Raw genomic sequence first — 57,671 nt, 5'->3', positions numbered from 1 at the left:
CGTCGCGACGCCAACCGGCTCGACCGCTTACGCGCTGTCCTCGCAAGGACCGATCCTGCATCCGCAGTTGCAAGGCTTCGTGCTCGTGCCGATCGCGCCGCACGCGTTGTCGAATCGGCCGATCGTACTGCCGGACGACTCGAAGGTCAGCATCCAGATCGTTTCCGGGCGCGAAGTGAACGTCAATTTCGACATGCAGTCGTTCACCTCGCTGGCGCTCGGCGACACGATCGAAGTGCGCCGCTCGCGCCACACGGTGCCGATGCTGCATCCGGTCGGCTACAGCTATTACGCGACGCTGCGCAAGAAGCTGCACTGGCACGAGTACCCGTCGCACGAAGAAGACTCCAAGCCCTGAGCGGCGCAGCCATGCCCGAGCACGCCTGCCGCCGCGGTTGACACCTGAACCTCAAGCTCACCACACGACTTCCATGCTTCGCCATCTCTCGATACGCGACTTCGTCATCGTCGCCGCGCTCGACCTCGAATTCGACAGCGGCTTTACCGTTTTCTCGGGCGAAACCGGCGCCGGCAAGTCGATTCTGATCGACGCACTCGCGCTCGCGCTCGGCGCCCGCGCCGATGCGAGCGTGGTGCGCACCGGCGAGAGCCGCGCCGACATCACCGCCGAGTTCGAGACGCACGCGCAGGTCGACGCATGGCTCGACGCGCAGGCGCTCGGCGCGGCCGACGACGGCCAGCACGGCGGCACGGTCATGCTGCGGCGCGTGGTCGACGTGAGCGGCCGCTCGCGCGCGTTCATCAACGGCACGGCGGCAACGCTCGCGCAACTGCGCGAGGTCGGCGAAATGCTTGTCGATATTCACGGCCAGCACGCGCACCAGTTGCTGATGCGCCCGGACGCGCAACGCGAGCTGTTCGACACGCACGCGGGCCTCTCCGACACCGCAGCCGTGGTCACGCGCGCATGGCGCACGTGGCGCGAGAAGGCTCAGGCAGTCGAGCACGCACAGACCCGCGACCGCGAACTGCAACTCGAGCGCGAGCGTCTCGCATGGCAGCTCGCCGAACTCGACAAGCTCGCGCCCCAGCCCGGCGAATGGGAAGAGGTCAACGCCGAGCATAAGCGGCTGTCGCATTCGGCCAATCTGATCGACGGCGTGCAGGGCGCGCTCGGCGCGCTGTCCGAATCGGACGAGGCGATGATCGCGCACCTCGGCTCGATCGTCTCGAAGATGCGCGATCTCGCGGAGATCGACCCGGCTCTGAACGACGTGCTGGCCGCGCTCGAACCGGCTGAAATCCAGTTGCAGGAAGCGGCCTATTCGCTGAGTCATTACGCGCAGAAGCTCGAACTCGATCCCGACCGGCTCGCGCGGGTCGAAAAGCGCCTCGATGCGCTGCACTCGGCCGCGCGCAAATTCCGCCTGCAAGCGGAAACGCTGCCGGAAGAACACGAGGCGCGTCGGGCGCAACTGGCCGCGCTCGACGCGGCCGCCGACCTCGAAGGCCTGCGCGCCGCCGAGGCGCAGGCGAAGGAAGCGTTCCTCGCCGAGGCCAAAAAACTCTCGAAGGCGCGCGCCAAGGCGGGCAAGGCGCTCGGCGAAGCGGTCACGACCGGCATGCAGGAACTGTCGATGAAAGGCGGCAGCTTCGAAGTCGCGCTCGTGCCGCTGCCGGAAGGCGGCGCGCATGGACTCGAGCAGATCGAATTCCGCGTGGCCGGGCATGCCGGCGTGCCGCTGCGGCCACTCGCGAAGGTCGCCTCGGGCGGTGAACTCGCGCGTATCAGCCTCGCGCTCGCGGTCATCGCGAGCGCGGCGAGCCCGACGCCCACGCTGATCTTCGACGAAGTGGACACCGGCATCGGCGGCGGTGTCGCCGAAGTGGTCGGGCGGTTGCTGCATCAACTCGGTGAGGCGCGCCAGGTGCTGTGCGTGACTCACCTGCCGCAGGTCGCCGCGCGCGGCGATCATCATTTCCAGGTCGCGAAGACGGGCAACGGCCAGGGCGGCACAGTGAGCAGCGTGACTTCGCTTGACAAGGCGAGCCGCATCGAGGAAGTCGCGCGGATGCTCGGCGGTCTTGAAATCACGGCGACCACGCGCAAGCACGCGAAGGAAATGCTGGCGGCTTAGGTCGCGGTTTAAGTCGTGGCTCGAGCAGCCTTAAGCAGGCTCAGGCAGAATCAGGCAGCCCCAGGCAAGTTGGCGCGGACAGCCCCCGCATCCTGGCCCCCGCGCCTCACCTCATCACCCGAACACCCTCTTCCACAGCGCCAGCACCGCCTCACGCTCGGTGCTCACCCGCGCCGGATCGACCCGCGCCTTCTCCATCCCGTCGAGCCGCAGCGTGTGCTGCAGCTTGCGGTACGTGCGATACGCCGCGCCGACCGTCTCCGCTTCCGCCTCGCTCATCAGCCCGAAACGCGACACTTCGCGCAGCAACGCGATGTTGCCGGTGTTGCGGATCAGCTCGGGGTCGCTCGCCGCGTGCAACAGCACCCAGTACTGCACCGTGAATTCGATATCGACCATGCCGCCGCGATCGTGCTTGAGGTCGAACAGCTCCGGCGTATGGTTCGGATGCCCCGCCCCGACGCGCTCGCGCATCTCGACGATCTCCTTCGCGAGCGGCGCCGCCTCGCGTGGCGTGGTCAGCACCTGTTCGCGGATCGCCTCGAACTTCGCGCCGATCCCGGCGTCGCCCGCGCAGTAACGCGCGCGCGTCAGCGCCTGGTGCTCCCAGACCCACGCGGTGTTCGCCGCGTCGCCCTCGCGCAACTGGTAGCGGCGAAACGCGTCGAGATCGGTGACCAGCAGGCCCGACTCGCCGTTCGGCCGCAACCGCAGGTCGATGTCGAACAGCGTGCCGGCGCCCGTGGCGGTCGTGAGCCAGGTAATCAGACGGCGCGTGTAGGTCGCGTAGATGTCGGCGGCGGCATCGTCGGGGTCGTCGTAGAGGAAGATCAGGTCGAGGTCGGACGCGTAGCCCAACTCCTTGCCGCCGAGCTTGCCGTACGCGATCACCGCGAAACGCGGCTCGTCGCGATGCCGTTTCGCCAACTGCTTCCAGACGGCTTCGAGCGTGACGTCGAGTACCGCGTCGGCCAGCTCGGAGAGCCGGTCGCTCACGTGCTCGACGGAGAGCTTGCCGGCCAGATCGATCAGCAGAATGCGGAACACTTCGGCCTGGTGCGCGTGGCGCAGCAGGTCCATCTGCTGCTCCACGCCGTCGGCGGCCGCGAGCCGCCGGCGCAGCGTGCGCTTGAACTCGGCCCAGTCGAACGGGCTGTTGATCGCCTCGCCGTCGAGCAGTTCGTCGAGCAGTTGCGGATGGCGGATCAGGTAGCCCGCCGCCCAGCGCGAACCGCCGAGCACCGACAGCACCTGGTGCAGCGCCTGCGGATACTCGGTCAGCAGCGCAAGGTACGCGCCGCGCCGGCTCACGGCTTCGAGCAGATCGAAAAAGCGCGCGACGGTGTCGCCGCGCCGGGCGGGCGGCTCCAGCGTGCGCGCCGCTTCGAGCGCACGCTGCGCGACGATGTCGAAGCGCTGGCGGCTGCGCTCGTTCAAGCCCGCGTAGCGCGACGAGCGCCACACCCCGCGCAGCCGCGCGAGCAGATCGCCGGGCTCGGCCACGCCGAGTTCGACGAGGCGCGCGCGCAGCGCTTCGTCGGCGCTGTCGTCGGCGAGCGCGCTGCTCCAGACCCACGCAGCCGCGCCGTCTTCCGGTGCGCCGCAGCCGTCGCGGCCGCTCACCTTGTCGGCGAAAATCTGGTCGAACTGCCGCTCGACGAATTCGCGATGCGCGTCGAGTTTCGTCATCAGCGCCGCGTAGTCGTCGCAACCCATCGAGCCCGCAAGCGCCGCGCGCTCCTCGGGATCGACCGGCATCGCGTGGGTCTGCGCGTCGTTGCGGTATTGCAGACGGTGTTCGAGTTCGCGCAGAAACCGGTACGCCTGCGACAGCTTCACACACACCGACGGGTCCATCAGCCCATGCGTAGCCGCGTGGCGCAGCACGGCGAGCGTCGGCCGCACGCGAAAACCCGCGTCCTGGCCGCCGCGAATGAGCTGGAACACCTGCGCGCTGAATTCGATTTCGCGGATGCCGCCGCGCCCGAGCTTGATGTCGTCGGCCTTGTCGGGCCGCATCGAGGCGCGGCGCTGCGCCTCCTGGCGAATCTGCAGGTGCAGCGCGCGAATCGCGCTGATCACGCCGAAGTCGAGATAGCGCCGGTAGACGAACGGCGTGACGATCGCATCGAGCTGCTTCTGCAGCCGCCGCGCCGCGGCGCTCCCGCCTTCCGACACGAGCCGGCCCTTGATCCACGCATAGCGCTCCCACTCGCGGCCCTGCACGTAGAAATACTCCTCGAGCATGCCGAGGCTGCACACGAGCGGCCCCGAATCGCCGTTCGGCCGCAGACGCATGTCGACGCGAAACACGTAGCCGTCGGCGGTCACTTCGGCGAGCGCGCCGATCAGCCGCTTGCCGAGGCGCGTGAAGAACTCCTGCGTCGCGAGCGGCGAGCGCTGGCCGCCGGCGGTCTCGCCGTCGTCCTCATAAACGAAGATCAGGTCGATGTCCGACGACACGTTCAGCTCGCGCCCGCCGAGCTTGCCCATGCCGACCACGCCGAGCGCGAGCCGCTCGCCCTGCGGGCCGCGCGGCTCGCCGTAGAGCGCTTCGAGGTCGGCGGTGAGCACCGCGAGCGCGCGCTGGATCGTCGTTTCCGCGAGATCGGTCATCGCGCCGGTCACCTCGGCGATATCGGCCTCGCCGGCCAGATCGCGCTCCATCACCGCGCAGAACACCTCGGTGCGCAACTGGCGCAGCGCCTTCTTGAGCGCCTCCTCGTTGCACGGCGCGCCGGCCGGGCCGGCCGCCTCGGCGCACAACACGTCGAGCCGGGCGTCGATGCGCTCGCGCGTGAGCGGCGCGGCGGCGAGCGCGCTCACCTGCGCGACGAGTTGCGGACGGGCCGCAACGGCGCGCGCGGCATAGTGTGAATAGCTGGAACTCAGGAGAGTGGCGTCGGTCATCAAAAATCTGGCTCGCTCGTTGCTTGACTGGTGTTGTCTGGTGTTGTTCTGATGCACGGCAGCACCCGCCGGGGCAGCGGATGCGAAGCGCGCCGGAGCGCCTTGCCAGGCAGGCCGGCGGAGGCTGCAAGTCGGTACGTGGACAGGGTTTGCAGGAGGTCCGCCGACGCATTTCCGTGTGTTACATTTCGTCGTTAATTCGCAAAACTACCATACGCCCAGCCGCCGCAGCATGTCCGAGCGAAACGAATCCGCCGCCCCGCACGAAACAGCGCAGGTCCGGCATGTGAGCGGAAGCGACCACATCGTGTTGCGCCGGACTTTGCGCGTGGTTCTCGCGCTCGCGCTCGTCCTCTATTTCATCGCGACGGGGCTGTTCCTCAGCTTGCGCTACGTGGTGCTGCCGCGTATCGACATGTTCCGCCCGCGCATCGAAGCGGCGGTCTCCGAGAAGCTGCGCACGCCATTCACGATCGGCCGGCTGGCGCCGCACTGGAGCGGCTTTCAGCCGGGCCTCGATGTTACGAACCTTGTCATCCGCGATCACGACGGCAACGCCGCGCTGACGATTCCGCACGCCACCGCTACGGTCTCGTGGCGCTCGCTCTGGCAGTTTCATCCGGCGCTTTCGAGCCTGATCGTCGATAAGCCGGACGTGCTGGTTTCGCGCAGCGAAGACGGCGTGATATCGGTCGCGGGCGTGCCGGTGCCGACCCGCCACAGCGGCAACGACACACTCTCCACGTGGCTCCTGCGCCAGCAGGCGATCGTCGTGCGCGGCGGCGTGCTGCGCTGGCGCGACGCCACGCACAAGGCGCCGGAACTCGCGCTGCGCGACATTCGCATCGCGATCCTCAACGACGGCTACGACCACCGCATGGCGCTGCAGGCGCCGCCCGACGGCCAGGTGCTGAAGGGCCCGCTCGATTTCCGCACGCACTTCCGGCACGCGCCGCTCTCCGCGATCGGCAAGCCGATCAACTGGACCGGCGAGGTGTACGTGTCGACGGGCCCGGTCGATCTGCCGACGCTCGCGCGCTACGTCACATTCCCGATCGAGACGTTCGCCGGGCGCATCGACAACGCAATCTGGATCGACTTCGCCGAAGGCCGCATGACCTCGGCGGGCGGCCGCCTGCGCGGCACCGACATCGCGCTGCGCGTGCGCCCGACGCAGCCGAAGCTGCTCGTGCCGGTCGCGCATTTCCTTTGGCGCGTCGAGGCGGCCCAGGGCGATTACAAGCTGCAGCTCTCGGACCTGAGCGCCGAGCTCGGCCAGCCGCCGCTCGAGGACGGCACGCCGCTCACGCGCATCCTCGATTTCCAGACGCTCGACGGCCGCTACCGGCTCGCATCGCAACAGCACGGGCAACTGCTGGGCGTGAGCGGCGATCGCGTCGATCTCGGCATCCTCGCCGAATTCAGCCGTGCGCTGCCGCTGCCGCGGCGCTTCCTCAACATGCTCGTGCGCATCAATCCACGCGGGCTCGTCTCGAACTACGTGATCGAAGTGGAGCGCGGCAAGCCGGAATCCGGCGAGGTGGGCAGCGACCGTCGGCCGGAGGGCGCGGAGCCGATCGAGCGCTATCGCTTCAAGGGCGATCTGCAGGGCATCAGCTTCGCCGCCCAGGAGCCGCCGCCTGGACTCTCGCCGCGCGGCCACCCGCGCGCGGGGATACCGGGCATCGAAAACCTCTGGGGCAACGTCGACGCCAACGAAAAAGGCGGCCACGCGCTCCTCGACACCTCGAACGTGGCGATCACGCTGCCGGGCGTGTTCGACGATCCGCGCCTGAAGCTCGACCGTCTGCACGGCCGCGCCGACTGGACCATGGGCACGAAGGCGGCCGGCGACACCCACCCGGCCTTCAGCATCAAGCTCGCCGATTTCGCCGTCTCGAACGCCGACGTCGCGGCCACCGCCACCGCGAACTACAGCAACCCGGGCCACGGCCGCGGCTCGCTCGACCTGAAAGCCGACTTCGAGCGCGCGCAGGTGACGCGCATTGCCCGCTATCTGCCGACCAGCATCAGCGAAAAGCTGCGCATCTATCTGGGCCACGGACTGCAGGCGGGCGTCTCGCGCGGCGGCACGATCGAAGTGCATGGCGACCTGACCAAGTTCCCCTATTCGCGCGACCCCGACGCGGGCCTCTTCCATATCGTCGCGCCGTTCACGGGCGGCAAGTTCGATCCGACGCCGTATCCGCCGCGCAATATGCGCAACGGCACGCCAAACGTTTGGCCGCCGCTCGACGGCATCGACGGCGTGTTCGAGCTGAAGCAGAACGTGCTGCGCTTCGACATCGATCGCGGGCGTTACCGGCGCGTCGCGCTGACCGGCGTGAACGGCAGGATCGACGATCTCGGCACGAAAAGCTCGAACCTCGTCATCCAGGGCAATGGGCGCGGCCCGCTTGCCGACATGCTCGACTACGTGAACGGCAGCTCGCTCGGCATCATGGCGCGGCACCAGACCGAGAAAATCCGCGCCGACGGTTCCGCGTCGCTCGCGCTCAAGCTGACGATCCCGCGCACGCCGAAGCCGCATATCGGCGTGGAAGGCGCGCTGGGCTTCCTGAACAACCGCCTGAGCGTCGACAACGTGCCGCCGCTGTCGCAACTGAACGGCCGGGTGCGCTTCACGGAGCACACGGCCCAGGTCGAGCGGCTCTCCGGGCAGTTCCTCGGCGGCGACATGCATGCGAACGGCGGCTTGCGCCAGAACGGCACGTACGCGCTCGCGCTCAACGGCCATATCGCCGTCGATGCCGCACGCGGCCTCAATCTGCATGGCCCGGCCGCGCAGGTGTTCACGCGCATGAGCGGCAGCGCGCCTTATGCGCTGAATGTCAGCGGCGCCAAGGGACGTTTGCCCGAAGTGAGCGCGAATTCCGATCTGACCGGTCTCGCGCTCGACTTCCCGGCGCCCTTCAACAAGCCGCTCGGCACGCCGATGCCGCTGCACTTCGCCGTGAATCCGTCGACCGCACCGGGCGAAGCCGGCCTCGAGCGCGCCGACCTCACGTTCGGGCCGGTCGCGGCCGCGTATCTGCTGCGCTATCAGCCGAAAGTGCAGCCCAACACGCCTCCAACTGTCGTGCGCGGCGCGATCGGCGTGAACCGGCCAGCGGATCTGCCGTCCGAAGGAGTGGTCGCCGCGGTCGACGTGAAGGAGTTCGACGCCGACGCGTGGCGCGCGCTCGCCACGCAGTTGCGCAACAACGGCAACGCCAGCGCGCCCACGGCGAGCGCCAACGCAGGCACTGCGGCTGCCGCGCCAGCCGCGGCGTCTGCCGCCACCCCGCCGGCCGCGCCGAACCCCGCGCTCACGCAGTTCCTGCCGAGCCGCTTCGCGCTGCACATCGACACGCTGACCCTGCTCAAGCGCCACTGGGACAACGTGATCGTCGGCGCGTCGCACACGGACCGCACCTGGCAGGCCAACATCGCGTCGAGCCAGGTGTCGGGCCACGTGTCGTGGCTGCCGGGCGTGACCCGCGACTCGCCCGGCTCGCTGCAGGCGCGCTTTGCGCGCCTCGTGATTCCGTCGGTCGCGGACAAGGACCTGCTCGGCCCGGCGATGTCGGCGCCCGCGCAGAACATGCCGTCGGTCGATCTCGTCGTGGACGAACTGATCGTGCACGACCGCAACATCGGCCGGCTGGCGGTCAACGCGCACAACTTCGAGGAAAACGGCGTGCCGGTCTGGCAGCTCGACAAGTTCGACGTCACCAACCCCGCCGCAACGCTGAGCGCCACCGGAAACTGGCGCACGTCGACGGAATTCGGCAATTCCGCCGACGAAACCAAGCCGCGCCGCGCCATGTTCGATTTCAAGCTCGACGTGAAGGACGCGGGCGCGCTGCTCGAACGCTTCGGCCTGCCGAAGACGCTCAAGGGCGGCAGCGGCTCGCTTGCAGGCGAGGCGATGTGGCAAGGCGGCCCGGCCACGATCGATTATTCGACGCTCAACGGCAAACTCGCGCTCGATCTGCGCCACGGCCAGATCCTCAAGGTCGATCCGGGCGTCGCGACGCTGCTCGGCGTGCTGAGCCTGCAAAGCCTTGCGCGCATCGCCACGCTCGACTTTCGCGACGTGATCGGCGAAGGGCTGCCGTTCTCGAGCGTGACCGGCACCGCGCAGATTCACAACGGCATCGCCCGCACGGACGACTTCAGGATGGTGACCGCGCCGGCGCGCGCCGAGATGGCGGGCTCGGTCGATATCGCGCAAAAGACCCAGGACCTGCATCTGCACGTCGTGCCAACCGTCAGCGCTGGCGCCGGGGTGATCGCCGCGACGATCGTCAATCCGCTGTTCGGCCTCGGCGCGCTGGTGGCCGACATCGCGCTCTCGCATTCCGTGTCGCACGTGTTCGCGCGCGACTACGCGATCAGCGGCTCGTGGGCGAAACCGCACGTCGAGCGGGTGACGACCGAACGGGGTAAGATGGACGCTCCGGCTTCGACCGTGGAAGCGCACTAAGCAGCGTTCGAGCCAGCCCTGAACGACGCTCACGGCGCCCGCGCCTCACGCCGCCGCCCTGCCGGGAGCCTTTCTACACGCTCATGAGCGAAACACACGTCTCTTCATCTCCGCCCGCCGCGGCATCCAGCGGCTCCTTCGCCAGCCCTTTCCGGGTCGCCGCGCTGCAGATGGTGAGCACGCCGGAGCGCGAACGCAATCTCGCCGAAGCGCAACGCCTGATCGACGAAGCCGCCGCCGACGGCGCGCAGCTCGTGCTGCTGCCCGAATACTTCTGCTTCATGGGTTTCAAGGACACGGACAAGCTGGCCGTGCGCGAGCCCTATAAAGACGGCCCGATCCAGCGTTTTCTCGCCGACGCCGCGCGCCGCCACAAGATCTGGGTGATCGGCGGCACGCTGCCGCTGATCGCGCCGGAAGCCTCGCGCGTGCTGAACACGACGCTCGTGTTCGACCCGCACGGCAACGAAGCCGCGCGCTACGACAAGATTCACCTCTTCAACTTCGAGAAAGGCGAAGAATCGTTCGACGAGGCCCGCACGATCCGCCCCGGCACCGAGGTGCGCGGCTTCGAGGCGCCGTTCGGCCGGGTAGGCCTGTCGGTCTGCTACGATCTGCGCTTTCCCGAGCTGTACCGGCGCATGGGTGACTGCGCGCTGATCGTCGTGCCGTCCGCGTTCACCTACACGACCGGCCGCGCGCACTGGGAGCTGCTGCTGCGCACCCGCGCGATCGAAAACCAGTGCTACGTGCTCGCCGCCGCGCAAGGCGGCAAACATGAAAACGGCCGCCGCACGTGGGGCCACAGCATGCTGATCGACCCGTGGGGCGAGATCGTCGCGGTGCGCGACGAAGGCGCCGGCGTGGTCGCGGGCAACATCGAACGCGCGCGCATCGACGAAGTGCGGCAGAGCCTGCCGGCATGGCGTCATCGCGTGCTGGCCTGAAACCGGCATTGAAACTGCGGCGCCCGCCACGCATATAGTGGCCGAGGCGCTACCCGACCCATTCGTATCGAGCAGAACATACTTCGCATGAATATCATCGAACCCGGTATCCGTAATCTCGCCGCCGCCAAGGACATCCTCCTTACGCCTTACGGCCTCGACGAGTCGCTGCTCACGCGCACGCTCGCCGAAATCTTCACGCACCGCGTCGACTACGCGGACCTGTACTTCCAGGCCACCCGCAGCGAAGCGTGGAGCCTCGAGGAAGGCATCGTGAAGTCGGGCAGCTTCAGCATCGATCAGGGCGTCGGCGTGCGCGCCGTGTCGGGCGACCGCACCGCGTTCGCCTACTCGGACGACCTCTCGCCCGAAGCGATCCGCCAGGCGGCCATCGCCACGCGCGCGATCGCCAAGGCCGGCGGCGGCAAGCAGAAGATCAAGGTCGCTTCGTCGCTGACCGGCATCGCCGGGCGCGATCTGTACCTGCCGTCCGACCCGCTCCATTCGCTCGACGCCACCGCGAAGGTCAAGCTGCTCGAGCGCATCGAGCAGATGGCGCGCGGGCGCGATCCGCGTATCCAGCAGGTGATGGCGGGCCTTGCCGGCGAATACGACGTGGTGCTCGTCGCGCGCAGCGACGGCGGCTTCGCGGCTGACATCCGGCCGCTCGTGCGCGTGTCGGTCACGGTGATCGCCGAGCAGAACGGCCGCCGCGAAATCGGCAGCGGCGGCGGCGGCGGCCGCTTCGACTACGGCTATTTCACCGACGAAGTGCTGTCGCGCTACGTCGACGACGCGGTGCACGCGGCGCTCGTCAACCTCGACGCGCGTCCGGCGCCGGCCGGCGCGATGACCGTCGTGCTCGGCCCAGGCTGGCCCGGCGTGCTGCTGCACGAAGCGATCGGCCACGGGCTCGAAGGCGACTTCAACCGCAAGGGTTCGTCGGCATTCGCGGGACGCATCGGCGAGCAGGTCGCGGCCAAGGGCGTGACGGTGGTCGACGACGGCACGCTGCCGAACCGCCGCGGCTCGCTCAATATCGACGACGAAGGCAACCCGACCCAGTGCACGACGCTGATCGAGGACGGCATCCTGAAGGGCTACATCCAGGACACGCTCAACGCGCGTCTCATGAATATGCCGGTCACGGGCAACGCGCGCCGCGAATCGTACGCCGCGCTGCCGATGCCGCGCATGACCAACACCTATATGCTCAACGGCGACAAGGATCCGCAGGAAATTCTCGCGTCCGTGAAGAACGGCCTGTATGCGGTGAACTTCGGCGGCGGCCAGGTCGACATCACGAACGGCAAGTTCGTGTTCTCGGCCTCGGAGGCGTACATGATCGAAAACGGCAAGATCACGTACCCGGTCAAGGGCGCAACGCTGATCGGCAGCGGCCCGGAATCGCTCAAGTACGTCACGATGATCGGCAACGACATGAAGCTCGATTCGGGCGTCGGCGTATGCGGCAAGGAAGGTCAGAGCGTGCCGGTGGGCGTCGGCCAACCGACGCTGCGCATCGAACGGATGACCGTGGGCGGCACGGCCTGATTCGGCGGAACATGCACGCTTCATGCACAAAAAGCGTGAAGCGTGCGGATTTTCCGCGTTTTTGCGCGCCCCGGCTTGTCAGCCGAGCCCGTACCGGGTTATAAAGTCAGTCACCCTTTTTTGACCAGCGACACATTCCATTTCGCCATGTCCGCCAAGTTTTACTTTTACTTTTTTTGGTATCTCAGACCGCTGGCGGATCGAGAGGGGTGTTAGTGCACGCAGGACACCGAGAATTCCCGAAAAACCGCCAGCCAGCCTGGCGGTTTTTTTTCGCCTCACGCTTTTGAGACCCTCGTTTTCCAAACGAACTTTGACACTTTGTCGTTGAACACTTTTTGATTGCCGTCCGCTCTGGCATCGCTGTTTCATCGAGCCGCCGTTGCCAGCGCGAACACGCTAGAACCGATTCAGGAGAATCCCATGCCCCCGCACAATACCGACGATGTCCGCATCCGCGAATTGAAAGAACTCACGCCGCCCGCTCACCTGATCCGCGAATTCCCGTGCGACGAGACAGTGTCCAACGTGATCTACGACTCGCGCAACGCGATGCATCGCATTCTCCACGGCATGGATGACCGCCTGATCGTCGTGATCGGACCGTGCTCGATTCACGATCCGAAGGCCGCAATCGAATACGCTGGACGTCTGATCGGGCAGCGCAAGCGCTTTGCCGGCGAACTCGAAATCGTGATGCGCGTGTACTTCGAAAAACCGCGTACGACGGTGGGCTGGAAGGGTCTCATCAACGACCCGCACATGGACAACAGCTTCAAGATCAACGACGGTCTGCGCACCGCGCGCGAGTTGCTGTTGCACATCAACGAACTCGGCCTGCCGGCAGGCACCGAATACCTCGACATGATCAGCCCGCAATACATCGCCGACCTGATCTCGTGGGGCGCGATCGGCGCGCGCACCACCGAGTCGCAGGTGCACCGCGAACTCGCTTCGGGGCTGTCGTGCCCGGTCGGCTTCAAGAACGGCACGGACGGCAACGTGAAGATCGCCGTCGACGCGATCAAGGCCGCCTCGCAGCCGCACCATTTTCTGTCGGTCACGAAGGGCGGTCATTCGGCCATCGTGTCGACCGCAGGCAATGAGGATTGCCACGTGATCCTGCGCGGCGGCAAGACGCCGAACTACGATGCGGACAGCGTCAATGCGGCCTGCGCGGACATCGGCAAGGCTGGGCTCGCCGCGCGTCTGATGATCGATGCGAGCCATGCGAACAGTTCGAAGAAGCACGAGAACCAGATTCCGGTGTGCGCGGACATCGGCCGCCAGATTGCCACGGGCGACGAGCGGATCGTCGGCGTGATGGTGGAATCGCACCTCGTGGCGGGCCGCCAGGATCTGCAGGAAGGCTGCGCGCTCACGTACGGCCAGAGCATTACCGACGCGTGCATCGGCTGGGACGAAAGCGTCGCCGTGCTCGAAGGTCTCGCAGAAGCGGTCAAGCAGCGCCGCGTGGCGCGCGGCAGCGGCAACTGAATGCCTGTTTTGTCGCTGCTTCGGCAGCTCGTTAGTAATCCGTAGAAAACCCGGTTCGGCTTCGAACCGGGTTTTTTCTTGGCCGAACGGCCGAATGGTGCTCCCCACACCGCCTCTGTACCGTAACAGCTCGTTGCCCGATTGTCTGCGCGTGAGGTGCACTCAACTCACGCGCACTCAAGCGGACTTGACCGGGCTGGATGGTACGTATAATATTTTATACACGAAGGCGGTTATGGGGCAGGAAAAACAAATTCGCTGGTTAGGCTCGAGCTTTCGCGATTTGCTCGGCTTTCCTGCAGAAGCACGTCGTCGCGCGGGGTTTCAGCTCCACAAGATTCAGGCAGGACTCGACCCCGATGACTGGAAAGCGTTCGACTCGATCGGTGCGGGAACGCGCGAAATCCGCATCAAGAGCGAAGACGGCATTTTTCGCGTGATGTATGTGACCAAGTTTGTCGAGGCGATCTACGTGCTGCATTGTTTTCAGAAGAAAACGCAAAAGCTCGGAGCGCGAGACAAAAAAATTGCCGAGATGCGCTACCGCGCCATCGTTAACGATAGGAAAACTTAGCAAATGACGACCGATACCAGAATTCGTCACGTAACCCAGCCCGGCGCCAATCTGTTTCTCGAACTCGGCTTTTCCGCGAAGGAAGCGAAGCGCCTGCACGCGGCCTCGCAAAAGCAGATCAACGACACGCGGCTGCTCAAGGAGCAGCTCATGACCGAGCTATCCGGCTGGATCGAACAGCATCATCTAAAGCAGGCCGAAGCCGCGGAAATTCTAATGGTGTCGCGCCCGCGTGTCTCCGACGTGGTCAACAAGAAAACCACCAAGTTCACGATCGACACGCTGGTCGAAATGATGAGCCGGATCGGCAAGCCGGTTACGCTGGCTATCGGCTAACGTGAGGCGCGGTGCGTGATGCTATGCGCGTGATCGCGCCAACATTCAACCCACGCCGCGATCGTGCTGCCACAGCACGTCGGTCCCGCCATCCGCCCGATTGAGCACGCGCGCCAGCACGAACAGCAGATCCGACAGCCGGTTCACGTATTGACGCGGGGCAGCGTTGATCTCCTCGTGCTCGCCGAGCGCCACGATCGCGCGTTCGGCGCGGCGGCATACGGTGCGGCATACATGCGCGAGCGCAGCGGCGCGCGACCCGCCGGGCAGAATGAATTCCTTCAGCGGCGGCAATGCGGCGTTGTAGCCGGCGAGCCAGCCGTCGAGCTGGGCGAGATGCCGGTCGGTAATCATCGTGTGGCCGGGAATGCACAGTTCGCCGCCCAGATCGAACAGGTCATGCTGGATTGCGACTAGCGCTGCGCGTACGTCGTCGGGCAGGCTCTCGCACAGCAGCACGCCAAGATGCGAATTGAGTTCGTCGACGTCGCCAATCGCGGCGATGCGCGCGCTGTCCTTGCGCACGCGACGGCCGTCGCCGAGACCCGTGGTGCCGTCGTCCCCGGTGCGAGTGGCGATCTTGCTCAGGCGGTTGCCCATGATGATGTCTCCCCTACGTTCAGTGGCAATGCACGCGATTAAAGCGCGATCGGTGTGCAAACAACGCGCAAGCAACACGTGAATAGAAACGGATCAAACGGGCAAGGCCAGTCGGCCACCATGAATTGCCCGCCATGTTTATCCATATTGCACGCATCGCGAAATCGCCGCCATTATAGGGGCGGAAGCCGGTCCGGCGCCTGCCCGCGGGCGATCGGCGTAAAATGAAATGTGTGCTGCAAAGAGCTGCGTCCCCCAAGATATCAGCAATCACCTTTCATGAGATCGGAACAAGTGCTGAAGCGCCAATTCCAGTCGACCGCAATAAATTGCATGGGACCAGAGTAAGTGCTTTGCATGGGACCGTAGTAGGCGCTGAAGCGCCAACTACGGATCGACAGCTAAAGCGCTAACTCTGGTCGACCGTGGTAAGCCACATGGGACCAGAGTAAGCGCTAAAGCGCTAACTCTGGTCGACACAGGAGATATGCGTGAACCATCCCGTACCGCCGGCCCCGCTGCGCCGGCCGTTTCCCGCCGAATTGCTGAACGATCTCAAAGCCGCGTTCGACGAACGCGTCTCGGTTGCCGAAGCCGTGCGCGCGCACCATGGCCGCGACGAGTCGCCCTTCGATCCCCAACTGCCTGACGCCGTCGTCTTCGCACGCACGACCGAGGACGTGCAGACCATCGTCAAACTGTGCGGGCAGTACGACGTGCCGATCATTCCGTACGGCAACGGCTCGTCGCTCGAAGGGCATCTGCTTGCGGTGCAGGGCGGCGTGTCGATCGATCTGTCGGAAATGAACCGCGTGTTGTCGATCAACGCCGAAGACCTCACCGTCACCGTCGAGCCCGGCATCTCACGCAAGCAGTTGAACGAAGCGCTGCGCGACACGGGCCTGTTCTTCCCGATCGACCCCGGCGCGGACGCGAGCATCGGCGGCATGTCGGCCACGCGCGCCTCGGGCACCAACGCCGTGCGCTACGGCACGATGCGCGAGAATGTGCTCGGCCTGACGGTCGTGCTCGCCGATGGCCGCGTAATCAAAACCGGCACGCGCGCGCGCAAGTCGTCGGCGGGATACGATCTCACGCGTCTTTTCGTCGGCTCGGAAGGCACGCTCGGCGTGATTACCGAAATCACGTTGCGTCTTTATCCGCAGCCGGAAGCGGTATCGGCCGCGGTGTGCGCGTTTCCGTCGATGGGCGACGCGGTGCGCGCGGTCATCGAGACGATCCAGATCGGCGTGCCGATTGCGCGCGTCGAGTTCGTCGATTCGCTCGCGATCCGCTCGATCAACCGCCATTCGAATCTGACACTGCGCGAAGCGCCCACACTCTTTTTCGAATTCCACGGCACCGAGGCCGGCGTCAAGGAGCAGGCCGAACTCGTGCAGGAAATCGCCGCTCAAAACTCCGGCGAAGGCTTCGAATGGGCGACGCGCCCTGAAGACCGCAGCCGTCTGTGGAACGCGCGTCACAACGCCTATTTCGCGATGCTGCAACTGAAGCCCGGCTCGCGCGCCGTCACCACCGACGTCTGCGTGCCGATCTCGCGCCTCGCCGAATGCGTAGTCGAAACCGAAGACGACCTGAAGGCCTCGCCGCTGCCCTGCCCGATCGTCGGCCACGTCGGCGACGGCAACTTCCACGTCGCGATCCTGATCGACCCGGACAAGCCCGAAGAACTCGAGGAAGCCGAGCGGCTGAACCATCGCATCGTGCAGCGCGCGCTGCGCATGGACGGCACCTGCACCGGCGAGCACGGCGTCGGCCTGCACAAGATGGGCTTCCTGCTCGAAGAACACGGCGACGTCGCGGTGGATACGATGCGCTCGATCAAGCACGCGCTCGATCCGCGCAATCTGATGAACCCGGGCAAAATTTTCGCTTGGGCGGCCTGACGACGGAAGTCGGACAGGCCGGGCGCGGCGGCGGCTCGAACACGGGGCGACGGCCGCGCCGGCCTCGAAGCGAAGTGGCTTGAAACGGGGTAGCCTGACGCCAGGCCGCCTGAAGCGAGACCGTCTGAAACAGCCAGGCTCGAACCACGAGCCGGACCAGCGAAAGCAGAGGAGACAAGTCACATGAACGCACCCGCTGAACTGTCGGCCGAAGTACTCGCCCAGCGCCAGCGCGAAGTCGTGCAGGCGCTGATGGCCGTGTTGCCGACTCATTGTCTGCTGTATCGCGAAGAAGACACCGTCGCGTACGAATGCGACGGCCTCGCCGCTTACCGGCGTCTGCCGCTCGCGGTCGCATTGCCGGAGACCGAATCGCAGGTGCAGCGCATCGTGCAGATCTGCCACCGCCTCGAAGTGCCGATCGTGCCGCGCGGTGCGGGCACGGGGCTGTCCGGCGGGGCGATGCCGATCCGGCACGGCGTGGTGGTGTCGCTCGCGCGCTTCAGGAAGATCATCGAGATCGACTCGTATGCGCGCACCGCCACCTTGCAGCCGGGCGTGCGCAATCTGGCGATCTCCGAGGCCGCGGCGCCTTATGGCCTCTACTACGCGCCGGATCCGTCCTCGCAGATCGCGTGCACGATCGGCGGCAATGTGTCCGAGAATTCGGGCGGCGTGCATTGCCTCAAGTACGGCCTCACCGTGCATAACGTGCTGCGCGTGCGCGCGGTCACGATGGAAGGCGAAATCGTCGAATTCGGCTCGCTCGCGCCGGACGCGCCCGGGCTCGATCTGCTCGCGGTGATGATCGGCAGCGAGGGCATGTTCGCGATCGTCACCGAAGTCACGGTCAAGCTGATCCCGAAGCCGCAAACGGCGCAGGTCATCATGGCGAGTTTCGACGACGTCGTAAAAGGCGGCGACGCGGTTGCCGGCATCATCGCGGCGGGCATCATCCCAGCCGGTCTCGAGATGATGGACAAGCCGGCCACGCGCGCGGTCGAGGAATTCGTCAACGCGGGCTACGACCTCGACGCGGCGGCGATCCTGCTGTGCGAATCGGACGGCACACCCGACGAAGTCGCGAGTGAAATCGTGCGCATGACGGCGGTGTTGCGCGAACACGGCGCGACCCGCATCCAGATTTCGCGCACGGAAGCGGAGCGGTTGCGCTTCTGGTCCGGGCGCAAGAACGCGTTTCCGGCCGCCGGCCGCATTTCGCCGGACTACTACTGCATGGACGGCACCGTGCCGCGCCGCAGTATCGGGCCGCTGCTCGCGCGCATCGAGGAGATGGAGAAGAAGTACGGGCTGCGCTGCATCAACGTGTTCCATGCCGGAGACGGCAACATGCACCCGCTGATCCTCTTCAACGGCAACGATCAGGACGAGTGGCACCGCGCCGAGGAGTTCGGTTGCGACATCCTCGAAGCCTGCGTGGAACTCGGCGGCACGGTGACGGGCGAACATGGCGTCGGCATCGAGAAGATCAATTCGATGTGCGTGCAGTTCTCGCCCGAGGAGCGCGACGCGTTTCACGCGGTCAAGCGCGCCTTCGACGCGCCCGGCCTGCTGAACCCCGACAAAGGCATTCCCACGCGGGCGCGCTGTGCCGAATACGGCAAGATGCACGTGCGCGGCGGGCTACTGCCCCACCCCGATCTGCCGCGCTTCTAGCGTCCGCCGTAGCGTGCGCTGCTCCCATCGCGCATAAAGCGCGCCCCGCGCAAGGCGCAAGCAGCGGGCAAGCGTCGTTGCACGCCGCTTGCCCGGGTATTCTGCGGCCTTTCCCGCCGGCGCGCCGATACGGGTGCGCTCCGGGTTGCCAGCACGCCCCCGCCCGGTACAATCAATCGAAACACAACGAGCAGGACACCATGGAAGAGGACGACATCGTCGCCGTTTGGTCCGAACGCGTGCGTTCGGCCAGCGCAGAAGGACGCGCGTTGCGCGTCCGTGGCGGCGGCACCAAGGACTGGTATGGTCAGACGCTGGAAGGTGAGATCCTCGACACGCGCGCTTATCGCGGCATCATTGCGTACGATCCGGCCGAACTCGTGATCACCGCGCGCGCAGGCACCCCCCTGCTGGAAATCGAAGCCGCGCTCGCCGAGCACGAACAGATGCTGGCGTTCGAGCCGCCGCACTTCGGGCCGCAGGCCACCTTCGGCGGCTGCATCGCCGCTGGCATTTCCGGGCCGCGCCGTCCGGCCGTCGGCGCGGCGCGCGACTTCGTGCTCGGCGCCGTCATCATGAACGGCCAGGGCCAGGTGCTGCACTTCGGCGGCCAGGTGGTGAAGAACGTCGCGGGCTATGACGTCTCGCGTCTGCTGGCGGGCTCGCTCGGCACGCTCGGGCTGATTCTCGAACTGTCGGTCAAGGTGCTGCCGCTGCCGCAGGTCGAAGCCACGCTGAAGTTCGACATGAACGGCACCGACGCGGTCCGCAAGCTCAACGAATGGGCCGGCCGGCCGCTGCCGATCACCGCGAGCGCGTGGCGCAACGGCACGCTCGCCGTGCGGCTCGCGGGCGCGGAAGCCGCGGTCAAGGCCGCGCGCTCGGCGCTCGGCGGTGAAGTCGTCGATGCGGTGGAGGCCGAGCGCTTCTGGGCCGGCCTGCGCGAGCAAACCGATTCGTTCTTCTCGGCCATTCCGCCGAAAGCCGCGCTCTGGCGTCTCGCGCTGCCGTCGATCACCGAGCCGCTGCAACTGCCCGGCGCGCAACTGATGGAATGGGGCGGAGGTCAGCGCTGGTGGATCACCGACACCGACGCGCAAACGGTGCGCATCAGCGCGAAGCAGGCCGGCGGCCACGCGACGATCTTCCGCTGCGGCCACGGCTACGACCGCAGCGCCGGCGTGTTCACGCCACTACCCGCGCCGTTGATGAAAATCCATCGCGGCCTCAAACACGCTTTCGACCCGGCCCGCATCTTCAATCGCGGCCGTCTCTACTCCGACTTCTGAGCGACGCGATGCAAACCAACCTCGCGGACTTCATTCGCAATACGCCCGATGGCAACGAAGCCGACGCCATCCTGCGCAAATGCGTGCACTGCGGTTTCTGCACGGCGACCTGCCCGACCTATCAACTGCTCGGCGACGAGCTCGACGGGCCGCGCGGGCGCATCTATCTGATCAAGCAGATGGTCGAAGGCGCGCCGGTCACGCGCAGCACCCAGGTTCACCTCGACCGCTGCCTCACGTGCCGCAACTGCGAATCGACCTGTCCGTCCGGCGTGCAATACGGACGGCTCGTCGAAATCGGCCGCAAGCTCACAGAAGAGAAAGTCACGCGCCCGCTCAATCAGCGGCTGCTGCGCCGCCTGCTCGCGAGCGTCGTGCCGAACAGCGCGATCTTCACGCCCGCCATGCGGCTCGGCCAGCACGTGCGCGGCATTCTGCCGAAGAAACTGCGCGACAAGGTGCCCGCGCGGCAGCGCCCGCTCGCATGGCCGAGCGCGAAACACGAGCGCAAGATGCTGATGCTCGCGGGCTGCGTGCAACCGTCGATGATGCCGAACGTCAACATCGCGACCGCGCGCGTGTTCGACGCGCTCGGAATCGAAACCGTGGTCGCGCCCGAGGCCGGCTGCTGCGGCGCGATCCGGCAGCACCTCGGCTACAACGACGAAGCGCTCGACGACCTGCGCGCCAACATCGACGCATGGTGGCCGTACGTCGAACAGGGCGCCGAGGCAATCGTGATGAATGCGTCCGGCTGCGGCGCGATGGTCAAGGAATACGCCCATCTGCTGCGCCACGATCCGGAGTATGCGGAGAAGGCGCGCCGCATCGTCGAGCTGACGCGCGACCTCGCCGAGATCCTGCCCGAGTTCGAGGAACAGCTCGTCGCGGTCACGCGGCGCCGCTCGGTGCACACGGTGGCGTTTCATCCGCCCTGCACGCTGCAGCACGGGCAGCAGATACGCGGCAAGGTCGAGCAACTGCTCACCGCGCTCGGCGTCGAAGTGCGCCTGCCCGCCGATAGCCATCTCTGCTGCGGCTCGGCCGGCACCTATTCGCTGACGCAGCCGCGCCTCTCGTACGCGCTGCGCGATCAGAAACTCCAGCGGCTGCAGGCGCAGGAGCCGCAGGTGATCGTGTCGGCGAACGTCGGCTGCATTGCGCATCTGCAAAGCGGCACGTCGACGCCGGTCGCGCATTGGATCGAGCTGGTCGAGCATATGCTGTCCGTATAATCGGAGCATCGTCTTCGCTGAACACCGGTTCCGTCCCATGTCCGATCCGCTTCATCACCAGGCCGATAAGCCGGCCGACAACCCGGCCCACAACCCGGTTCGCCCTCCCGCAGACCACGTCGCGCACAACCTCGCAGCGGTGCGGCAGCGCATCGCCGCGGCCGCGCAAACGGCCGGGCGCGACGCGCATGCCGTGACGCTGCTCGCGGTCTCCAAAACGTTTCCCGCCGACGCCGTGCGCGCCGCCCATGCGGCCGGCCAGCGTGCGTTCGGTGAGAACTACGTGCAGGAAGCGCTCGACAAGATCGCGACGCTCGCCGATCTGCGCGCGTCGCTCGAATGGCATTTCATCGGCCCGCTGCAATCGAACAAGACGCGCCCCGTCGCCGAGCATTTCGACTGGGTGCATTCGGTCGACCGGCTGAAGATCGCGCAGCGGCTGTCGGAGCAGCGCCCCGACCATCTGCCGCCGCTCAACGTGTGTCTGCAGGTCAACGTCAGCGGCGAGGCGTCGAAAAGCGGCGTCACACTCGCCGAGGCGGCGCAGATCGCGCAGCAGATCGCCGCGCTGCCGAGGCTGAAACTGCGCGGGCTCATGTCGATTCCCGAACCGGCCGGCGACCTCGATGCGCAACGCGCGCCGCATCGCGAGTTGCGCGAGCTGTTCGAGCAGTTGCGCCACGCCGGGCTCGCGCTCGACACGCTCTCGATGGGCATGTCGGCCGACCTCGAAGCAGCCGTGCTCGAGGGCGCGACGATCGTGCGCATCGGCACCGCGATTTTCGGCGTGCGTGATTATTCTCACTGAGCTTTTCCCTGGACCCAGGCGAACCTGCGCGGGTCCGTCATCGCATCCCGGCATCTCTCCCTTAACTTCACCCGGACCATCATGAAAATTGCGTTTATCGGCGGCGGAAACATGGCCGCAGCGTTGATCGGCGGCCTCATCAAGCGGGGTGTCGCGCCCGCGAACCTGTACGCGATCGATCCGAACGAGGACGTGCGCAAGCGCAACGAGCAACAGTTCGGCGTCCGTACCGGCGCGAGCGCGGACGGCGCGCTCGCGGAGTACGACGCGGTCGTCCTCGCGGTGAAGCCGCAAATCCTCAAGAGCGTGGGCGAAGCGCTCGCGCCGCATCTGCGCGCGTCGCAACTCGCGATCAGCATCGTCGCCGGCATTCGCATCGCCGACCTGTCGCGCTGGCTCAACGGCCACAGCCGCATCGTGCGCGTGATGCCGAATACGCCGGCGCTGATCGGCATGGGCGTGACGGGCCTCGTCGCCACGAGCAGCGTCGATGAAGCGGGCCGAGCGCTCGCGTCGCAGGTGCTCGGTGCGGTCGGCGAAACCGTCTGGTTCGACGACGAAGCGAAGATCGACGCGGTAACCGCGATCTCGGGCAGCGGACCCGCTTACGTCTTCTATTTCATCGAAGCGCTGCAGGAGGCCGCGCGCCAACTCGGCATGGACGAAGCGCAGGGCCGCGCACTCGCGGTCGCGACCTTCACCGGCGCGGCGCAACTCGCGGCCAATTCCGACGAGCCGCCGGGCGTGCTGCGCGAGCGTGTGACGTCGAAAGGCGGCACGACTGCGGCAGCGCTGGCGTCGTTCGACGCGAGCGGCATCAAGGATGCGATCGTGCGCGGTGTGCTTGCCGCCGATGCGCGCGCGAAAGAAATGGGCGACGAATTCGGCAAGCAGTAGACAGCAGCAGGCTTGGCTGCGCGCGCGAAAATCAGAACGAAGCCGCTGCGTAATGCGCGGCAATCCCCGCAAACAGCGCGCCGCCGAGCCAGTTGTTATGGCGGAACGCGGCAAAGCACGGCATACGCTCGCGATTGCGGATCAGCGTGTAGTGGTAGATCGCGCAGCCCGCCGCGCCCGCCCAGCCAAGCCAGTACAGCACGCCGAAACCGAGCGCCACGCCGATGCCGACGTAGATCCCGAGCGTCGCCGCATAGCACAGCATGATCGCGGCCACGTCGAAACGGCCGAATGTGAGCGCCGACGTGCGGATGCCGATCTTGATGTCGTCGTCGCGATCGACCATCGCGTATTCCGTGTCGTATGCGACCGACCAGAAGATGTTCGCGAGCAGCATCGCCCACGCGAGCAGCGGAACGTGATCCTGCGTCGCGGCGAACGCCATCGGAATGCCAAAGCCGAACGCAATGCCGAGGTAGGCCTGCGGAATCGCGAAGAAACGCTTCGTGAACGGATACGTCCCGGCGACGAACAGCGCCACCACCGACAACTGCCTCGTCAGCGCATTCAACGGCAGGATCAGCAAAAACGCGAGCAGCGACAAACCGGCGGCGAGCGCCACCGCTTCCCATGCGTTGATCTTGCCCGACGTGAGCGGGCGGTTTTCGGTGCGCTTCACGTAGCGGTCGAAATCGCGGTCCGCGTAATCGTTGATCGCGCAGCCGGCCGAGCGCATCAGCACCGTGCCGAGCGTGAAGATCACGAGCAGCTGCCACGACGGACGGCCGCCGGATGCGATCCACAGTGCGTTGAGCGTCGGCCACAGCAACAGCAGGCTGCCGATCGGCTTGTCCATGCGCACGAGGCGCAGATACAGGGGGAGTCGGGCGAACATGGGACGGATTCGGTGAAGTGCGAACACGGTGCCGCTATTTTACGGGATGCGCGTCGCGGGCCATGTTCGTGCGCTGCGTGCATAAGAGACGCACACATTCGAACGGCGCCGCGGCTTTGCGGAAAAAGAAAAGCCTCCCTTTCTGAAAGGAGGCTTTGTTCTTTCGCGATGCGGGCGTGGGCGTCGCCCAAAGCAGCATCATGTATTGCCTGAACGCAACCTGAAACGCTGCCTGAGACGCGCAACCTGCATGCAAACGAAGGAAGCGGCAACCAGGTGCGAGCCGCGGCTTAAGCCAGCAGCGAGCGCAGCATCCACGCAGTCTTTTCGTGCGTCTGCATGCGTTGCGTGAGCAGGTCGGCGGTCGGCTCGTCGTTCGCGGCTTCCGTCGCCGGGAAAATCGCGCGCGCGGTGCGCACCACGGCTTCCTGACCTTCGACGAGCTGGCGGATCATGTCTTCCGCGGCCGGCACGCCGTCCGCTTCGGGAATCGACGACAGCTTCGCGAAATCCTTGTAGCTGCCCGGCGCATGGACACCCAGCGCGCGAATGCGTTCGGCGATCGCATCGACGGCGAGCGCCAGTTCGCTATATTGCGTTTCGAACATCAGATGCAGCGTGTTGAACATCGGACCCGTGACGTTCCAGTGAAAGTTGTGGGTCTTCAGGTACAACGTATAGGTGTCGGCGAGCAGACGCGACAGCCCTTCCGCAATCTTCTTGCGATCCTTGTCGTTAATCCCGATGTTGACGTGCTGTACTGCGGCGACTTGTTTCTTGGCCATGATGACTCCTTTTAAGAGTGATACGAACCGGTAGGCAAATGACGGTATGCAGGAACAGATATAAAACGTTCGAGAGTGTAGCGTGAAATTCCGCTGGATCAGCGCGTGACATGCCTGCAGCCTTGCTCTGGCGCAGTTCTGAAGGCACGGTACCGCTGATTTGCCGTTACGCCGCCACTACTTTGCCGCCACGCTGCCGCCGCGTTGACCGGCATGCGCGATGCCGGCCAGCGCAACGCGCTTACCCTCAACCGAACGCATGCTGCAGCGCCTGCGCGACGATCACTGCGAAGCCGCCCACGACGATCGCGAAGCCGATCGCCCGGCGCATCGCCAGGCGGTACCGCCGTTGCGTATCGCGTGCGGCGGCCGAGCGACCGGTGGTTGCCATCATCATCTGAATCATGATCGTGCTCCCGGTTCGTATCGTTACTGGCGAAGCGCCGTTGCGCCCCGCCCGTCTATTGCCTTGCTGCTGTTTTGCTACCTGCTGCTCATGGCCTGTTTATGGCCTGTTTATGGCCTGCGCATCGATGCTATCGACCAGATCGCGCTACGCGCTTTCGCGGTCTGCGACGATCATCTTCGCGGCTTCAGCACCGGTGATGCGTGCATTCGGATATGCGTACGCCAGCAATGACCCGGCGCGCTAGGCGGCCAGAACCCGGTCGACCAGCAAGGCCACCGCAATGGTGCGAATGCTCGACGCGGCGACGGTCGTGGCCGGCGCCACGCTGGGAACTTGAATAGGCTGCGAATCCGCTTGCATGATGTTTTCCTCCTGGCTTGTCTCGAACCCCGAGCGTCAGGTCCGAGGGCTGAGCCTTACGAAATAAGGGGATCGGGTGATCCGTGGAGGAAACTATATCAAAAACTATCAACGAATATAGTTTGATTAATTTAATCTATTCAATAGGGCTTGCATGCTTTTCTGAAACACGGGCGCCGGGAGGTCGGCGCCCGTGCAGATGCGGCGCCGTCAGCTGACGGCAGCCTGCAGATCGAGCTTCGTGACGCCCGGCAGATCGCAGGCGGCAACCGCTTCGCAGATGGCGTCGATCGCGGGCATGCGCGTGAAGCTCTTGCGCCACGCGAGCACGACACGCCGGTCAGGCACGGGTTCGTCGAACGCGACGTAGCTGAGCAGGCCCGCGTCGATGCCGGCCGCATGTGGCTTGACCTCGTGCACCGACATACGCGGCAGCACGGTGATGCCGACGCCGCTCGCGACCATATGTCGAATCGTCTCGAGCGACGAGCCCTCGAAGGTCTTCTGGATGCCGTCCGCGTTCTGCGAAAAACGCATCAGCTCCGGACACACGCCGAGCACGTGATCGCGGAAGCAGTGACCGCTGCCGAGCAGCAGCATGGTTTCCTGCTTCAGGTCGTCGGGGTCGATCTTCGGACGGTTTTCCCATGCGTGACCGGACGGCAGCGCGACGACGAACGGCTCGTCATAGAGTGAGCGCAGCATCAGGCCCGTTTCGGGAAACGGCAGCGCCATGATGGCAACGTCGATTTCGCCCTGCTTGAGCAGCTCGATCAGCTTGAGCGTGTAGTTCTCCTGCAGCATCAGCGGCATCTGCGGGACGCGCTGGATCATCTGCTTGACGAGCGTGGGCAGCAGATACGGCCCGATCGTATAGATCACGCCAAGCCGCAACGGGCCGATCAGCGGGTCTTTGCCCTGCTTGGCGATTTCCTTGATCGCGAGCGTCTGTTCGAGCACGCGCTGGGCCTGCGTGACGATCTGTTCGCCGATCGGCGTGACGCTGACCTCGCTCGTGCCGCGCTCGAAAATCTGCACGTTCAGCTCGTCCTCGAGCTTCTTGATGGCGACGGACAACGTGGGCTGGCTGACGAAACACGCTTCGGCGGCCCGGCCGAAGTGCCGCTCGCGGGCTACCGCCACGATGTATTTCAATTCGGTGAGCGTCATTCGGGGATCAATCAGTACGATGGATTCGATAGGTTCTAGTTATACACCCTATGGGGTCGGTTCGCCAGCCTTTCCGGCTTTTCAGCGGACCTGCGCCAGTGTTTTGGCACACGGCGCATGAATAGCGCCTGAACGCGTCCCTGAACGCGCGCGTCATGCGCATCGTCAAGCCGAACCCGCATGCGCCAGCAGGCCCGCCTGCGCACCCGCCATCACGCCTTCAGATATTGCTCGCGCGCCCCGAGCCAGCGCGCGAGATGCTGCAAAACCACGTCGGGATACTTGTCGAGCAACAGCGCCGCCGCCTCGCGCGCCGGCTCGATCAGCCACTGATCGTTTTGCAGGTCGGCGAAGCGCAGCATCGCCGCGCCCGACTGCCGCGCGCCCAGAAACTCGCCCGGCCCGCGAATCTCGAGGTCGCGCCGCGCGATCTCGAAGCCGTCGGTGGTCTCGCGCATCGTTTGCAGACGCGCGCGCGCGGTCATCGACAGCGGTCCCGTGTAGAGCAGCACGCAGACCGACGCGGCGGTGCCTCGCCCCACCCGTCCGCGCAACTGATGCAGCTGCGCGAGGCCGAATCGCTCCGCATGCTCGATCACCATCAACGACGCGTTCGGCACGTCGACGCCCACTTCGATCACCGTCGTCGCGACCAATAGCTGAATCTCGCCGCGCGAGAACGCGTCCATCACGGCAGCCTTCTCGGCGGGCGCGAGACGCCCGTGCACGAGCCCGACCTTCAGTTCAGGCAACGCGGCCACGAGCGTTTCGTAGGTCTCGACCGCGGTCTGCAGTTGCAAGGTCTCGCTTTCCTCGATCAGCGGACACACCCAGTAGACCTGGCGCCCCGTCAGCGCCGCCTCGCGCACGCGGCCGATCACCTCTTCGCGGCGCGCGTCGGAGACGAGCTTCGTCAGGATCGGCGTGCGGCCGGGCGGCAGTTCGTCGATCGTCGAGACGTCGAGGTCGGCGTAGTAGGTCATTGCGAGCGTACGCGGAATCGGCGTCGCGGACATCATGAGCTGATGCGGCTGGAAATCGTGTGCGCCATCGGCCGCGTTTTGCGCCTTGGCGCGCAGCGCGAGCCGCTGCGCGACACCGAAGCGGTGCTGTTCGTCGACGATCACGAGCCCGAGCCGCGCGAACTCCACCGCGTCCTGAATGATCGCGTGCGTGCCGATCACGAGCTGCGCGGTGCCGAGCGCGGCGGCTTCGATCGCGGCGCGCTTCTCCTTCGTCTTCAGACTGCCCGCGAGCCACGCGACGCTCACGCCGAGCGGCTCCAGCCAGCCGCGCAGTTTGCGCGCGTGCTGCTCGGCGAGGATTTCGGTGGGCGCCATCAGCGCGGCCTGGTAGCCGGCGTCGATCGCCTGCGCGGCGGCGAGCGCCGCGACGATCGTTTTGCCGCTGCCGACGTCGCCTTGCAAGAGCCGCTGCATCGGATGCGGCTGGGTCAGATCGAGCGCGATCTCGCCACCGACGCGCTCCTGCGCGGCCGTCAGCGAAAACGGCAGCGCCTTCAGAAGCCGCGCGACCAGCGCTGCTTCGTCGCCGAGCTTGCGGCGCGGCATGGCCGGTGCGGCGCGCGTGCGGCGCTCGTCGTGGGCGCGCTTGAGCGACATCTGCTGCGCGAGCAGTTCCTCGAACTTGATGCGCACCCAGGCCGGATGCGTGCCGTCGATCAGCGCGGTTTCGTCGGACTGCGCGCCCGGATGATGCAGCGTGCGCACCGCGTCCATCAGCGCCGGCACGCCGAGCGGCTCGAGAAACGCGCGCGCGACCGCCGCGGGCAGCAGCTCCGGCAGCGAGGTGCGCGCGAGCGCGTTGTCGATCGCCTTGCGCAGATACGCCTGCGACACGCCCGCGGTGCTCGGATAAACCGGCGTCAGCGCCTGCGGCAGCGGCGTATCCGCGTCGACGACGCGCACGGCCGGATGCACCATCTCCATGCCGAAGAAGCCGCCGCGCACGTCGCCGCGCACGCGCAGCCGGGCGCCGGGCGCCATCTGCTTGACCTGCGAGCCGTAGAAATTCAGAAAGCGCAGCACGAGTTCGTCGCCGGCGTCGTCGCGCAGCTTCACGAGGAGCTGCCGGCGCGGCCGGTACGCGATCTCGTTGTCGAACACCACGCCTTCGGTTTGCGCGATGCCGCCGGGCAGCAGGTGTCCGATCGGCGTGAGCGAGGTTTCGTCCTCATAGCGCATCGGCAGATGCAGCACGAGGTCGATGTCGCGTGTGAGGCCGAGTTTGGCGAGTTTGTCGGCGGGTTTGACCGGCGCTTTGGCGGTGGGTTTGGCCCCGCCGCCGCTGTCTTCGCCACGCGGCTCGGCATGGCGGCCCGCCGCCATCACGCTGCCGTCCGCACCACCCGATCCGCCTTGCGCCACGCCGCTTTCCGCCGCTTCGCCCCGCGCGCCGCCGCGCCGCGGTTCGGTGCCCGCTTCGCGGGTGGCTAGGGACAATCGGCGGTCGGACAAAGGCATGGGCTGCTTCGCAAGTACAATATCGGCTGCTGTCGAAAGAAAAGGCCGCGCCGCGCGTTAGCGCATACAGGCTGCGGCACAGGGCGCGCGCGGGCCGTGCGGGCGTCCCGCCATCATAGCGGCCCGGCTCCCGCCGCGGCTCAATTCAGTCTCAATTCGCTTCCAGTCGTTCGCATGTTTACGCTTTCCGATTTCGATTTCGATCTGCCACCCGAGCTGATCGCGCAAGTCGCGCTGCCCGAGCGCAGCGCGAGCCGTCTGCTCGACGTGGACGGCACAGGCCGCCCCGACGGCGCCGCGAGTCTGACCGACCGCCACTTCACCGAGCTGCCCGAGTGCATCGCGCCGGGCGATCTGCTCGTCTTCAACGATACCAAAGTCCTGAAGGCGCGCTTCTTCGGCGTGAAGGCGAGCGGCGGCAGGATCGAAGTGCTCGTGGAGCGCCTCACCGGCGAGCGCACCGCGCTCGCGCAAATCCGCGCGAGCAAAAGCCCGCAGCCAGGCACCACGATCCGTCTCGCGGACGCGTTCGAGGTCACGGTCGGCGAGCGCGTCGATCCGTTCTACACGCTGCATTTCCCCGCCGATTGCCTCACGCTGATCGAACGATACGGCCGCCTGCCGCTGCCGCCGTACATCGAGCACGATCCCGACGCAACCGACGAAACCCGCTATCAGACGGTGTTCGCGCAAAACCCCGGCGCGGTCGCCGCGCCCACTGCCGGCCTGCATTTCGACGACGCGCTGCTCGCGAAACTCGACGCGCGCGGCGTCGCGCGCGCGACGCTCACGCTGCATGTCGGCGCGGGCACGTTCCAGCCGGTGCGGGTCGAGAAGATCGCCGAGCACAAGATGCACAGCGAGTGGTATCACCTGCCGCAAGCGCTCGCCGACAAAATCGCCGCGACGAAGGCGCGCGGCAACCGCGTGATCGCGGTGGGCACGACCTCGATGCGCGCGCTCGAAGCCGCCGCGCGCGACGCCGACGCGGCCGGCCGGCCGCTCGCCGCGGCCAGCGCGGAAACCGACATCTTCATCACGCCGGGTTACCGGTTCCGCGTGGTCGACCGGCTGGTGACGAATTTCCATCTGCCGAAGTCGACGTTGCTGATGCTGGTGTCGGCGTTCGCGGGCGTCGAGACGATTCGCGCGGCATATCGTCACGCGATCGAAGAGCGTTACCGCTTTTTCAGCTACGGCGACGCGATGCTGCTGACGCGCCGCAACGTTTGAGCCGCTGGCAGCGCCCGCGGCCTTATGCCGTCGAGCCGCTTGCGCCGCCGGCTACGCTGTTTCGACGTTTTTGCAGTACCCAGTACCTTGAGCCGCCGCGAAATTTTCCGGCGGTCTTTCGACATTTGCGCCGGACTGTTTTCCGGTAGCCCAGGAGTGATCCCAATGACCCTCGGTCATCCCTCGCAACAGCCTGCCCACGAGCGCCCGGAGAACGGCCTCAAGTTCGAACTGCTCGGCACCGACGGCCTCGCGCGCCGCGGCCGCGTCACGCTGAACCACGGCGTGGTGGAAACGCCGATCTTCATGCCGGTCGGCACCTACGGCACCGTGAAGGCGGTCCAGCCGCGCGAGCTCGACGAGATGCACGCGCAGATCATCCTCGGCAACACGTTCCACCTGTGGCTGCGCCCGGGGCTCGAAACGATCGAGGCGCACGGCGGCCTGCACGGCTTCATGGGCTGGAAGAAGCCGATCCTGACCGACTCGGGCGGCTTCCAGGTGTTCTCGCTCGGCGATCTGCGCAAGATCACCGAGGACGGCGTCACATTCGCCTCGCCGATCAACGGCGACCGGCTGTTCCTGTCGCCGGAAGTGTCGATGCAGATCCAGAAGGTGCTGAACTCGGACATCGTCATGCAGTTCGACGAATGCACGCCGTACGCGACCGACAACATTCCGACCTCGCACAAGGAAGCGGCCGAATCGATGCGCATGTCGATGCGCTGGGCGCAGCGCTCGATCGATGAATTCCAGCGCCTCGGCAATCCGAATGCTCTCTTCGGCATCGTCCAGGGCGGCATGTTCGAGGATCTGCGCGACGAGTCGCTCGCCGGCCTCGCGGAGAAGAACTTCCACGGCCTCGCGATCGGCGGGCTGTCGGTCGGCGAGCCGAAGGAAGACATGATGCGCGTCCTGAACCACATCGGTCCGAAGCTGCCGGCCAACAAGCCGCACTACCTGATGGGCGTCGGCACGCCGGAAGACCTCGTGGCCGGGGTCGCGGCCGGCGTCGACATGTTCGACTGCGTGATGCCGACGCGCAACGCGCGCAACGGCTGGCTCTTCACGCGTTTCGGCGACATCAAGATCCGCAACGCCACCCACAGGAACTCGCTGCGCCCGCTCGACGAGCAATGCGGCTGCTACACCTGCCGCAATTTCACGCGCGGCTACCTGCATCACCTGCACCGCGTCGGCGAAATCCTCGGCGCGCAGTTGAACACGATCCACAACCTGCACTACTACCTCGAACTGATGCAGGAAATGCGCGACGCGATCGACGCGAAGCTGTTCGACGCCTTCCGCAAGGGCTTTCACGAGGACCGCGCGCGCGGCGTCGAACCGTCGTCCTGACGGCGCGGCGCGCGGATTCCACAGAAGAATCCGTGCGGCCGCCCACCGGAGCGCGCAGAAAACTTACAATCAACTTTCGCCGGCCGGAAACGGATTCAATGTGGGATTCATTGCGCGGACTCGACGCACGCACTGAAAGCGCGGCTTTAAACGGTTGATCGCAAAGCCAATTCGCCGCGCCGGCGCGCCTGCGGCCGGTGGTAGAATAATCGGCTGATTTTTTTGTCGTTTGACTGATAACGGAGAGACCAACGTGTCGTTCATTTCCAATGCCTTCGCGCAAGGCGCTGCAGCAGGTGGTATCGAATCGAACCTGATGAGCTTCCTGCCGCTGATCCTGATGTTCGGCGTGCTGTACTTCATCATGATCCGCCCGCAAATGAAGCGCCAGAAGGAACATCGCAACATGCTCGCAGCGATGGCCAAGGGCGATGAAGTCGTGACGAACGGCGGTATCGTCGGCAAGGTGACGAAGGTGGGCGAAGCCTACGTCGGCATCGAAATCTCGGAAGGCACCGAAATCACCGTGCAAAAAGCGTCGGTCACGACGATTCTGCCGAAGGGCACGATCAAGTCGCTGTAAGGCCTGCTCTCCTGCGTCCGGCACGGCCTCGCCGGCACTTCGCGCCACAGTGCGCCGAGTCGCCAGCGCTCATCGCCGGACGCATCGCATCCAAGCCAACCTTCCCGTTGGACCACTCATGAATCGCTACCCCCTCTGGAAATACGCCGTGATGCTGGTGGCTCTGGTCATCGGCCTCGTGTACACGCTGCCCAATCTGTACGGCGAAGCGCCGGCGGTGCAGGTGTCGAGCGGCAAGGCGACGGTCAGGCTCGACTCCGCGACGCTCGCGTCGGTCGAAGCCGCGCTCGCCGCCAATCAGATCAAGCCGACCGCCGTCACGTTCGACAACTCGCAGAACAACGCGAACATCCGCGTGCGCCTGACGGACACCGACACGCAACTGCGCGTGAAGGACCTGCTGCAGAAGTCGCTCAATAGCGACCCGAGCGATCCGCAGTACATCGTCGCACTGAACCTGCAAAGCGCGTCGCCGAACTGGCTGACCGCGCTGCGCGCACTGCCGATGTACCTCGGTCTCGATCTGCGCGGCGGCGTGCACTTCCTGCTGCAGGTCGACATGGCCGGCGCGCTCAACAAGAAGCTCGACTCGGACGCTTCGGATGTGCGCACGCTGCTGCGTGACAACAACGTCCGCGACGGCGGCGTGAATCGCGTGAACCAGTCGGTGGTGGTGAATCTGGCCGATCAGGCTACGGCCGACGCGGCGCTCAAGCTGCTCACCCGCAGCGTCAGCGAGCTCCAGTGGGCTTCGCAGGCGAACACGGGCGCGGACGGCGGCGTGCAGCTCGTCGGCACGTTCACGCCGGCCGTGCAGCGCACGGTGCAGGACGCCGCGCTCAAGCAGAACATCACGACGCTGCATAACCGCGTGAACGAACTCGGCGTGGCCGAGCCGGTGATCCAGCAGCAGGGCACGGACCGCATCGTGGTCGAGCTGCCGGGCGTGCAGGACACCGCGAAGGCGAAGGACATCATCGGCCGCACGGCCACGCTCGAAGCGCGTCTCGCCGATCCGAACAATCTGCACCCGAACCCGAACGACCCGGTGCCGCCGGGCGACGAGCTCTTCACGCAAGGCAATCAGGCGCCCGTCATGCTGCGCAAGCAGGTGATCTTCACTGGCGACCGCATCATCGACGCGTCGGCGGGCTTCGACGAGCACCAACGCCCGTCGGTCAACATCCGCCTCGACTCGGCCGGTGGCCGCGCGGTGCGCAGCGTGTCGCGCGACAACATCGGCAAGCCGATGGCGATGGTGCTGTTCGAGCGCGGCAAGGGCGAAGTGCTGACGGTCGCGACCATTCAGTCGGAACTGGGCGACCGCTTCCAGATCACTGGTCAGCCCACGCCGCAAGCCGCCGCCGACCTCGCGCTGCTGCTGCGCGCCGGTTCGCTCGCCGCGCCGATGGAAATCATCGAGGAACGCACGATCGGCCCGAGCCTCGGCGCCGACAACATCAAGAAGGGCTTCCACTCGGTCGTGTGGGGCTTCGCGGCCATCGCCGTGTTCATGATCGCGTACTACATGCTGTTCGGCGTGATCTCGATGATCGGCCTCTCGGTGAACCTGCTGCTGCTGGTCGCGGTGCTGTCGATGCTGCAGGCCACGCTCACGTTGCCGGGTATCGCGGCTATCGCGCTCGCGCTCGGTATGGCGATCGACGCGAACGTGCTCATCAACGAACGCGTACGTGAAGAACTGCGCCACGGCGCGCCGCCGCAACTGGCGATCCAGAACGGCTACGCGCATGCCTGGGCGACGATTCTCGACTCGAACGTGACCACGCTGATCGCCGGCCTCGCGCTGCTCGCGTTCGGCTCCGGGCCGGTGCGCGGCTTCGCGATCGTCCACTGTATCGGCATTCTGACGTCGATGTTCTCGGCGGTGTTCTTCTCGCGCGGCGTGGTCAACTTCTGGTACGGCGGCAAGAAGAAGCTGAAGTCGCTGTCGATCGGCCAGGTGTGGCGTCCGCAAGCGGCCACGGCGGGCTCGGCCGCCGCTCTTGGCAACAGCATGAGCGACGACGACGCCGCGACCGACACCGCCCAGGCCATCGCCGCCGCGAAGGCCAGCTCGAAGGCAGGTGCAAAGGCGGGCGCGAAGGCATCGGCTGCGGCCGGTGCGCAGGGACGCGCGAAGCCGACCGTGCGCCGCCGCAACGCGCCGGGCTCGAACAGCTCGACGCCGCAGAAACCGGGTTCATCCCGCTGAGCCCCGGAGAACAAGACCATGGAATTTTTCCGTTTCCGCAAAGACATTCCGTTCATGCAGCGCGCGTTGATCTTCAACGCGATCTCGCTGCTGACGTTCCTTGCCGCCGTGTTTTTCCTCGTGCATCGCGGGCTGCATCTGTCGGTGGAATTCACCGGCGGCACCGTGATCGAGGTGCAGTATCCGGGCGCGGCGCCGCTCGACCCGGTACGCGGCAGCCTCGCCAAGCTCGGTTATGCCGACGCGCAGGTGCAGAACTTCGGCACCTCGCGCGACGTGCTGATCCGTCTGCCGCTGAAGGCGGGCTACACGTCCGCGCAACAGAGCGACCAGGTGATGGGCGCGCTGAAGGCCGACACGCCGCAAGTGCAGTTGCAGCGCGTCGAGTTCGTCGGTCCGCAGGTCGGCAAGGAACTCGCTACCGACGGCCTGCTCGCGCTCGCCTGCGTGGTGGTCGGTATCGTGATCTACCTGTCGTTCCGCTTCGAATGGAAGTACGCGGTGGCCGGCGTGATCGCCAACCTGCACGACGTGGTGATCATTCTCGGCTTCTTCGCGTTCTTCCAGTGGGAGTTCTCGCTGTCGGTGCTGGCCGCAGTGCTGGCGGTGCTCGGCTACTCGGTGAACGAGTCGGTCGTTATCTTCGACCGGATTCGCGAAACCTTCCGCCGCGAACGCAAGATGACCGTGATCGAAGTCATCAACCACGCGATCACGAGCACGATGTCGCGAACCATCATCACGCACGGCTGTACGCAGATGATGGTGCTGTCGATGTTCCTGTTCGGCGGCCCAACGCTGCACTACTTCGCGCTCGCGCTGACGGTCGGCATTCTGTTCGGTATCTACTCGTCGGTGTTCGTCGCCGCCGCGCTCGCGATGTGGTTCGGCGTGAAGCGTGAAGACCTGCTCAAAGACAAGAAGGAACGCGTCGATCCGAACGATCCGAACGCGGGCGCGCAGGTCTGATTCGCGGGAAGCTGATTCGCCCGTGTCAGACGTTGTATCTGACGTTTAGAAGCAGCGGATGACGCAAGCGGCAAACAAAAGGCCGGTTCCAATTGCGAACCGGCCTTTTACGTTTACGCCGCGACTACCGGCGGCACAGGCGCGCCCTCCAACCCCCTGCCCTAGCGGAACCCGAGCTTGCGCCGCGCCCCGATCAGCGCCGCGATGCTCAGCAGCGCCGCGAAAATCACGTAGTAGCTCGGCGCGGCCTTCGAACCCGTCGCGCTGATGAGCCATGCGATGATGAACGGCCCGAAGCCGCCGAAAATCGTCACTGCGATGTTATACGCGAGCGACATGCCGGTCGTGCGCGTCTGCACCGGAAAGATCTCCGAGAGCAGACCCGGCGTGGCGCCGAAGTATCCGCTCACGAGGAAGCCGAATACGATCTGCCACGTGATCAACACGCCAAAGCTCGGATGCGCGATCAGATACTCAAACGCCGGATAGACCAGCACGAGCATCAGCACCGCGGCGGCCAGCATGATGCGCGTGCGTCCATGCAGGTCCGACAGATGCCCCACCACCGGTGAGAACACCATCTGGATCAAACCCGTCACCGCAATCGCCGAGAATGCGACCGAGGGTGCAAGTCCCAGTTGCTTCACGCCATAGGTCGGCATGAACAGCATCAGATACGCCGACACGGTCCCGAGCACCACCACGCCCATCGCGATCAGGAGCCGCAGCTTCTGGGTCGCGAACGTATCGCGCAGCGGAGTCTGGGTCGGTTCGGCCGCGAGGAATTCGGGCGTCTCGTCGAGCTTCGTGCGGATATAGAGAGCGACCGGCCCGATCAGCAGGCCGAACACGAACGGCACGCGCCAGCCCCACGACGCCATCTGCTGCGCCGACAGATTGCCGGTCAACAACGCGCCGAAGCCGGCGGCCAGCAGCGTCGTGAGCCCCTGACTCGCCATCTGCCAGCTTGCGTAGAAGCCGCGCCGCCCCGGCACGTGCTCGGCGAGAAACGCGGTCGCGCTGCCGAACTCGCCGCCCGCCGAGAAGCCCTGCATGAGCCGCGCGAGCACGAGGATCAGCGGCGCGGCAACGCCGATGCTCTGATAGGTCGGCAAGATCGCGATGATGAGCGTGCCGGTCATCATCAGCAAGATCGACAGCGTGAGCGCCGCCTTGCGCCCGGAGCGGTCCGCGTACGCGCCGATCACGATCGCGCCGAGCGGGCGCATGAAGAACGACACGCCGAACGTGCCGAGCGTGAGCAGCAGCGAGACCGTATCGTTGCCGGCCGGGAAAAACAGCCTCGAGATGATGACCGCGAAAAAGCCGTACACCACCAGATCGAACCATTCGAGCGCGTTGCCGATCGAGGCGGCGACCACCGCGCGCCACGAATTCTGCCGGCTTCCCGCGACGCTTGCCGCTGTCGTTGCATTCATCCAGATCTCCTGTACCGCGCGAAATATTTATCGGCGTGAACGTCTTGCGCCCATGCTGGCCGCACCGGCTACGCGCACCACCGGCATGACTCGCTGCGTTCTATTTAACTGAAAAAATAAAGCGAGGCGAGCGGCAAATAACGGAAGCCCGCCGCGCAAGGCCTCGGCGTTCGATACAGGCGATAAAAAACCGCTTCGTCGCGAGGCGAACGAAGCGGCTGTCGTATTGCGTTGCGTTGTGTTGCGGCGCAGCGCGAAAGCACATGACACGCCGCTCGTCGCGGCAGCGCGCGCGCTTACTGCTTGACGCCTTCGGACTGGATATGCAGACGCGTCTCCATGCTGAAGCCGTACTTCGCGCCGAAGTCCATGCCGAAATCGGCGCGGTTGAATTGCGTGCTCGCCTCGACGCCGCACACTTCGCGCTTCAGAACCGGGTGCTGCATGCACTTGAACGAATCGATCTTCAGATTCACCGGTTTCGTGATGCCGCGAATCGTCAGGTTGCCGATCACTTCGACCGGCTTGTCGCCGTCGAATTTGATCTCGGTGCCCTTGTAGGTCACGGTCGGATATTTGGCGACGTCGAAGAATTCGTTCGATTTCAGATGGTCGTCGAGCTTGCCGTTGCCGGTCTGCACCGAAGCGGGATCGACGGTCACGTCGAGCGTGCCGGTTTTCGCCGCGCGATCGAGCGTCACCGTGCCGGTGGTCTTCGTGAACTTGCCGCGCCAGATCGACAGACCGCCGAAGTGATCCGCCTCGAAGCTCGGATACGTGTGGGTCGGGTCGAGCATATAGGTATCGGCGGCGAACGCGCCGAGCGAGAGAGAAGAAGCCAGCGCGCCAACGGCGATCAACATGGACGTTTTCAATTCATGCTCCTGTATTGCGGTGAAAATCGCGGTGAAAAAAGCGGCGCGCGTGACCGGCGCGGCGCACCTCGAGAATGCCGCGCGCTACTTGCGAGCGGCAACGATATGAAACTTGATGAGCACTTCGTCGGCGACGACCGAGGTGTCCTTCCATTCGCCGGTGCCGATGTCGAATTGCGAGCGCTTGATCGGCAGCGAGCCGTCGAAGGTTTGCGTCGCGCCCTGCTGCGTCACCGTAACCGGCACCACGACCGTTTGCGACTTGCCCTTGATGGTCAGCTTGCCCGTTACGTTGAACTTGCTGCCGCCGGCCGGCGCAATCGCGCTCGAGACGAACGTCGCGCCCGGATACGTCTTCGCGTCGAACCAGTCCTTGCCGCGCACCTGCTCGTTGTAGCTCTCGTCGCCGAGATCGTAGCTGGCGACGTCGATATTGATCTGCGCGCTGCCGGCGGCGGGCTTGGCCGGATCGAAGCTGATCTGCGCGGTGAACTTGCCGAACTTCCCTTCGACCGGCACGTTCATCTGCTTCGAAGTGGCGCTCACCGAACTCTTCGCGACGTCGACCTGCGCGAGCGCCGCGCCCGCGGCGCTCAGCGAGGCCGCCGCGAACGCGGCGAGCATGTAGCGATAAAACGAAACCTTCATGGTCGTCCTTATTTGAGGAAAGGGAGCATGCGCGACAGCAGGCCGTCGCGGTCCAGCCATTGATGCTTGAGCGCCGCCACGACGTGCAGCGCGACCAGCGCGAGCAAGGTGTAATTGAGCGCGATGTGCAGGTTCTTGAGCACTTCCTTCAACTGCGGATCGGGCGCGATGAGGCGCGGCAGTGGAATCAAGCCGAGATAGACGACCGGCACGTTCGCCGCCGAGCTGTACAGATAGCCGGAGATGGGAATCGCGATCATCAGCACGTACAGCAGCAGATGCACGAGATGCGCGCCGCCGCGCTGCCAGGCGGGCATGCGGCGCGGCAGCGGAGGCGCCGCGTGCGTCGCGCGCCAGAGGATGCGCAGAATCGCGAGCGCGAACACGGTCACGCCGATCCACTTGTGCCAGGAGAAATAACGCAGCTTGGTGGGCGTGAAGCCCGGGATGTCGGTCATCACCCAGCCGAGGGCAAAGCCGCAGACGATCAGGAGCGCGATCAGCCAGTGAAACGCGATGGCGGTCCGCGTATACGACTCCCGGTGAGCGAACGAAGGATTAAGTGTCATGACAGATCAACGCAGGCTGATGAAAGTTAACGGCGCGGCTCGCCCAGCTATTCCCCGCTGCCGCGGATTGCTCGCGGCGGCTTGCGGGGATGCCCGGATGGGGGCGCCCTGATGGCGCTCCCGCCCGCCGATGCGAACAGCATCGCAGTAAGCGCCGCAGGCACACGCCAAGGCCGCCATGCTACCCCAAGCGCACGAAGCTGCGCATAAGCGGCATCGGTCGAGCGGGTCTGAATTTGTTGCGCCGCCACACGCCGCCTTGAACAATTGGGGACCGAGACTGTCGGAGCACAAGCAATCCATGCCAGACTATCGTGCCCCGGCGGCGCAACGAGACCGGATCATCGCCCAGCCGCGACGCCGTCCGGCGTGCGGCTCGTGCCGGCAACAAAGCCGCGTTTGGTACTATTGCCCCACACTGTTCCAGATCCGTCGTCAACAACAGGCCTTGCACGCCGCCCCTCACGTCGTTAGCCCATCTGCCGCATGGAACATGACAATCTGATCGCGTGCCATGAATGCGATACGCTGTTCCGCAAGCCACGGCTTGTCGGGCGCACCGCCGCGCGCTGTCCGCGCTGCGGCGCGACGCTCTATCGCGGCGTCTCGCGCAAGCTCGACGCGATCAGCGCGATGACGCTCGCCGCGCTCATCACGTTTCTGATCGCGCAAGGCTTTCCGATCGTCGAACTCGAGACCAACGGCATCACCTCGCAGACCACGCTGTTCGGCGCGCTCGTCGCGCTATGGGGCGAGAACATGGAGATCGTCGCGGTCATGGTGTTCTGCTCGACGATCCTCTTTCCGCTCACCGAACTGGTCGCGTTGCTCTATGTGCTCGTGCCGCTGCGCGCCGGCTTCGTGCCGATCTATTTCAACCGCGTGCTGCGCGCGATCCAGTTTGTGCGGCCGTGGGGGATGATCGAAGTGTTCATGCTCGGCGTGCTGATTACCATCGTGAAGATGGTCAGCCTCGCGCGCGTGATTCCCGAGGCGGCGCTGTTCGCGTTCGGCGCGCTCACGCTGATGTTCGCGGTGGTCGTCACGTTCGATCCGCGCGTGCTGTGGGATCTCGCCGACGAACTCAGCGAGCGCAACCGGCAGCCGCGCACGCCGGGCAGCAACGCGGGAAACGCGGCAGACCCGCTCGCCGCGCCGCCAGCGGACACGTCCGGCGGCGCACCGTCCGCGTTGCCGCCCGGCTTGCCGCCAACGCCGCGCGAAGGGTGAGCCCGCGATGAAATACGTCACCGCGAAACGCGCGGGCTTCGTCTCCTGTCATGCGTGCGGACGCGTCGATCCGCGCCTGCGCTCGTTCAGGCCGCAGCGCTGCAGCCGCTGCGGCGCGCACCTGCACTCGCGCAATCCGGACAGCCTGATGCGCACCTGGGCACTGCTGATCGCCGCCGCGCTGCTGTATATTCCCGCGAACCTGCTGCCCGTGATGCACACCGCGTCGCTGCTCGGCTCCGAGGACGACACGATCATGAGCGGCGTCGTCTATTTCTGGACCTCCGGCGACTGGCCGCTCGCGGTGATCGTATTCATCGCGAGCATCATGGTGCCGATGCTCAAGCTCAGTGTGCTCGTGCTGCTCACCGTCACTGCGCAGCGCCGCTCGCGCTGGCGTCCGCAGCAGCGCACGACGCTTTACCGGATGGTCGAGCGCATCGGCCGCTGGTCGATGCTCGACGTGTTCGTCGTCACGCTCACCGTGGCGCTGGTGCGTTTCAAATCGCTTGCGGTAATCACGGCGGGGCCGGGCGCGATCGCGTTCGGCTCGGTCGTGATCCTGACCATGATCGCCTCCATGCAATTCGATCCGCGGCTCATCTGGGACCCCGTGGAAGGCAGCACCCCCAAACCTCAGGATTCTGACCATGACTAGCCCGCAAGGACCGACGCCCGCTTCTCCCGATGCGCCGCGCAACGATTCGAACGGACCGAAGCTGCCGCCCCACCTGCCGGACCCCGACATCGAGCCGCGCAGCCGCTGGCTACCCTCGCTCGTCTGGGTGATTCCCTTGATCGCCGCGCTGATCGGCATCGCGCTCGTCATCAAGTCGGTGACCGAGCGAGGGCCCGTGATCACGATCAGCTTCAACAACGCCGAAGGGCTCGAGCCGGGCAAGACCAAGGTCAAATACAAGGACGTCGACGTCGGCTCGGTGAAGACGATCACGCTCGCGCAAGACCTCTCGCACGTGCTCGTGCAGGTGCAGCTCACCAAGGAAGGCGAACAGTTCGCGGTCAAGGACTCGCGCTTCTGGGTGGTGCGCCCGCGCGTCGGCGCGAGCGGCGTGTCGGGTCTCACGACGCTGCTCTCGGGCGCGTACATCGGCACGGACGCGGGCCGCTCGACCGAGACCCAGAAGAGCTTCGTCGGCCTCGAAACGCCACCGCCGATCACCGGCGACCAGAAGGGCCACCAGTACGTGCTGCACGGCGAGTCGCTCGGCTCGATCGACATCGGCTCGCCGATCTTCTACCGGCGCGTGCAGGTCGGCCAGGTGGTCGGCTTCTCGCTCGACAAGGACGGCACCGGCGTGACGATGCAGGTGTTCGTGTCCGCGCCGTTCGACCAGTACGTCGGCACCAACACGCGTTGGTGGCATGCGAGCGGTGTCGATCTGCGGCTCGATTCGAGCGGCTTCAAGCTGAACACGCAGTCGCTCGCGACGGTGATCGTCGGCGGCCTGTCGTTCCAGTCGCCGCCCGGTCAGAACATGGGCCCGCAGGCGCCGGACAACCAGACGTTCCGCCTCGGCTCCGACGAAGCGGACGCGATGCGCGAACCGGACGGCGTCCCGTTGCGCGTCGTGATGAACTTCAACCAGTCGCTGCGCGGGCTGTCGATCGGCGCGCCGGTCGATTTCCGCGGCATCGTGCTCGGCCAGGTGACCAACATCGGCATCGACTACGACCCGAAGACGCGCAGCTTCACGATGCCGGTGACGATGGACGTGTACCCGGACCGCCTCGGCAAGCGCTTCCGCGAAACCGCGCCGCAGCCGGGCACGCTCGCGGGCCAGAGCCTGTTGCAGCAACTGGTCAAGCATGGGCTGCGCGGACAGTTGCGCACCGGCAACCTGATCACCAGTCAGTTGTACGTGGCGCTCGATATTTTCCCGAAAGCGCCGCCCGCCACCGTCAACGTGACGACCGATCCGCTCGAGCTGCCGACCATTCCGAACACGCTCGACGAATTGCAGCTGCAGGTCGCCGACATCGCGAAGAAGCTCGACAAGGTGCCGTTCGACCAGATCGGCGACAACCTGAACAGCGCGCTGAAGAACGCCGACCAGTTGTTCTCGCGTCTCGACAAGGAGGTCGTGCCGCAGGCCCGCGACACGCTTACGGCCGCGAAGCAGACCTTCAACTCGGCCGAGGCGACCTTGCAGCAGGACTCGCCGTTGCAGTCCGACGTTCATCAGGCGTTGCAGGAACTGACGCGCACGTTGCAGTCGCTCAATGCGCTGTCGGATTATCTGGAGCGTCATCCCGAATCGCTGTTGCGCGGTAAATCAGGAGATAAACCATGATGTTTGCCCGGCTCCCCCGCCTGCCGCGCGCGCTCGTGCGCGGCGTCGTGTATGGCGGCGCGCTCGGCGCGGCGGTGGCGCTCGCGGCGTGCGCGTCGCCGCCGAGCCACTTCTATACGCTGGGCGGCGCGGATACCTCCGCGGCCGCGACCAACCCGGCGAACGGCTCCGCGCCGGCCGTCGCGCGCACGGCGGCCGCGCCCGCGTGGCTGATCGAAGTCGCGCCGGTCAACGTGCCGCCGCAGGTGTCGAGGAATCAGCTGGTCGTGCAGACCGGCCCGACCCAGGTTCAGTTGCTCGAACAGGAGCGTTGGGCCTCGCTGCCGGGCGACGAGATCCGGCGCGCGCTGTCCACGGATCTGACGCAGCGGCTCGGCACCATCGACGCGTTCGGCACCGCGCGGCCGGACAACACGCCGGTGTACCGGATCGCGATGAACGTGCAGCGATTCGAATCGTGGCCCGGCTCGCATGCGCTGATCGACGCGGTATGGAGCGTGCGCGCGGTGCACAGCAACGCGGTGATGACGTGCCGAAGCGTGGTCAACGAGCCGGTCGGCAGCGGGTATGACGCGCTCGTCGATGGGCATCGGCGGGCGCTCGCGCAGGTGTCGACGCAGATCGCCTCGGCGGTGCAGGCCATGGCTGCGGCCGCGGGCGGCACGGCTGGATCGGCGGGTGCAACGGGCGCGGCGGGCAAGGCTGCCGGGAAAGCGGCGGCGGCCGTGCCGCCCTGTCCTGCGGAGATGAACGCGGGAACCGGCGCCTGAGGCGTCTCAGGCGTTTGATGGAGCTCGGCTGGCGCGAGTTCTGGGCGCACGTGCATGTGCGTAGCCGCCTGAATCGTGCCGCTTTTTTTCGTGCCGGTCTTCACTGCCGGTCTTTACCCGACCGTTCCACAAGCATCGCGCTATCCGCCTATGTCGATGTCAGGCATGCAGCAGCATGCGCTGCCGGTGTGTCCGGTGGATAGCGCAGCCAGCCTCCTCAACCGGTCCGCCTCGCCGTACTCGCCAACCTACGCCCCGTGAGCACGCTCACGCAACATCAGCACTCTGCTTCCATACCGCACGCATCCGCAGGACGAGAAAACCCATGTTCGACTCGCTCAAACGACTCATCAAAAAATGGCGTGCGTCGCGCGACGGCGGCCATCAACTCGATGCGCTGCTCGCCATCGCGGATAAAACCGCGCCCTATGCCGAGCGCTGCGAATGGCTGATCGAACTCGCACACTGGATTCGCCGCGGCCGCGCGGTGCGGCCCGGCACCGCGGACGGCGCCGAATCCGCCGCTTCGCACCCGAACGCCGCGCACACGCGCATTCGCTATCTGCTCCATGTGCTGGATCGCAATCCCGCGTGGAAGGTCAATGTCGCCGGCATTCTGCGTGCGCTGCTGCGCGAAACCGACGGTCTTTCGCTGCTCTGCGACGCCGGCATGCCTGTACATTCCGGCTTCTTCGGCGCTGTGTTCGAGCGCGTCGAAGCGTCGCTGATCCCGCCCGCGCCGAACCGCCGCGACCTCGCCGCGATCGTCACGCTGATGTTCAACTCGGAGCGCGACGCCGAATGGATCGATACGCTGCCCACCGACCTGCTCGTGCGCATTCACGCACTGTTCGACTACGCGGCGCACGAGGACGACCTGCGCAACAGCACGCCGTTCTCGCTCGACCTGCTCGCCGCGCTGCATAACCTCACCTGCCAGATCAGCTCGACGGGTCTCTCGCAGACCGTGCGCAGCCGCCTCGGCGGCGCGGCCCCGCGCGACAGCGCGAGCGACGGCGTGAGCAACGGCGTGAGCAACGACCGCCTCGACGCAGCGAACGACGTGCGCGTCGCGATGGAAAAGCAGCCGTTCTACCGGCTCACGCGCGCGATGCTCGCGGTCGAAGCCGCGCATCACACGTACGCGGCGGGCGGCCCGCAGGAGCCGTTGCTGCGCGAGGTCAACTATCTGCGCCTGCTGCTCGACGAGTGCCGCAGCGCCACCGGCAACGTATTCGCGCATCTGTACCGCAACGGCGTGAGCGTCGACATCGTGTTTCAGGTCGAGCGCATGCGCATGCGCATCGAGCGCGCCGAGCAGTTGCTGAACGCATGGCTCGCCCATGACGACCCGCACGCGGGCGCGCGCCTGACCGCCGAACTCGTGCGCGCGAATCACGCGAGCCAGAGCGTCGCGCATCTCGCGAGCAGCAATTTTTCGCTGCTCGCGCGCAAGGTCGTCGAGTACAGCGCCGATACCGGCGAGCACTACATCGCGCGCGATCGTGCCGAATATCTGAAGATGATGCGCATGGCGGCCGGCGGCGGACTCGTCACGGTCGTCACGGTCTGCGTGAAGTTCGCGATCAGCGGCGCACATCTGCACGCGATGTTCGAGGGGCTGCTCGCCGGCATCAACTACGCCGCGAGCTTCCTCCTGATGCACTTCCTGCACTTCTCGCTCGCCACCAAGCAGCCGGCGATGACCGCGCCGACGCTCGCGCGCGAACTCGACGGCGTCGGCACGCCGGCGGGCGTCGACAGCTTCGTGAGTTCGGTGACCGCGCTGATGCGCACCCAGGCCGCCGCGGTGCTCGGCAACGTGCTGCTCGTGTTTCCGCTGAGTCTTGGCGTGGATCTGCTGTGGCACGCGCTGTTCCACACCGACCTCATTTCGCCCGACAAGGCGCTCGCGACGCTGCGCTCGTTCTCGCTCGTCGGGCCGACGCCGTTCTACGCGGCGCTGACCGGCGTGCTGCTGTGGTCGTCCAGCCTGCTCGCGGGCTGGGCGGACAACTGGTTCATCCTGCATCGCGTCGCCGATGCGCTCGCCTACAACCGCCGCCTGCGCATGACGCTCGGCGCGGCCGGCGCCGACCGTCTCGCGCGCTTCTGCCGCGCCAACGTCGCGGGCGTGGCCGGCAACGTCACGCTTGGTCTCATGCTGGGGCTCGTGCCCGCGATCCTGACCGCGTTCGCGTTCAAGTTCGAAGTGCGTCACGTGACGCTCAGCGCGGGCTCGATCGGCGTCGCGCTCGGCGTGCTCGGCGAAAGCGCGCTGAAGCTGCCGGCGCTGTGGTGGGCCGTGGCGGGCGTCGCCAGCATGGCGATTCTCAACGTCGCGGTGAGTTTCGCACTCGCGTTCTACATGGCGGTGAAATCGCGCGACCTGCGGCGCAACGCGGTGCGCTCGCTGCGCGGCGCGATCTGGCAGCGGGTGCTGCAGCATCCGCTGGAACTGGTGTGGCCGGCGAAAGTGGGGCGGGGGCGGTAGAGCGCCCCGCCACGGCGCGAATCGCACCTGGCCGCCTACCCCGACCGCGTACAATGGCGCCTTATCCAACGCCTTGCGGCAACCTCAATGTCCTTCGACTTCTTCCTTCCCTGCCCGCGCGGACTCGAAGCTCCGCTCGCGGCCGAACTCGCCGAAATTGCCGCCAGACATCTGAACGGCGCACCGTTCACGGCCGGCGCCCAGGTGCCCGGCGGTGTGCATTTTCGTGGCGGCTGGGCCGCCGGCATGGCCGCCAACCTGCATTCGCGCCTCGCGAGCCGCGTGCTGCTGAAAATCGCGCATCGGCCGTATCGCAGCGAGCAGGACATTTACGCGCTCGCGGTCGAGCAACGCTGGGAACAATGGTTCTCCGCGCACGAGACGCTGCGTGTCGACGTCACCGCGATCAAGTCACCGCTGCGCAGCCTCGAATTCACGACGCTGCGCGTGAAGGACGCGATCTGCGATCGCCTGCGCGAAAAGAGCGGCGCGCGGCCCAGCATCGACACCGCCATGCCCGACGTGCGCGTGTTCGCCTTTCTGACCGCGACCGATTGCACGCTGTACCTCGACACCTCGGGCGACCCGCTCTTCAAGCGCGGCTGGCGTCTCGACAAGGGTGCGGCGCCGCTGCGCGAGAACCTCGCGGCGGGCATTCTGCGTCTGACCGGCTGGCAAGCCGGCACGCCGCTCTATGACCCGATGTGCGGCAGCGGTACGTTCCTCGCCGAAGCCGCGCAGGTTGCGCTGAACATCGCACCGGGCGTCGAGCGCCGCTTCGGCTTCGAGAAGCTCAAGCAACACGATGCGAAGGCATGGCAGACGCTCAAGAGCGCCGCGCTCGAAGCGAAGCGCGCCGCGCATGGCTCGCGCGCCGATCTGCAGATTTTCGGCAGCGATATTTCCGGCGATATGCTCGAAAAGGCGCGCGCGAACTTCGAGCGCGCCGGTTTGCCGACGATTCCGCTCAAGCAGCTCGACGCACGCGACATGACGCCGCCCGCGCCGGGTGCTGGCATTCTCGTCGCGAATCCGCCGTATGGGGAGCGGATCGAAGTGCGCGGGCGCAACGCGCGCGGTGAGTTGCGCGAAGGCCGCGGCAATCGCGACAACCGTGACGACGACCACTTTCGCCGCGTTCAGGAAGAAGCGCCGGACAGCGAATTTTTCCAGTTGCTCGGCAACGCGCTGAAGCAGCGTTTTGCGGGCTGGCAGGCGTTCATCCTGACATCGGATCGCAAGCTGCCGGGGCAATTGCGGCTGCGTGAATCGACGAAGACGCCGCTCTTTAACGGCGCGCTCGAATGCCGGCTGTTCCGCTTCGATCTGATTACGGGCAGTGTGCGGCAGCGGGCGCAGGGCGATACTCCGGCTGCCTGACCAGGTTACGCGTCCTCGACCCTACTGCCACCACGCTGTCAGCAGCACCCCCGCACACTCCTTCTCACGCCATCCGGCGCCTTGTACCGCCTACTGCCATCCGAAGGAGAGTGCCATGTCCGCATTGCCCAAAGTCGTTGACTGGTTCGAGATTCCGTCCGTCGATTTCGAACGCGCGGTGCACTTTTACGAAGCCGCGCTCGACGTCCAGTTGAACCGCCAGGAAGTCGGCGGCCACCCGATCGCCATATTCGGCTACGAGGAGCCGGCCACTGGCGGCGCGATCATCCACAGCCCGTCGATGAAGCCCGCCGGCGACGGTTTGACCCTCTACCTCAATGCGCGGCCCACCGTCGACGCAGCGCTCGCGCGCATCGAACAGGCGGGCGGCAAGACTGACGGGCCGGTCATCAAGCTGCCGCAGGATATCGGCTACATCGCGTTCTTCACCGATACCGAAGGCAACCGCCTCGGCCTGCATTCGCGCACGAACGGCTAAAAGCGGCTGACGCGGCTGGGAACCACTGGAAACGGCTGACAACGGCTGGGGAGCAGCCGCCACAGCGGCTGAGCTGCGAGGAACAGCGGCCAGCCTCGCGTTGCGCACGTTCCTCTTTCCGCGTGCTACCACGCCCGCACAGTCCCAGTTCGCGCAACGCCAGCGCCAGGCCACGGCAAACCTCACGCGAAGCACGGCATGCGGCGCTATCATCGCGGGACCGTTCCCCTCCTTCTCCACCCGACGCCCACGATGACGCGCCGCGCCGACCGCCTGTTCCAGATCGCCGAATTGCTGCGCGGCCGGCGCCTCACCACCGCGCAACAACTCGCCGAGTGGCTCAACATCTCGCTGCGCACGGTCTATCGCGACGTGCGCGATCTGCAATTGTCAGGTGTGCCGATCGAAGGCGAGGCCGGTGTCGGCTACCGGCTCGCCCGCTCGGCGAGCCTGCCGCCGCTCACCTTCACCGCCGACGAACTCGCCGCGCTCGCGGCCGGCGCGCGCATGCTCGAATCATGGGGCGGCGCGGACTTCGCGAGCGGCGCGCGCGGAGCGCTCGCGAAGATCGCCTCGGCGATGCCTGCCGACAAGCGCGTGGCACTCGAACGGCTGGCGATCTTCGCGCCGTCGTTTCACATCAAGGGGGACTTCTCGGCGCAGCTCGACACGCTGCATCGCGCGATCGACGCACGGCAAGTGGTGCGCTTCGCGTACACCGACGCGAACGGCGCGCACACCGAGCGGCGCGTCTGGCCGCTCGCGCTTGCGTATTGGGGCGCGCGCTGGACGCTCGGCGCGTGGTGCGAATTGCGCGGCGATTTCCGCAATTTCGGGCTCGAGAAGATCCGCGATCTCGCAGTACTCGAAACCTATCCGGATCAGGACGGCAAGCGGCTCGCGGACCTGCTGCGGCACGTGAACGCGAAGCCGAGGTAAAGGCCTCGGCCCGCCGCCGCTGGCGCCTTTTATTCGACCGCCTTCACCATCTCCTCGATCACCTTCTTCGCGTCGCCGAACACCATCATCGTCTTGTCCATGTAGAACAGATCGTTGTCGAGACCGGCGTAGCCCGCCGCCATCGAACGCTTGTTGACGATCACGGTGCGCGCCTTGTACGCCTCGATGATCGGCATGCCCGCGATCGGCGACTTCGGATCGTTCTTCGCGGCCGGATTCACCACGTCGTTCGCACCGAGCACGAGCACCACGTCGACCTGGCCGAACTCGCCGTTGATGTCCTCCATCTCGTACACCATGTCGTACGGCACCTCGGCCTCGGCGAGCAGCACGTTCATATGGCCCGGCATGCGTCCCGCCACCGGGTGAATCGCGTACTTCACCTCGATGCCCTTCTCGACGAGCTTGTCGGTCAACTCCTTCAGCGCATGCTGTGCGCGTGCGACGGCAAGCCCGTAGCCCGGCACGATCACGACGGTCTCCGCATTGCCGAGCATGAACGACGCGTCGTCGGCGGAGCCCGATTTCACCGGACGCTGCTCGGCCGCGCCGCTCGCCGCCGCGCCCGCCTCATTGCCGAAGCCGCCGAGAATCACGTTGAAGAACGAACGGTTCATCGCGCGGCACATGATGTACGACAGGATCGCACCCGACGAGCCGACCAGCGAACCCGCGATGATGAGCATCGGATTGTTCAGCGAGAAGCCGATACCCGCCGCCGCCCAGCCCGAGTACGAGTTCAGCATCGACACGACGACCGGCATGTCCGCGCCGCCGATCGGAATGATGATCAGCACGCCGAGCACGAACGCGATGATCGTCATGATGATGAACGGCAGCCACGACTGCGTGAGAAAGAAGATCACGCCGAAGCCGAGCATCGCAAGCGCGAGCATCAGGTTGATCAGATGCTGCCCGGCGTACACGACCGGTGCGCCCTGGAAGAGCCGGAACTTGTATTTGCCCGAGAGCTTGCCGAACGCGATCACCGAACCGGAGAACGTGATCGCGCCGACGAACGTGCCGATGAACAGCTCGATGCGATTGCCGTATGGCAGGAAGCCCGGAACCGGATTCTCAGGATCGACGAGGCCGAAGGCAGACGGCTCCGACACCACCGCATACGCGATACACACGGCGGCAAGACCGATCAGCGAGTGCATCGCCGCGACCAGTTCGGGCATCTTGGTCATCTCGACGCGCGCCGCGACGAACGCGCCGACCGCGCCGCCGATCACCAGCGCGACCAGCAGCAGGCCGAGCCCGAGGCCGAGATTGGAGCCGAGCACGGCGGCCTGCTTCGAGATCAGCGCGATGGTCGTGAGAATCGCGATCGCCATGCCGACCATGCCGAAGGTATTGCCGACGCGCGCCGTCTTCGGATTCGAGAGCCCCTTGAGCGCCTGGATGAAGCAGACCGACGCGACGAGATAAAGCAGCGTGACGACGTTCAGGCTCATTTACGCACCCTCCTTACCGCCAGCCGCGAGTTTTTTCGGTTCTTTCTTCTTGAACATCTCGAGCATGCGCCGTGTGACGAGGAAGCCGCCGAACACGTTGACGGCCGCGAGCGCCACCGCGATCGTGCCGAAGAACTTGCCCGCGCCGCCGACCGTCAAGCCCGCCGCGAGCATCGCGCCGACGATCACGATCGCCGAAATCGCATTGGTCACGGCCATCAGCGGCGTATGCAATGCGGGCGTGACGTTCCAGACCACGTGATAGCCGACGTAGATCGCCAGCACGAAGATGATCAGATTGATCACGGTGTGATTGATGACTTCCATCGCCGCTCCCTCCTGTCGACCCGGGTTGGCGCCTTGGCGCGTACCCGGGTGCCATGCAACATCGTTGCTGTCGATCCGGGTTGGCGCTTTGGCGCCGGACCGGATCCCATGTGCTTCGTTGCTATGCCTTGCGCGTCACCTGGCCGTCGCGGGTCAGCAGCGTGGCCGCGACGATGTCGTCCGCGAGATCGATGTTCAGCGCGCCTTCCTTGGTGATGATGAGCTTGAGGAAGTCGAGCAGGTTGCGCGCGTACAGCGACGACGCGTCGGCGGGCACCATCGCGGGCAGATTCGTATAGCCGACGATCTGCACGCCATGGCGCACCACCACCTGGTCCGCTTCGGTCAGCGGACAATTGCCGCCGCGCCGCCCTTCGTATTCGGCGCCGCGTCCGGCCGCGAGGTCGACGAGCACCGAGCCCGGTTTCATCGCCAGCACGGTTTCCACCGAAATCAGCGTCGGCGCGGGCCGCCCTGGAATCAGCGCGGTCGAGATCACCACATCCGCCTGCTTCGCGCGCTCGTGCACGAGCGCCGACTGGCGCGCGAGCCACGACGGCGGCATCGGCCGCGCGTAGCCGCCGACACCCTGCGCGGCCTCGCGTTCTTCGTCGGTTTCGCAAGGCACGTCGAGAAATTTCGCGCCGAGCGATTCGATCTGCTCTTTGACGGCCGGCCGCACGTCCGACGCTTCGATCACCGCACCGAGGCGCTTGGCGGTCGCGATCGCCTGCAAGCCGGCCACGCCCGCGCCGAGAATCAGCACGCGCGCGGCCTTCACGGTGCCGGCCGCCGTCATCAGCATCGGCATGAAGCGCGGATAGAGCGTCGCCGCGAGCAGCACCGCCTTGTAGCCGGCGATGTTCGCCTGCGACGACAGCACGTCGAGGCTTTGCGCGCGCGTCGTGCGCGGCGCGGCTTCGAGCGCGAACGCGGTGACGCCGGCGGCGGCGAGCTTGCCCGTATTGTCGGTGTTGAACGGATCGAGCATGCCGACCAGCGTCGCGCCGCGCTTGAGCAGCGGCAGCTCGGCATCGGTGGGGGATTGGACCTTGAGGACGAGATCGGCGCCGAAGGCGGTGGCGGCATCGACGATCTCCGCGCCTACGGCCGTATAGGCATCGTCAGGAAAGCTCGCGCCGGCCCCGGCGCCGCTCTGGAGCGTGACCCGGTGACCTTGCGCCACGTATTTCTTGACCGTTTCGGGCGTCGCGGCAACGCGGGTTTCATGCGCGCGCGTCTCGGCTGGCACTCCGATGTGCATCGTTGTTCCTCCTCGACTTCCTGTTTGACGACAGATCGGCCGACGAGGCACGCCGGCTTGCAGATGCAACGGCTAACGAAGGTCCCACTTTAACCGAAACCGCCGCGGCGCAAAAATCGGGGTCAATGCTGGGGAGCGGCAAGGGCGCCGATTGGCCGCGAATCGGACAGCCGGCGGCCTCGAATTGGCCGCCCGCCGGGCAGCCAGCGGCCACCTGACGGCCCCGGGATTGGCCCCGCGGATTGCCCCGGGATTGGCCCCGCATTGGCCCGGGTTTGCCGCCCATCTGGCCGCCAGCCGCCGCGAACCGCCGCCGGCCGAGGCCGGGCCGCTGCCCAGCCACTGCCCGGCCCGCCGCCCGGCAGCGCGCGCCCATAACCGGTAAAATGCGCACCCATGAAACCGGAAACCTGGCTGCCGCACGTCACCGTCGCGGCGATCGTCGAGCGTGACGGGCGCTTCCTGCTGGTCGAGGAACATACCGCCGCCGGCCTGCGCCTGAATCAGCCCGCCGGCCATCTGGAGGCGGGCGAAACGCTGCTGGAAGCGGTGATCCGCGAAACGCTCGAGGAAACCGCCCATCCGTTCACGCCCGAGGCGCTGGTCGGCATGTACATGACCCACTTCGAGCGGCCGGGCCGTGAGGGCACCACGTACTTGCGCTTCACCTATTGCGGCGCGGGCGGCGAACCGGATGCGACGCGCTCGCTCGACCCCGACATCGCCCGCACGCTGTGGATGAGCGCCGACGAACTGCGCGCGTGCCCGGAGCGGCACCGCACACCGCTCGTCATGCAGTGCGTCGACGATTACCTGGCCGGCCGGCGTTTCCCGCTCGACTTCGTGCATACGCATTCGGTCGGGCCCAAACGATAGACCAACCTCGCGATAACCATCGCGGCAGCCGTCACGAGCGGCGACGCCACGATCCATGCAGTCATGCAGCACCCAGTGAGCACCTTATGAGCAAGCGCAAAGTCGTAGTAGGCATGTCGGGCGGCGTCGATTCGTCGGTCACCGCGTGGCTGCTGAAGGAACAGGGCTACGACGTGGTCGGCCTCTTCATGAAGAACTGGGAAGACGACGACGACAGCGAATACTGCTCGACGCGGCAGGACTGGATCGACGTGGTATCGGTGGCGGACCTGATCGGCATCGACGTCGAGGCGGTCAACTTCGCGGCCGAATACAAGGACCGCGTGTTCGCCGAGTTCCTGCGCGAATACTCGGCCGGCCGCACGCCGAACCCGGACGTGCTGTGCAACGCCGAAATCAAGTTCAAGGCCTTTCTCGATCACGCGATGTCGCTCGGCGCGCAAACCATCGCTACCGGCCACTACGCGCGCGTGCGCCAGAACCACGAGCGCGACGGCCGCTTCGAGCTGCTGAAGGCGCTCGATCACACGAAAGACCAGTCGTACTTCCTGCATCGGCTGAACCAGGCGCAACTGTCGAAGACCCTGTTTCCGCTCGGCGAGATTCCCAAGACGAAAGTGCGCGAGATCGCCGAACAGATCGGCCTGCCGAACGCGAAAAAGAAAGATTCGACCGGCATCTGCTTCATCGGCGAGCGGCCGTTCCGCGACTTCCTGAACCGCTATCTGCCGACCCAACCCGGCCCGATGATGACGACCGAGGGCAAGGTAGTCGGCGAGCACATCGGCCTCGCGTTCTACACGTTCGGCCAGCGCAAGGGCATCGGCCTCGGCGGCAGCAAGGACGGCAGCGGCGACCCGTGGTTCGTGGCCGGCAAGGACATCCCGTCGAATACGCTGTTCGTCGCGCAGGGGCACGATCATCCGTGGCTGCTGTGCCATACGCTTAGCGCGGGCAATACGAGCTGGGTCGCGGGCGAGCCGCCGGCGGAAGGCTTTGCGTGCGGCGCGAAAACGCGTTACCGGCAGGCGGACGCGGCGTGCACGTTCAGTCACGCGAGCAACCGTGACGCGGCGAGCGGCGACCTTTTCGAGCTGACCTTCGACGCCGCGCAATGGGCGGTCACGCCGGGGCAATCGGCAGTGCTGTATGACGGCGACGTGTGCCTCGGCGGCGGCATCATCGAACATGCAGTGACCGGCCAGCCGGACGAACTGCCGCAAGTTCAGCCGCAAGCCCAGCCGAAGGCGCGCTCGCGGAAAAAGCCGCAAGGCCAGCGGCAAAAAGCGGCGCTGCTGGGCGCGCGTTGAACGATGCATAGCGGCGATGTTCGCGGGAGCGGCGCGCCCGGCCGCTTCAGGCTAACATCCGTTTCACGCCGACTCGCGCCCGCCAGTTTTCCTTCGCGGTGAATTCCGTCTGCGCCGCCCGCGCGGACGATCCCGCCGCAACGATCTTCACTGCACTGGAGCCCCCATGTTTTCTCGACGCTATCTGGCCATGTGGTGCGCAATCGCGCTCCTCGTCGTGTGCGCCGCGCTTGCCGCGACACATCACCTGTCGTGGTTCTGGCTCGTCGTGCCGGCGGCGCTCGTCGCGCTCGGCGTGTTCGATCTGACCCAGCAGCACCACGCGATCCTGCGCAATTACCCGCTGTGGGGCCACCTGCGCTTCATCTTCGAATTCATCCGCCCGGAGATCCGCCAGTATTTCGTCGAGGACGATACCGACGAAAAACCGTTCTCGCGCGCGCAACGCAGCATCGTCTATCAGCGTGCGAAGAACGACGTCGACAGCCGCCCGTACGGCACGAGGATCGACGTGAAGGCCATCGCGCACGAATGGATCAGCCACTCGCTCGCGCCGACCACGCTCGACGGTCACGACTTCCGCATCGTCGTCGGGCCGGATCGCGCGCAGCCCTATTCGATGTCGATCTTCAACGTCTCGGCGATGAGCTTCGGCTCGCTGTCGGCGAACGCGATCATGGCGCTCAATCTCGGCGCGAAGAAAGGCAACTTCGCGCACGACACCGGCGAAGGCTCGATGTCGAAGTATCACCGCGAGCATGGCGGCGACATCATCTGGGAAATCGCCTCGGGTTATTTCGGATGCCGTAACGACGACGGCAGCTTCAACGCGGAGAAGTTCGCGAAGCAGGCCGCCGAGCCCCAGGTGAAGATGATCGAGGTGAAGCTCTCGCAAGGCGCGAAGCCCGGTCACGGCGGCGTGCTGCCGGCCGCCAAGATCACGCCCGAAATCGCGGAAACGCGCGGCGTGCCGATGGGCCGCGACTGCATCTCGCCCGCGACGCATTCCGAGTTCTCGACGCCGCGCGAACTGCTCGAATTCGTCGAGCGGCTGCGCACGCTCTCGGGCGGCAAGCCGACCGGCTTCAAGCTGTGCATCGGGCACCCGTGGGAATTCTTCGGCATCGCGAAGGCGATGCTGGAAACGGGCATCCTGCCGGATTTCATCGTCGTCGACGGCGCAGAGGGCGGCACGGGCGCGGCGCCGCTTGAATTCACCGATCACGTCGGCGTGCCGTTGCAGGAAGGGCTGCTGCTCGTGCACAACACGCTGGTCGGCATCGGCCTGCGGCAGCGCATCCGCATCGGCGCGAGCGGCAAGATGATTACCGCGTTCGACATCGCGAAGACGCTCGCGATCGGCGCGGACTGGGTCAACGCGGCGCGCGGCTTCATGTTCGCGGTCGGCTGCATCCAGGCGCAGACCTGCCACACGGGCCGCTGCCCGACCGGCGTCGCGACCCAGGACCCGGTGCGCCAGCGCGCGCTCGTCGTGCCGGACAAGGCCGACCGCGTGTTCAGCTTCCACCACAACACGCTGCACGCGTTGCAGGAGATCATCCAGGCCGCGGGGCTCAAACATCCGGCGGAGTTGCGCGCGCATCACATCGTGCGGCGCGTGTCGTCGCATGAAGTGCGGCTCATGTCGGACCTGCTCAAGTATCTCGAACCGAACGATCTGCTCAACGGCAACTACCGCTATACGCTGTTCGAGAAGTACTGGCCGATCGCGCAAAGCGATTCGTTCTCGCCGAAAGCGGAGCTGGCGGCAAGTTAGGGCCTGTTCACGCTAATTACAGAGTTGCGAACGGGCCCTGGCTCGCCCAAAACCGCCCGCGCGCCCGTGCGGCCCCGCAAAACGGGCCGCACCCTTTCCTTTCCGTTAAAATCTCGGGTTTAGCACTTCGCTCCACGGCCCCCTCGCGCGCGCCGGCGCACGCGGCACGGCCCCATGCCCGAAAGGCACTTCATGCTCACGTTTCAGCAAATCATCCTGACCTTGCAGTCCTACTGGGACAAGCAGGGCTGCGCGTTGCTCCAGCCAATCGACATGGAAGTCGGCGCGGGCACGTCCCACGTCCACACGTTCCTGCGCGCAATCGGCCCCGAGCCGTGGCGCGCCGCCTACGTGCAACCGTCGCGCCGCCCGAAGGACGGCCGCTACGGCGAGAACCCGAACCGTCTGCAGCATTACTACCAGTACCAGGTGGTGCTCAAGCCCGCGCCGGAAAACATTCTCGACCTGTATCTGGGCTCGCTCGAAGCGCTCGGCTTCGACCTCAGGCAGAACGACGTGCGCTTCGTCGAGGACGACTGGGAAAACCCGACGCTCGGCGCCTGGGGTCTCGGCTGGGAAGTGTGGCTGAACGGCATGGAAGTGACCCAGTTCACGTACTTCCAGCAGGTCGGCGGCCTCGACTGCAAGCCGGTGCTCGGCGAAATCACCTACGGCCTCGAGCGCCTCGCGATGTATCTGCAAAAGGTCGAGAATGTCTACGACCTCGTGTGGACCGAGTGGGAAGAGCAAGGCCCGAATGGCCCGGAAATCCGCCGCCTCACCTATGGCGACGTGTATCACCAGAACGAAGTCGAACAGTCCACGTATAACTTCGAGCACGCGAACGTCGATCTGCTGTTCACGTTCTTCAACAGCTACGAAGCGGAAGCGAAGCGCATGATCGAAGCGCAGATCGCGCTGCCTGCTTATGAACTCGTGCTGAAGGCCGGCCACACGTTCAACCTGCTCGACGCGCGCGGCGCGATTTCGGTCACGGAACGCGCGGCATACATCGGCCGGATTCGCGCGCTGTCGCGTCTGGTCGCGCAGGCTTACTACGACTCGCGCGAAAAGCTCGGCTTCCCGATGCTCGGCAATCCGGTGCACGGCGTGCCCGGCCTCACCACCGACGAGCAGGAAGCCGCGATGCCCGCGTGGGCGCCGCCGCTGAAAGTCGAGCGCAAGATCGACCAGGACTGACGAGAACCTCAACCAATGACTCAATCTCAACACGCTACCCTGCTCGTCGAGCTGCTGACCGAAGAGCTGCCGCCCAAGGCGCTCGCGCGTCTGGGCGACGCCTTCGCCGAAGGCATTGCGCAGCGCCTCGCGGCGCGCGATCTGATCGAAGGCGACCTGTCGTTCGAACGCTATGCGACGCCGCGCCGCCTCGCTCTCACCCTCCACAATGTGCGCGCGGTCGCGCCGGAAAAGCACGTGCGCGAAAAAGTGCTGCCGGTCTCGGTCGCGCTCGACAAGGACGGCCAGCCCACCGCGCCGCTCGCGAAGAAGCTCGCCGCGCTCGGCTTCCCCGACTTCTCGGTGAACGACCTCGAACGCGCCCAGGACGGCAAGGCCGAAGCCTTCTTCCTGCGCTATGCGGCGCCGGGTGCGACGCTCGCCGACGGCCTGCAGGGCGCGCTCGACGAAACGCTCGCGAAGCTGCCGATTCCGAAGCCGATGACGTATCAGCGCCCGGACGGTTCGAGCGTGCAATTCGTGCGTCCGGCGCATCGACTGACCGCGCTGCACGGCGAAGAAATCGTGCCGGTCAGCGCGCTCGGCATCGACGCCGACGACACCACGCTCGGCCATCGCTTCCTCTCCGAAGGCTTCGTGCAGATCCAGCATGCGCAGTCGTATGCCGAAACGCTCAAGCACAAAGGCCGTGTGGTCGCGAGTTTCGCCGAGCGCAAGGAAACCATCCGCGTGCAACTGCTCGAACAGGCAGGCGAAGACAAGGTCGTGATGCCCGAGTCGCTGCTCGACGAAGTGACGTCGCTCGTCGAATGGCCCGTGGTCTATGAATGCCGCTTCGAGGACGAATTCCTGCAGGTGCCGCAGGAATGCCTGATCCTCACGATGCAGACGAACCAGAAGTACTTCGCGCTGACCGATGCGAACGGCAAACTGCGCTCGCGCTTCCTGATCGTGTCGAACATCGAGACGCAGACGCCTGTCGAGATCGTCGAAGGTAACGAGCG

Annotated in this window: 47 protein-coding genes (2 of these 47 cut by a window edge); 32 read left to right on the top strand and 15 right to left on the bottom strand. The window is 65.9% G+C overall.

The features are described 5' to 3' along the window. On the top strand, window positions 1–358 hold the 3' portion of the coding sequence (locus B9Z01_RS13430) for an NAD kinase (RefSeq protein WP_085483730.1). 545 nt of this gene lie to the left of the window's left edge; 358 of the gene's 903 nt are visible here — the last part of the coding sequence; its start codon lies beyond the left edge, outside the window; the stop codon is at window positions 356–358. 73 nt (window positions 359–431) lie between these two features. Then, window positions 432–2,099 carry a DNA repair protein RecN gene (gene recN / locus B9Z01_RS13425; protein ID WP_085483728.1) on the top strand — a complete coding sequence of 556 codons (1,668 nt, stop codon included), beginning with the start codon at window positions 432–434 and terminating at the stop codon, window positions 2,097–2,099. 114 nt (window positions 2,100–2,213) lie between these two features. On the opposite strand, the gene glnE is transcribed toward recN, so the two are convergent. Beyond that, the gene (gene glnE / locus B9Z01_RS13420; RefSeq protein WP_085483726.1) at window positions 2,214–5,066 is read right to left on the bottom strand and encodes a bifunctional [glutamate--ammonia ligase]-adenylyl-L-tyrosine phosphorylase/[glutamate--ammonia-ligase] adenylyltransferase; all 2,853 of its coding nucleotides are present in this window, start codon (window positions 5,064–5,066) and stop codon (window positions 2,214–2,216) included. Between the two features lie 175 nt (window positions 5,067–5,241). Between glnE and B9Z01_RS13415 the strand changes: the two genes are divergently transcribed. From B9Z01_RS13415 to B9Z01_RS13390, 6 genes are all read left to right on the top strand, one after another. Then, the gene (locus B9Z01_RS13415) at window positions 5,242–9,498 is read left to right on the top strand and encodes a YhdP family protein (RefSeq protein ID WP_085483724.1); all 4,257 of its coding nucleotides are present in this window, start codon (window positions 5,242–5,244) and stop codon (window positions 9,496–9,498) included. A gap of 83 nt (window positions 9,499–9,581) precedes the next feature. Then, on the top strand, window positions 9,582–10,445 hold the full coding sequence (locus B9Z01_RS13410) for a carbon-nitrogen hydrolase family protein (protein ID WP_085483722.1): 864 nt from the start codon (window positions 9,582–9,584) through the stop codon (window positions 10,443–10,445). 87 nt (window positions 10,446–10,532) lie between these two features. Then, complete coding sequence (gene tldD / locus B9Z01_RS13405; RefSeq protein WP_085483719.1) at window positions 10,533–11,999, top strand: metalloprotease TldD; 1,467 nt, start codon at window positions 10,533–10,535, stop codon at window positions 11,997–11,999. A 423-nt stretch (window positions 12,000–12,422) separates the two neighbouring features. Next, a complete protein-coding gene (aroG, locus tag B9Z01_RS13400) occupies window positions 12,423–13,496 on the top strand; it encodes a 3-deoxy-7-phosphoheptulonate synthase AroG (protein WP_085483717.1) in 1,074 nt (357 codons plus the stop codon). A gap of 235 nt (window positions 13,497–13,731) precedes the next feature. Then, entirely contained in the window at window positions 13,732–14,070 is a 339-nt protein-coding gene (locus B9Z01_RS13395) for a type II toxin-antitoxin system RelE/ParE family toxin (RefSeq protein ID WP_085483715.1), read from the top strand. A 3-nt stretch (window positions 14,071–14,073) separates the two neighbouring features. After that, window positions 14,074–14,406: a helix-turn-helix domain-containing protein gene (locus B9Z01_RS13390; RefSeq protein WP_085483713.1), complete on the top strand. Its 333-nt coding sequence runs from the start codon at window positions 14,074–14,076 to the stop codon at window positions 14,404–14,406. Window positions 14,407–14,451: 45 nt separating this feature from the next. Here the strand turns inward: B9Z01_RS13390 and B9Z01_RS13385 are convergent, their stop codons facing one another. Continuing rightward, window positions 14,452–15,006, bottom strand: a complete 555-nt coding sequence (locus B9Z01_RS13385; RefSeq protein ID WP_085483711.1) for a cob(I)yrinic acid a,c-diamide adenosyltransferase — start codon at window positions 15,004–15,006, stop codon at window positions 14,452–14,454. A gap of 491 nt (window positions 15,007–15,497) precedes the next feature. Between B9Z01_RS13385 and B9Z01_RS13380 the strand changes: the two genes are divergently transcribed. The 6 genes from B9Z01_RS13380 to proC all read left to right on the top strand — a co-directional run bounded on the left by B9Z01_RS13380 (window position 15,498) and on the right by proC (window position 22,819). Then, complete coding sequence (locus B9Z01_RS13380; protein WP_085483709.1) at window positions 15,498–16,913, top strand: FAD-linked oxidase C-terminal domain-containing protein; 1,416 nt, start codon at window positions 15,498–15,500, stop codon at window positions 16,911–16,913. 183 nt (window positions 16,914–17,096) lie between these two features. Next, a complete protein-coding gene (locus tag B9Z01_RS13375; protein ID WP_085483707.1) occupies window positions 17,097–18,590 on the top strand; it encodes an FAD-linked oxidase C-terminal domain-containing protein in 1,494 nt (497 codons plus the stop codon). Between the two features lie 200 nt (window positions 18,591–18,790). Next, entirely contained in the window at window positions 18,791–19,879 is a 1,089-nt protein-coding gene (gene glcE / locus B9Z01_RS13370; RefSeq protein WP_085483705.1) for a glycolate oxidase subunit GlcE, read from the top strand. A gap of 8 nt (window positions 19,880–19,887) precedes the next feature. Further along, window positions 19,888–21,114, top strand: a complete 1,227-nt coding sequence (gene glcF / locus B9Z01_RS13365; protein WP_085483703.1) for a glycolate oxidase subunit GlcF — start codon at window positions 19,888–19,890, stop codon at window positions 21,112–21,114. Window positions 21,115–21,151: 37 nt separating this feature from the next. Then, complete coding sequence (locus tag B9Z01_RS13360) at window positions 21,152–21,922, top strand: YggS family pyridoxal phosphate-dependent enzyme (RefSeq protein WP_085483701.1); 771 nt, start codon at window positions 21,152–21,154, stop codon at window positions 21,920–21,922. 81 nt (window positions 21,923–22,003) lie between these two features. Continuing rightward, window positions 22,004–22,819, top strand: a complete 816-nt coding sequence (proC, locus tag B9Z01_RS13355; RefSeq protein ID WP_085483700.1) for a pyrroline-5-carboxylate reductase — start codon at window positions 22,004–22,006, stop codon at window positions 22,817–22,819. 31 nt (window positions 22,820–22,850) lie between these two features. Here proC and ubiA read toward each other — a convergent pair whose 3' ends face one another. The 5 genes from ubiA to recG all read right to left on the bottom strand — a co-directional run bounded on the left by ubiA (window position 22,851) and on the right by recG (window position 28,921). Further along, window positions 22,851–23,714, bottom strand: coding sequence for a 4-hydroxybenzoate octaprenyltransferase (gene ubiA, locus B9Z01_RS13350; protein WP_085483698.1), 864 nt, complete (start codon window positions 23,712–23,714; stop codon window positions 22,851–22,853). Between the two features lie 290 nt (window positions 23,715–24,004). Next, window positions 24,005–24,499: a Dps family protein gene (locus B9Z01_RS13345; RefSeq protein ID WP_085483696.1), complete on the bottom strand. Its 495-nt coding sequence runs from the start codon at window positions 24,497–24,499 to the stop codon at window positions 24,005–24,007. Window positions 24,500–24,746: 247 nt separating this feature from the next. After that, window positions 24,747–24,905, bottom strand: a complete 159-nt coding sequence (locus B9Z01_RS35525; protein WP_167387471.1) for a hypothetical protein — start codon at window positions 24,903–24,905, stop codon at window positions 24,747–24,749. A gap of 573 nt (window positions 24,906–25,478) precedes the next feature. Further along, a complete protein-coding gene (locus tag B9Z01_RS13340; protein ID WP_085483694.1) occupies window positions 25,479–26,438 on the bottom strand; it encodes a hydrogen peroxide-inducible genes activator in 960 nt (319 codons plus the stop codon). A 212-nt stretch (window positions 26,439–26,650) separates the two neighbouring features. Beyond that, complete coding sequence (gene recG / locus B9Z01_RS13335; RefSeq protein WP_085483692.1) at window positions 26,651–28,921, bottom strand: ATP-dependent DNA helicase RecG; 2,271 nt, start codon at window positions 28,919–28,921, stop codon at window positions 26,651–26,653. Between the two features lie 174 nt (window positions 28,922–29,095). On the opposite strand from recG, the gene queA reads away from it, so the two are divergent. Both queA and tgt read left to right on the top strand, forming a co-directional pair. Continuing rightward, the gene (gene queA, locus B9Z01_RS13330; RefSeq protein ID WP_085483690.1) at window positions 29,096–30,154 is read left to right on the top strand and encodes a tRNA preQ1(34) S-adenosylmethionine ribosyltransferase-isomerase QueA; all 1,059 of its coding nucleotides are present in this window, start codon (window positions 29,096–29,098) and stop codon (window positions 30,152–30,154) included. A gap of 165 nt (window positions 30,155–30,319) precedes the next feature. Next, window positions 30,320–31,510: a tRNA guanosine(34) transglycosylase Tgt gene (gene tgt, locus B9Z01_RS13325; RefSeq protein WP_085483688.1), complete on the top strand. Its 1,191-nt coding sequence runs from the start codon at window positions 30,320–30,322 to the stop codon at window positions 31,508–31,510. A 69-nt stretch (window positions 31,511–31,579) separates the two neighbouring features. Here the strand turns inward: tgt and B9Z01_RS34835 are convergent, their stop codons facing one another. After that, window positions 31,580–31,774 carry a hypothetical protein gene (locus B9Z01_RS34835; RefSeq protein ID WP_143808927.1) on the bottom strand — a complete coding sequence of 65 codons (195 nt, stop codon included), beginning with the start codon at window positions 31,772–31,774 and terminating at the stop codon, window positions 31,580–31,582. Here B9Z01_RS34835 and yajC point away from each other — a divergent pair. The 3 genes from yajC to secF all read left to right on the top strand — a co-directional run bounded on the left by yajC (window position 31,764) and on the right by secF (window position 35,277). Next, the gene (gene yajC / locus B9Z01_RS13320) at window positions 31,764–32,093 is read left to right on the top strand and encodes a preprotein translocase subunit YajC (protein WP_008922485.1); all 330 of its coding nucleotides are present in this window, start codon (window positions 31,764–31,766) and stop codon (window positions 32,091–32,093) included. The genes B9Z01_RS34835 and yajC overlap by 11 nt on opposite strands. Before the next feature lie 118 nt (window positions 32,094–32,211). After that, window positions 32,212–34,308: a protein translocase subunit SecD gene (gene secD / locus B9Z01_RS13315; RefSeq protein ID WP_085483686.1), complete on the top strand. Its 2,097-nt coding sequence runs from the start codon at window positions 32,212–32,214 to the stop codon at window positions 34,306–34,308. 18 nt (window positions 34,309–34,326) lie between these two features. Further along, window positions 34,327–35,277, top strand: a complete 951-nt coding sequence (gene secF, locus B9Z01_RS13310; protein WP_085483684.1) for a protein translocase subunit SecF — start codon at window positions 34,327–34,329, stop codon at window positions 35,275–35,277. Between the two features lie 161 nt (window positions 35,278–35,438). On the opposite strand, the gene B9Z01_RS13305 is transcribed toward secF, so the two are convergent. From B9Z01_RS13305 to B9Z01_RS13290, 4 genes are all read right to left on the bottom strand, one after another. Further along, entirely contained in the window at window positions 35,439–36,716 is a 1,278-nt protein-coding gene (locus tag B9Z01_RS13305; RefSeq protein ID WP_085483682.1) for an MFS transporter, read from the bottom strand. A gap of 296 nt (window positions 36,717–37,012) precedes the next feature. Next, a complete protein-coding gene (locus tag B9Z01_RS13300; RefSeq protein WP_085483680.1) occupies window positions 37,013–37,579 on the bottom strand; it encodes a YceI family protein in 567 nt (188 codons plus the stop codon). 96 nt (window positions 37,580–37,675) lie between these two features. Beyond that, window positions 37,676–38,239, bottom strand: coding sequence for a YceI family protein (locus B9Z01_RS13295; protein ID WP_085483678.1), 564 nt, complete (start codon window positions 38,237–38,239; stop codon window positions 37,676–37,678). 8 nt (window positions 38,240–38,247) lie between these two features. Next, the gene (locus B9Z01_RS13290; protein WP_085483676.1) at window positions 38,248–38,808 is read right to left on the bottom strand and encodes a cytochrome b; all 561 of its coding nucleotides are present in this window, start codon (window positions 38,806–38,808) and stop codon (window positions 38,248–38,250) included. Window positions 38,809–39,294: 486 nt separating this feature from the next. Between B9Z01_RS13290 and B9Z01_RS13285 the strand changes: the two genes are divergently transcribed. The 8 genes from B9Z01_RS13285 (at window position 39,295) to B9Z01_RS13250 (ending at window position 48,432) form a co-directional block, all read left to right on the top strand. Further along, window positions 39,295–40,038, top strand: coding sequence for a paraquat-inducible protein A (locus B9Z01_RS13285; RefSeq protein ID WP_085483674.1), 744 nt, complete (start codon window positions 39,295–39,297; stop codon window positions 40,036–40,038). A gap of 7 nt (window positions 40,039–40,045) precedes the next feature. Further along, window positions 40,046–40,696 (top strand): paraquat-inducible protein A, encoded by a 651-nt coding sequence (locus tag B9Z01_RS13280; RefSeq protein WP_085483672.1) that lies wholly within the window; start codon window positions 40,046–40,048, stop codon window positions 40,694–40,696. Next, complete coding sequence (locus B9Z01_RS13275; RefSeq protein WP_085483671.1) at window positions 40,689–42,350, top strand: PqiB family protein; 1,662 nt, start codon at window positions 40,689–40,691, stop codon at window positions 42,348–42,350. Before B9Z01_RS13280 ends, B9Z01_RS13275 begins: the two co-directional genes overlap by 8 nt. Next, a complete protein-coding gene (locus tag B9Z01_RS13270) occupies window positions 42,347–43,120 on the top strand; it encodes a PqiC family protein (protein WP_085483669.1) in 774 nt (257 codons plus the stop codon). Before B9Z01_RS13275 ends, B9Z01_RS13270 begins: the two co-directional genes overlap by 4 nt. A gap of 325 nt (window positions 43,121–43,445) precedes the next feature. Then, a complete protein-coding gene (locus tag B9Z01_RS13265) occupies window positions 43,446–45,614 on the top strand; it encodes a site-specific recombinase (RefSeq protein WP_085483668.1) in 2,169 nt (722 codons plus the stop codon). Window positions 45,615–45,701: 87 nt separating this feature from the next. Beyond that, window positions 45,702–46,994, top strand: coding sequence for a THUMP domain-containing class I SAM-dependent RNA methyltransferase (locus B9Z01_RS13260; protein WP_085483666.1), 1,293 nt, complete (start codon window positions 45,702–45,704; stop codon window positions 46,992–46,994). 115 nt (window positions 46,995–47,109) lie between these two features. Next, a complete protein-coding gene (locus B9Z01_RS13255) occupies window positions 47,110–47,493 on the top strand; it encodes a VOC family protein (protein WP_085483664.1) in 384 nt (127 codons plus the stop codon). 198 nt (window positions 47,494–47,691) lie between these two features. Then, complete coding sequence (locus B9Z01_RS13250) at window positions 47,692–48,432, top strand: helix-turn-helix transcriptional regulator (RefSeq protein ID WP_085483662.1); 741 nt, start codon at window positions 47,692–47,694, stop codon at window positions 48,430–48,432. A 29-nt stretch (window positions 48,433–48,461) separates the two neighbouring features. Here B9Z01_RS13250 and B9Z01_RS13245 read toward each other — a convergent pair whose 3' ends face one another. From B9Z01_RS13245 to B9Z01_RS13235, 3 genes are all read right to left on the bottom strand, one after another. After that, a complete protein-coding gene (locus tag B9Z01_RS13245) occupies window positions 48,462–49,913 on the bottom strand; it encodes an NAD(P)(+) transhydrogenase (Re/Si-specific) subunit beta (RefSeq protein ID WP_085483660.1) in 1,452 nt (483 codons plus the stop codon). Then, the gene (locus B9Z01_RS13240; RefSeq protein ID WP_085483658.1) at window positions 49,914–50,240 is read right to left on the bottom strand and encodes an NAD(P) transhydrogenase subunit alpha part 2; all 327 of its coding nucleotides are present in this window, start codon (window positions 50,238–50,240) and stop codon (window positions 49,914–49,916) included. Between the two features lie 121 nt (window positions 50,241–50,361). After that, window positions 50,362–51,504 (bottom strand): Re/Si-specific NAD(P)(+) transhydrogenase subunit alpha, encoded by a 1,143-nt coding sequence (locus B9Z01_RS13235; RefSeq protein WP_085483656.1) that lies wholly within the window; start codon window positions 51,502–51,504, stop codon window positions 50,362–50,364. Window positions 51,505–51,900: 396 nt separating this feature from the next. Here B9Z01_RS13235 and B9Z01_RS13225 point away from each other — a divergent pair, with 396 nt between their 5' ends. The 5 genes from B9Z01_RS13225 to glyS form a co-directional block, all read left to right on the top strand. Then, window positions 51,901–52,380, top strand: coding sequence for an NUDIX hydrolase (locus tag B9Z01_RS13225; RefSeq protein ID WP_085483652.1), 480 nt, complete (start codon window positions 51,901–51,903; stop codon window positions 52,378–52,380). Window positions 52,381–52,466: 86 nt separating this feature from the next. Beyond that, complete coding sequence (gene mnmA, locus B9Z01_RS13220; RefSeq protein WP_085483650.1) at window positions 52,467–53,690, top strand: tRNA 2-thiouridine(34) synthase MnmA; 1,224 nt, start codon at window positions 52,467–52,469, stop codon at window positions 53,688–53,690. 166 nt (window positions 53,691–53,856) lie between these two features. Further along, window positions 53,857–55,467 (top strand): FMN-binding glutamate synthase family protein, encoded by a 1,611-nt coding sequence (locus B9Z01_RS13215; RefSeq protein ID WP_085483648.1) that lies wholly within the window; start codon window positions 53,857–53,859, stop codon window positions 55,465–55,467. A 192-nt stretch (window positions 55,468–55,659) separates the two neighbouring features. Then, complete coding sequence (gene glyQ / locus B9Z01_RS13210; protein ID WP_085483646.1) at window positions 55,660–56,667, top strand: glycine--tRNA ligase subunit alpha; 1,008 nt, start codon at window positions 55,660–55,662, stop codon at window positions 56,665–56,667. A 15-nt stretch (window positions 56,668–56,682) separates the two neighbouring features. Beyond that, window positions 56,683–57,671 carry the start of a glycine--tRNA ligase subunit beta gene (gene glyS, locus B9Z01_RS13205; RefSeq protein WP_085483644.1) on the top strand. Its footprint extends 1,111 nt past the window's final position, so only the first 989 of its 2,100 coding nucleotides appear in the window; its start codon is at window positions 56,683–56,685; its stop codon lies beyond the right edge, outside the window.

This window comes from Paraburkholderia susongensis (genome assembly GCF_900177725.1).
Taxonomy (GTDB): domain Bacteria; phylum Pseudomonadota; class Gammaproteobacteria; order Burkholderiales; family Burkholderiaceae; genus Paraburkholderia; species Paraburkholderia susongensis.
The sequence above is the reverse complement of the archived record's forward strand: the minus strand, read 5'-3'. Positions and strand labels throughout refer to the sequence as shown.

Bases quoted from the DNA above. Each gene is read 5' to 3' on its own strand.
- B9Z01_RS13240 (WP_085483658.1), bottom strand. From the start codon at position 50,240: ATGGAAGTCATCAATCACACCGTGATCAATCTGATCATCTTCGTGCTG.
- B9Z01_RS13255 (WP_085483664.1), top strand. From the start codon at position 47,110: ATGTCCGCATTGCCCAAAGTCGTTGACTGGTTCGAGATTCCGTCCGTC.
- B9Z01_RS13290 (WP_085483676.1), bottom strand. From the start codon at position 38,808: ATGACACTTAATCCTTCGTTCGCTCACCGGGAGTCGTATACGCGGACC.
- mnmA (WP_085483650.1), top strand. From the start codon at position 52,467: ATGAGCAAGCGCAAAGTCGTAGTAGGCATGTCGGGCGGCGTCGATTCG.
- B9Z01_RS13270 (WP_085483669.1), top strand. From the start codon at position 42,347: ATGATGTTTGCCCGGCTCCCCCGCCTGCCGCGCGCGCTCGTGCGCGGC.
- B9Z01_RS13285 (WP_085483674.1), top strand. From the start codon at position 39,295: ATGGAACATGACAATCTGATCGCGTGCCATGAATGCGATACGCTGTTC.
- proC (WP_085483700.1), top strand. From the start codon at position 22,004: ATGAAAATTGCGTTTATCGGCGGCGGAAACATGGCCGCAGCGTTGATC.
- B9Z01_RS13390 (WP_085483713.1), top strand. From the start codon at position 14,074: ATGACGACCGATACCAGAATTCGTCACGTAACCCAGCCCGGCGCCAAT.
- B9Z01_RS13395 (WP_085483715.1), top strand. From the start codon at position 13,732: ATGGGGCAGGAAAAACAAATTCGCTGGTTAGGCTCGAGCTTTCGCGAT.
- queA (WP_085483690.1), top strand. From the start codon at position 29,096: ATGTTTACGCTTTCCGATTTCGATTTCGATCTGCCACCCGAGCTGATC.
- B9Z01_RS13215 (WP_085483648.1), top strand. From the start codon at position 53,857: ATGTTTTCTCGACGCTATCTGGCCATGTGGTGCGCAATCGCGCTCCTC.
- B9Z01_RS35525 (WP_167387471.1), bottom strand. From the start codon at position 24,905: ATGATTCAGATGATGATGGCAACCACCGGTCGCTCGGCCGCCGCACGC.
- glyQ (WP_085483646.1), top strand. From the start codon at position 55,660: ATGCTCACGTTTCAGCAAATCATCCTGACCTTGCAGTCCTACTGGGAC.
- tgt (WP_085483688.1), top strand. From the start codon at position 30,320: ATGACCCTCGGTCATCCCTCGCAACAGCCTGCCCACGAGCGCCCGGAG.
- secD (WP_085483686.1), top strand. From the start codon at position 32,212: ATGAATCGCTACCCCCTCTGGAAATACGCCGTGATGCTGGTGGCTCTG.
- B9Z01_RS13375 (WP_085483707.1), top strand. From the start codon at position 17,097: ATGAACGCACCCGCTGAACTGTCGGCCGAAGTACTCGCCCAGCGCCAG.
- tldD (WP_085483719.1), top strand. From the start codon at position 10,533: ATGAATATCATCGAACCCGGTATCCGTAATCTCGCCGCCGCCAAGGAC.
- B9Z01_RS13300 (WP_085483680.1), bottom strand. From the start codon at position 37,579: ATGTTGATCGCCGTTGGCGCGCTGGCTTCTTCTCTCTCGCTCGGCGCG.
- B9Z01_RS13260 (WP_085483666.1), top strand. From the start codon at position 45,702: ATGTCCTTCGACTTCTTCCTTCCCTGCCCGCGCGGACTCGAAGCTCCG.
- B9Z01_RS13235 (WP_085483656.1), bottom strand. From the start codon at position 51,504: ATGCACATCGGAGTGCCAGCCGAGACGCGCGCGCATGAAACCCGCGTT.
- B9Z01_RS13295 (WP_085483678.1), bottom strand. From the start codon at position 38,239: ATGAAGGTTTCGTTTTATCGCTACATGCTCGCCGCGTTCGCGGCGGCC.
- B9Z01_RS13250 (WP_085483662.1), top strand. From the start codon at position 47,692: ATGCGGCGCTATCATCGCGGGACCGTTCCCCTCCTTCTCCACCCGACG.
- B9Z01_RS34835 (WP_143808927.1), bottom strand. From the start codon at position 31,774: ATGAACGACACGTTGGTCTCTCCGTTATCAGTCAAACGACAAAAAAAT.
- glcE (WP_085483705.1), top strand. From the start codon at position 18,791: ATGGAAGAGGACGACATCGTCGCCGTTTGGTCCGAACGCGTGCGTTCG.
- B9Z01_RS13275 (WP_085483671.1), top strand. From the start codon at position 40,689: ATGACTAGCCCGCAAGGACCGACGCCCGCTTCTCCCGATGCGCCGCGC.
- ubiA (WP_085483698.1), bottom strand. From the start codon at position 23,714: ATGTTCGCCCGACTCCCCCTGTATCTGCGCCTCGTGCGCATGGACAAG.
- B9Z01_RS13265 (WP_085483668.1), top strand. From the start codon at position 43,446: ATGTTCGACTCGCTCAAACGACTCATCAAAAAATGGCGTGCGTCGCGC.
- B9Z01_RS13385 (WP_085483711.1), bottom strand. From the start codon at position 15,006: ATGGGCAACCGCCTGAGCAAGATCGCCACTCGCACCGGGGACGACGGC.
- recG (WP_085483692.1), bottom strand. From the start codon at position 28,921: ATGCCTTTGTCCGACCGCCGATTGTCCCTAGCCACCCGCGAAGCGGGC.
- B9Z01_RS13225 (WP_085483652.1), top strand. From the start codon at position 51,901: ATGAAACCGGAAACCTGGCTGCCGCACGTCACCGTCGCGGCGATCGTC.
- B9Z01_RS13245 (WP_085483660.1), bottom strand. From the start codon at position 49,913: ATGAGCCTGAACGTCGTCACGCTGCTTTATCTCGTCGCGTCGGTCTGC.
- B9Z01_RS13415 (WP_085483724.1), top strand. From the start codon at position 5,242: ATGTCCGAGCGAAACGAATCCGCCGCCCCGCACGAAACAGCGCAGGTC.
- B9Z01_RS13360 (WP_085483701.1), top strand. From the start codon at position 21,152: ATGTCCGATCCGCTTCATCACCAGGCCGATAAGCCGGCCGACAACCCG.
- recN (WP_085483728.1), top strand. From the start codon at position 432: ATGCTTCGCCATCTCTCGATACGCGACTTCGTCATCGTCGCCGCGCTC.
- B9Z01_RS13305 (WP_085483682.1), bottom strand. From the start codon at position 36,716: ATGAATGCAACGACAGCGGCAAGCGTCGCGGGAAGCCGGCAGAATTCG.
- B9Z01_RS13340 (WP_085483694.1), bottom strand. From the start codon at position 26,438: ATGACGCTCACCGAATTGAAATACATCGTGGCGGTAGCCCGCGAGCGG.
- B9Z01_RS13410 (WP_085483722.1), top strand. From the start codon at position 9,582: ATGAGCGAAACACACGTCTCTTCATCTCCGCCCGCCGCGGCATCCAGC.
- aroG (WP_085483717.1), top strand. From the start codon at position 12,423: ATGCCCCCGCACAATACCGACGATGTCCGCATCCGCGAATTGAAAGAA.
- B9Z01_RS13345 (WP_085483696.1), bottom strand. From the start codon at position 24,499: ATGGCCAAGAAACAAGTCGCCGCAGTACAGCACGTCAACATCGGGATT.
- glcF (WP_085483703.1), top strand. From the start codon at position 19,888: ATGCAAACCAACCTCGCGGACTTCATTCGCAATACGCCCGATGGCAAC.
- secF (WP_085483684.1), top strand. From the start codon at position 34,327: ATGGAATTTTTCCGTTTCCGCAAAGACATTCCGTTCATGCAGCGCGCG.
- B9Z01_RS13280 (WP_085483672.1), top strand. From the start codon at position 40,046: ATGAAATACGTCACCGCGAAACGCGCGGGCTTCGTCTCCTGTCATGCG.